The 57671-nt window shown below is 32.0% G+C and carries 71 protein-coding genes and 1 tRNA gene (2 of these 72 running past the window's edge); 25 read left to right on the plus strand and 47 right to left on the minus strand.

The features are described 5' to 3' along the window. The 9 genes from Q9968_RS08775 to Q9968_RS08815 all read right to left on the minus strand — a co-directional run. Window positions 1–195: the start of a hypothetical protein gene (locus tag Q9968_RS08775; protein ID WP_305515501.1), read on the minus strand. Its footprint begins 594 nt before the window's first position; only the first 195 of its 789 coding nucleotides appear in the window; its start codon is at window positions 193–195; its stop codon lies off the left edge, out of view. A 94-nt stretch (window positions 196–289) separates the two neighbouring features. Then, window positions 290–610 (minus strand): hypothetical protein, encoded by a 321-nt coding sequence (locus tag Q9968_RS08780; RefSeq protein ID WP_305515503.1) that lies wholly within the window; start codon window positions 608–610, stop codon window positions 290–292. 357 nt (window positions 611–967) lie between these two features. Continuing rightward, a complete protein-coding gene (locus Q9968_RS08785; protein ID WP_305515505.1) occupies window positions 968–2293 on the minus strand; it encodes a hypothetical protein in 1326 nt (441 codons plus the stop codon). Between the two features lie 385 nt (window positions 2294–2678). Continuing rightward, a complete protein-coding gene (locus Q9968_RS08790) occupies window positions 2679–3182 on the minus strand; it encodes a hypothetical protein (protein ID WP_305515507.1) in 504 nt (167 codons plus the stop codon). Window positions 3183–3214: 32 nt separating this feature from the next. Next, window positions 3215–3640, minus strand: a complete 426-nt coding sequence (locus Q9968_RS08795) for a hypothetical protein (RefSeq protein ID WP_305515509.1) — start codon at window positions 3638–3640, stop codon at window positions 3215–3217. Beyond that, entirely contained in the window at window positions 3637–3771 is a 135-nt protein-coding gene (locus Q9968_RS08800; RefSeq protein ID WP_305515511.1) for a hypothetical protein, read from the minus strand. Before Q9968_RS08800 ends, Q9968_RS08795 begins: the two co-directional genes overlap by 4 nt. 161 nt (window positions 3772–3932) lie before the next feature. Then, window positions 3933–4157, minus strand: coding sequence for a hypothetical protein (locus tag Q9968_RS08805; protein WP_296890921.1), 225 nt, complete (start codon window positions 4155–4157; stop codon window positions 3933–3935). Further along, the gene (locus Q9968_RS08810) at window positions 4138–4440 is read right to left on the minus strand and encodes a hypothetical protein (RefSeq protein ID WP_305515513.1); all 303 of its coding nucleotides are present in this window, start codon (window positions 4438–4440) and stop codon (window positions 4138–4140) included. The genes Q9968_RS08805 and Q9968_RS08810 overlap by 20 nt, the downstream gene beginning before the upstream one ends. Window positions 4441–4640: 200 nt before the next feature. Continuing rightward, window positions 4641–4799 (minus strand): hypothetical protein, encoded by a 159-nt coding sequence (locus Q9968_RS08815; protein ID WP_305515515.1) that lies wholly within the window; start codon window positions 4797–4799, stop codon window positions 4641–4643. 1274 nt (window positions 4800–6073) lie between these two features. Here Q9968_RS08815 and Q9968_RS08820 point away from each other — a divergent pair. Then, on the plus strand, window positions 6074–6844 hold the full coding sequence (locus Q9968_RS08820) for a V4R domain-containing protein (protein WP_305515517.1): 771 nt from the start codon (window positions 6074–6076) through the stop codon (window positions 6842–6844). Here the strand turns inward: Q9968_RS08820 and cobI are convergent. Beyond that, a complete protein-coding gene (gene cobI, locus Q9968_RS08825; protein WP_305515519.1) occupies window positions 6841–7542 on the minus strand; it encodes a precorrin-2 C(20)-methyltransferase in 702 nt (233 codons plus the stop codon). The genes Q9968_RS08820 and cobI overlap by 4 nt on opposite strands. Window positions 7543–7617: 75 nt before the next feature. Here cobI and Q9968_RS08830 point away from each other — a divergent pair, with 75 nt between their 5' ends. Continuing rightward, a complete protein-coding gene (locus Q9968_RS08830; RefSeq protein ID WP_305515521.1) occupies window positions 7618–9447 on the plus strand; it encodes a helicase C-terminal domain-containing protein in 1830 nt (609 codons plus the stop codon). A 1-nt stretch (window position 9448) separates the two neighbouring features. Here Q9968_RS08830 and Q9968_RS08835 read toward each other — a convergent pair. The 9 genes from Q9968_RS08835 to Q9968_RS08875 form a co-directional block, all read right to left on the minus strand. Further along, window positions 9449–9522: transfer RNA gene (locus tag Q9968_RS08835), tRNA-Arg, on the minus strand. Between the two features lie 16 nt (window positions 9523–9538). Beyond that, the gene (locus tag Q9968_RS08840) at window positions 9539–10537 is read right to left on the minus strand and encodes a topoisomerase IV (RefSeq protein ID WP_305515523.1); all 999 of its coding nucleotides are present in this window, start codon (window positions 10535–10537) and stop codon (window positions 9539–9541) included. 11 nt (window positions 10538–10548) lie between these two features. Beyond that, complete coding sequence (locus Q9968_RS08845; RefSeq protein ID WP_305515526.1) at window positions 10549–10860, minus strand: transcription factor S; 312 nt, start codon at window positions 10858–10860, stop codon at window positions 10549–10551. 57 nt (window positions 10861–10917) lie between these two features. Beyond that, window positions 10918–11343 (minus strand): NUDIX hydrolase, encoded by a 426-nt coding sequence (locus tag Q9968_RS08850; RefSeq protein WP_305515529.1) that lies wholly within the window; start codon window positions 11341–11343, stop codon window positions 10918–10920. Window positions 11344–11372: 29 nt separating this feature from the next. Then, entirely contained in the window at window positions 11373–11651 is a 279-nt protein-coding gene (locus tag Q9968_RS08855) for a DNA-directed RNA polymerase subunit L (RefSeq protein WP_305515532.1), read from the minus strand. Between the two features lie 14 nt (window positions 11652–11665). Then, window positions 11666–12235: an exosome complex RNA-binding protein Csl4 gene (locus tag Q9968_RS08860; protein WP_342765953.1), complete on the minus strand. Its 570-nt coding sequence runs from the start codon at window positions 12233–12235 to the stop codon at window positions 11666–11668. 424 nt (window positions 12236–12659) lie between these two features. Next, on the minus strand, window positions 12660–12887 hold the full coding sequence (locus Q9968_RS08865; protein WP_342765958.1) for a DUF3800 domain-containing protein: 228 nt from the start codon (window positions 12885–12887) through the stop codon (window positions 12660–12662). A 430-nt stretch (window positions 12888–13317) separates the two neighbouring features. Beyond that, window positions 13318–13464: a hypothetical protein gene (locus Q9968_RS08870; RefSeq protein ID WP_305515538.1), complete on the minus strand. Its 147-nt coding sequence runs from the start codon at window positions 13462–13464 to the stop codon at window positions 13318–13320. Window positions 13465–13568: 104 nt separating this feature from the next. Then, on the minus strand, window positions 13569–13697 hold the full coding sequence (locus Q9968_RS08875; RefSeq protein WP_305515540.1) for a hypothetical protein: 129 nt from the start codon (window positions 13695–13697) through the stop codon (window positions 13569–13571). Between the two features lie 351 nt (window positions 13698–14048). Here Q9968_RS08875 and Q9968_RS08880 point away from each other — a divergent pair, with 351 nt between their 5' ends. Then, entirely contained in the window at window positions 14049–15533 is a 1485-nt protein-coding gene (locus Q9968_RS08880) for a sodium-dependent transporter (protein ID WP_305515542.1), read from the plus strand. Between the two features lie 128 nt (window positions 15534–15661). Further along, complete coding sequence (locus Q9968_RS08885) at window positions 15662–16459, plus strand: Dna2/Cas4 domain-containing protein (protein WP_305515544.1); 798 nt, start codon at window positions 15662–15664, stop codon at window positions 16457–16459. A gap of 46 nt (window positions 16460–16505) precedes the next feature. Here the strand turns inward: Q9968_RS08885 and Q9968_RS08890 are convergent, their stop codons facing one another. Genes Q9968_RS08890 through Q9968_RS08970 form a run of 17 tightly spaced genes read right to left on the minus strand, consistent with a single transcriptional unit; the run spans window position 16506 to window position 26360 of the window. Continuing rightward, complete coding sequence (locus Q9968_RS08890) at window positions 16506–17165, minus strand: DUF5612 domain-containing protein (RefSeq protein WP_305515547.1); 660 nt, start codon at window positions 17163–17165, stop codon at window positions 16506–16508. Beyond that, window positions 17158–17421 carry an energy-converting hydrogenase B subunit P gene (locus Q9968_RS08895; protein ID WP_305515549.1) on the minus strand — a complete coding sequence of 88 codons (264 nt, stop codon included), beginning with the start codon at window positions 17419–17421 and terminating at the stop codon, window positions 17158–17160. The genes Q9968_RS08890 and Q9968_RS08895 overlap by 8 nt, the downstream gene beginning before the upstream one ends. 12 nt (window positions 17422–17433) lie before the next feature. Beyond that, on the minus strand, window positions 17434–18432 hold the full coding sequence (locus Q9968_RS08900; protein WP_305515551.1) for a respiratory chain complex I subunit 1 family protein: 999 nt from the start codon (window positions 18430–18432) through the stop codon (window positions 17434–17436). A gap of 3 nt (window positions 18433–18435) precedes the next feature. Then, window positions 18436–19563, minus strand: coding sequence for a nickel-dependent hydrogenase large subunit (locus Q9968_RS08905; protein WP_305515553.1), 1128 nt, complete (start codon window positions 19561–19563; stop codon window positions 18436–18438). Window positions 19564–19574: 11 nt separating this feature from the next. Beyond that, window positions 19575–20021, minus strand: coding sequence for an NADH-quinone oxidoreductase subunit B family protein (locus Q9968_RS08910; protein ID WP_305515554.1), 447 nt, complete (start codon window positions 20019–20021; stop codon window positions 19575–19577). Then, complete coding sequence (locus Q9968_RS08915; protein WP_305515556.1) at window positions 20022–20513, minus strand: 4Fe-4S dicluster domain-containing protein; 492 nt, start codon at window positions 20511–20513, stop codon at window positions 20022–20024. It abuts the gene before it with no gap. Further along, on the minus strand, window positions 20514–21923 hold the full coding sequence (locus Q9968_RS08920; RefSeq protein ID WP_305515558.1) for a 4Fe-4S binding protein: 1410 nt from the start codon (window positions 21921–21923) through the stop codon (window positions 20514–20516). Between the two features lie 12 nt (window positions 21924–21935). Continuing rightward, a complete protein-coding gene (locus Q9968_RS08925; RefSeq protein WP_305515560.1) occupies window positions 21936–22184 on the minus strand; it encodes an energy-converting hydrogenase B subunit J in 249 nt (82 codons plus the stop codon). Further along, complete coding sequence (locus Q9968_RS08930) at window positions 22184–22660, minus strand: MnhB domain-containing protein (RefSeq protein WP_305515562.1); 477 nt, start codon at window positions 22658–22660, stop codon at window positions 22184–22186. Before Q9968_RS08930 ends, Q9968_RS08925 begins: the two co-directional genes overlap by 1 nt. Continuing rightward, on the minus strand, window positions 22657–22935 hold the full coding sequence (locus Q9968_RS08935; RefSeq protein ID WP_305515564.1) for an EhbH: 279 nt from the start codon (window positions 22933–22935) through the stop codon (window positions 22657–22659). The genes Q9968_RS08930 and Q9968_RS08935 overlap by 4 nt, the downstream gene beginning before the upstream one ends. After that, on the minus strand, window positions 22928–23263 hold the full coding sequence (locus Q9968_RS08940; protein WP_305515566.1) for a hydrogenase: 336 nt from the start codon (window positions 23261–23263) through the stop codon (window positions 22928–22930). The genes Q9968_RS08935 and Q9968_RS08940 overlap by 8 nt, the downstream gene beginning before the upstream one ends. Beyond that, a complete protein-coding gene (gene ehbF / locus Q9968_RS08945) occupies window positions 23260–24717 on the minus strand; it encodes an energy conserving hydrogenase EhbF (RefSeq protein ID WP_305515568.1) in 1458 nt (485 codons plus the stop codon). Before ehbF ends, Q9968_RS08940 begins: the two co-directional genes overlap by 4 nt. Beyond that, entirely contained in the window at window positions 24707–25093 is a 387-nt protein-coding gene (locus Q9968_RS08950) for a cation:proton antiporter subunit C (protein WP_305515570.1), read from the minus strand. Before Q9968_RS08950 ends, ehbF begins: the two co-directional genes overlap by 11 nt. Next, entirely contained in the window at window positions 25093–25335 is a 243-nt protein-coding gene (locus Q9968_RS08955; RefSeq protein WP_305515713.1) for a DUF4040 domain-containing protein, read from the minus strand. Before Q9968_RS08955 ends, Q9968_RS08950 begins: the two co-directional genes overlap by 1 nt. After that, window positions 25328–25750 (minus strand): cation:proton antiporter, encoded by a 423-nt coding sequence (locus Q9968_RS08960; RefSeq protein WP_305515572.1) that lies wholly within the window; start codon window positions 25748–25750, stop codon window positions 25328–25330. The genes Q9968_RS08955 and Q9968_RS08960 overlap by 8 nt, the downstream gene beginning before the upstream one ends. Beyond that, on the minus strand, window positions 25747–26013 hold the full coding sequence (locus tag Q9968_RS08965; protein ID WP_305515574.1) for a hypothetical protein: 267 nt from the start codon (window positions 26011–26013) through the stop codon (window positions 25747–25749). Before Q9968_RS08965 ends, Q9968_RS08960 begins: the two co-directional genes overlap by 4 nt. 32 nt (window positions 26014–26045) lie before the next feature. Further along, window positions 26046–26360: a monovalent cation/H+ antiporter subunit E gene (locus Q9968_RS08970; protein ID WP_305515576.1), complete on the minus strand. Its 315-nt coding sequence runs from the start codon at window positions 26358–26360 to the stop codon at window positions 26046–26048. A 156-nt stretch (window positions 26361–26516) separates the two neighbouring features. Between Q9968_RS08970 and Q9968_RS08975 the strand changes: the two genes are divergently transcribed. Next, on the plus strand, window positions 26517–28037 hold the full coding sequence (locus tag Q9968_RS08975) for a DEAD/DEAH box helicase (protein ID WP_305515578.1): 1521 nt from the start codon (window positions 26517–26519) through the stop codon (window positions 28035–28037). Here the strand turns inward: Q9968_RS08975 and nadC are convergent, their stop codons facing one another. After that, window positions 28038–28862, minus strand: coding sequence for a carboxylating nicotinate-nucleotide diphosphorylase (gene nadC, locus Q9968_RS08980; protein ID WP_305515580.1), 825 nt, complete (start codon window positions 28860–28862; stop codon window positions 28038–28040). It abuts the gene before it with no gap. Between the two features lie 69 nt (window positions 28863–28931). Between nadC and rnz the strand changes: the two genes are divergently transcribed. From rnz to nadA, 3 genes are all read left to right on the plus strand, one after another. Continuing rightward, complete coding sequence (gene rnz / locus Q9968_RS08985) at window positions 28932–29834, plus strand: ribonuclease Z (RefSeq protein ID WP_305515582.1); 903 nt, start codon at window positions 28932–28934, stop codon at window positions 29832–29834. A 65-nt stretch (window positions 29835–29899) separates the two neighbouring features. Next, window positions 29900–30574, plus strand: coding sequence for a mechanosensitive ion channel family protein (locus Q9968_RS08990; protein WP_305515585.1), 675 nt, complete (start codon window positions 29900–29902; stop codon window positions 30572–30574). Between the two features lie 8 nt (window positions 30575–30582). After that, window positions 30583–31494 (plus strand): quinolinate synthase NadA, encoded by a 912-nt coding sequence (nadA, locus tag Q9968_RS08995; RefSeq protein ID WP_305515587.1) that lies wholly within the window; start codon window positions 30583–30585, stop codon window positions 31492–31494. 30 nt (window positions 31495–31524) lie between these two features. Here nadA and Q9968_RS09000 read toward each other — a convergent pair whose 3' ends face one another. The 3 genes from Q9968_RS09000 to Q9968_RS09010 form a co-directional block, all read right to left on the minus strand. After that, a complete protein-coding gene (locus Q9968_RS09000) occupies window positions 31525–32511 on the minus strand; it encodes an alpha/beta fold hydrolase (RefSeq protein ID WP_305515589.1) in 987 nt (328 codons plus the stop codon). Between the two features lie 106 nt (window positions 32512–32617). Continuing rightward, window positions 32618–32890, minus strand: a complete 273-nt coding sequence (locus tag Q9968_RS09005) for a DUF5750 family protein (RefSeq protein WP_305515591.1) — start codon at window positions 32888–32890, stop codon at window positions 32618–32620. An 8-nt stretch (window positions 32891–32898) separates the two neighbouring features. Further along, on the minus strand, window positions 32899–33840 hold the full coding sequence (locus Q9968_RS09010) for an alpha/beta fold hydrolase (RefSeq protein ID WP_342765959.1): 942 nt from the start codon (window positions 33838–33840) through the stop codon (window positions 32899–32901). Window positions 33841–33961: 121 nt separating this feature from the next. On the opposite strand from Q9968_RS09010, the gene nucS reads away from it, so the two are divergent. Then, window positions 33962–34744: an endonuclease NucS gene (gene nucS / locus Q9968_RS09015; RefSeq protein ID WP_305515596.1), complete on the plus strand. Its 783-nt coding sequence runs from the start codon at window positions 33962–33964 to the stop codon at window positions 34742–34744. Here nucS and Q9968_RS09020 read toward each other — a convergent pair. Then, window positions 34741–35220 carry a hypothetical protein gene (locus Q9968_RS09020; RefSeq protein ID WP_305515598.1) on the minus strand — a complete coding sequence of 160 codons (480 nt, stop codon included), beginning with the start codon at window positions 35218–35220 and terminating at the stop codon, window positions 34741–34743. The two genes, nucS and Q9968_RS09020, sit on opposite strands and share 4 nt — an antisense overlap. A gap of 69 nt (window positions 35221–35289) precedes the next feature. Between Q9968_RS09020 and Q9968_RS09025 the strand changes: the two genes are divergently transcribed. The 3 genes from Q9968_RS09025 to Q9968_RS09035 all read left to right on the plus strand — a co-directional run bounded on the left by Q9968_RS09025 (window position 35290) and on the right by Q9968_RS09035 (window position 36862). Continuing rightward, entirely contained in the window at window positions 35290–35454 is a 165-nt protein-coding gene (locus Q9968_RS09025) for a zinc ribbon domain-containing protein (RefSeq protein WP_305515600.1), read from the plus strand. Between the two features lie 128 nt (window positions 35455–35582). Beyond that, a complete protein-coding gene (locus tag Q9968_RS09030; protein WP_305515602.1) occupies window positions 35583–35993 on the plus strand; it encodes a hypothetical protein in 411 nt (136 codons plus the stop codon). 41 nt (window positions 35994–36034) lie between these two features. Continuing rightward, the gene (locus tag Q9968_RS09035) at window positions 36035–36862 is read left to right on the plus strand and encodes a carbon-nitrogen hydrolase family protein (RefSeq protein WP_305515604.1); all 828 of its coding nucleotides are present in this window, start codon (window positions 36035–36037) and stop codon (window positions 36860–36862) included. Here Q9968_RS09035 and Q9968_RS09040 read toward each other — a convergent pair whose 3' ends face one another. Both Q9968_RS09040 and Q9968_RS09045 read right to left on the minus strand, forming a co-directional pair. Next, complete coding sequence (locus tag Q9968_RS09040; RefSeq protein ID WP_305515606.1) at window positions 36863–37711, minus strand: HEAT repeat domain-containing protein; 849 nt, start codon at window positions 37709–37711, stop codon at window positions 36863–36865. It lies immediately after the preceding gene. 120 nt (window positions 37712–37831) lie between these two features. After that, entirely contained in the window at window positions 37832–38599 is a 768-nt protein-coding gene (locus tag Q9968_RS09045; protein WP_305515608.1) for an SDR family NAD(P)-dependent oxidoreductase, read from the minus strand. 308 nt (window positions 38600–38907) lie between these two features. Between Q9968_RS09045 and Q9968_RS09050 the strand changes: the two genes are divergently transcribed. The 3 genes from Q9968_RS09050 to Q9968_RS09060 are packed head-to-tail and all read left to right on the plus strand — an operon-like array spanning window position 38908 to window position 42348. Next, window positions 38908–41505: an ATP-dependent helicase gene (locus tag Q9968_RS09050; protein WP_305515610.1), complete on the plus strand. Its 2598-nt coding sequence runs from the start codon at window positions 38908–38910 to the stop codon at window positions 41503–41505. A gap of 59 nt (window positions 41506–41564) precedes the next feature. Next, window positions 41565–41933 (plus strand): DUF5518 domain-containing protein, encoded by a 369-nt coding sequence (locus Q9968_RS09055; protein ID WP_305515612.1) that lies wholly within the window; start codon window positions 41565–41567, stop codon window positions 41931–41933. A 16-nt stretch (window positions 41934–41949) separates the two neighbouring features. Then, complete coding sequence (locus tag Q9968_RS09060; RefSeq protein WP_305515614.1) at window positions 41950–42348, plus strand: hypothetical protein; 399 nt, start codon at window positions 41950–41952, stop codon at window positions 42346–42348. Window positions 42349–42356: 8 nt separating this feature from the next. Here Q9968_RS09060 and Q9968_RS09065 read toward each other — a convergent pair whose 3' ends face one another. Next, on the minus strand, window positions 42357–43448 hold the full coding sequence (locus Q9968_RS09065) for a formate--phosphoribosylaminoimidazolecarboxamide ligase (RefSeq protein ID WP_305515616.1): 1092 nt from the start codon (window positions 43446–43448) through the stop codon (window positions 42357–42359). 116 nt (window positions 43449–43564) lie between these two features. Here Q9968_RS09065 and Q9968_RS09070 point away from each other — a divergent pair, with 116 nt between their 5' ends. Next, window positions 43565–44104: a metallophosphoesterase gene (locus tag Q9968_RS09070; RefSeq protein WP_305515620.1), complete on the plus strand. Its 540-nt coding sequence runs from the start codon at window positions 43565–43567 to the stop codon at window positions 44102–44104. Window position 44105: 1 nt separating this feature from the next. Then, entirely contained in the window at window positions 44106–44735 is a 630-nt protein-coding gene (locus Q9968_RS09075; RefSeq protein WP_305515630.1) for an RlmE family RNA methyltransferase, read from the plus strand. A 1-nt stretch (window position 44736) separates the two neighbouring features. On the opposite strand, the gene Q9968_RS09080 is transcribed toward Q9968_RS09075, so the two are convergent. Beyond that, window positions 44737–45156 (minus strand): hypothetical protein, encoded by a 420-nt coding sequence (locus tag Q9968_RS09080; RefSeq protein WP_305515632.1) that lies wholly within the window; start codon window positions 45154–45156, stop codon window positions 44737–44739. Window positions 45157–45276: 120 nt separating this feature from the next. On the opposite strand from Q9968_RS09080, the gene Q9968_RS09085 reads away from it, so the two are divergent. The 5 genes from Q9968_RS09085 (at window position 45277) to Q9968_RS09105 (ending at window position 50063) form a co-directional block, all read left to right on the plus strand. Continuing rightward, entirely contained in the window at window positions 45277–47280 is a 2004-nt protein-coding gene (locus Q9968_RS09085; RefSeq protein WP_305515714.1) for a minichromosome maintenance protein MCM, read from the plus strand. Window positions 47281–47394: 114 nt separating this feature from the next. Next, window positions 47395–47802: a translation initiation factor IF-2 subunit beta gene (locus Q9968_RS09090; protein ID WP_305515634.1), complete on the plus strand. Its 408-nt coding sequence runs from the start codon at window positions 47395–47397 to the stop codon at window positions 47800–47802. A 33-nt stretch (window positions 47803–47835) separates the two neighbouring features. Then, window positions 47836–48879 (plus strand): 60S ribosomal export protein NMD3, encoded by a 1044-nt coding sequence (locus Q9968_RS09095; protein ID WP_305515637.1) that lies wholly within the window; start codon window positions 47836–47838, stop codon window positions 48877–48879. 8 nt (window positions 48880–48887) lie between these two features. Then, window positions 48888–49850 carry a tyrosine--tRNA ligase gene (locus Q9968_RS09100; protein WP_305515639.1) on the plus strand — a complete coding sequence of 321 codons (963 nt, stop codon included), beginning with the start codon at window positions 48888–48890 and terminating at the stop codon, window positions 49848–49850. Then, window positions 49851–50063 carry a hypothetical protein gene (locus Q9968_RS09105; RefSeq protein WP_305515641.1) on the plus strand — a complete coding sequence of 71 codons (213 nt, stop codon included), beginning with the start codon at window positions 49851–49853 and terminating at the stop codon, window positions 50061–50063. 16 nt (window positions 50064–50079) lie between these two features. On the opposite strand, the gene tmk is transcribed toward Q9968_RS09105, so the two are convergent. Continuing rightward, window positions 50080–50658: a dTMP kinase gene (gene tmk, locus Q9968_RS09110; protein ID WP_305515643.1), complete on the minus strand. Its 579-nt coding sequence runs from the start codon at window positions 50656–50658 to the stop codon at window positions 50080–50082. Window positions 50659–50738: 80 nt separating this feature from the next. On the opposite strand from tmk, the gene Q9968_RS09115 reads away from it, so the two are divergent. The 3 genes from Q9968_RS09115 to Q9968_RS09125 are packed head-to-tail and all read left to right on the plus strand — an operon-like array spanning window position 50739 to window position 55643. Then, window positions 50739–53240 (plus strand): U32 family peptidase, encoded by a 2502-nt coding sequence (locus Q9968_RS09115; RefSeq protein WP_305515645.1) that lies wholly within the window; start codon window positions 50739–50741, stop codon window positions 53238–53240. Then, window positions 53227–55437: a U32 family peptidase gene (locus Q9968_RS09120; protein WP_305515647.1), complete on the plus strand. Its 2211-nt coding sequence runs from the start codon at window positions 53227–53229 to the stop codon at window positions 55435–55437. The genes Q9968_RS09115 and Q9968_RS09120 overlap by 14 nt, the downstream gene beginning before the upstream one ends. After that, entirely contained in the window at window positions 55434–55643 is a 210-nt protein-coding gene (locus Q9968_RS09125; RefSeq protein ID WP_305515649.1) for a U32 family peptidase, read from the plus strand. The genes Q9968_RS09120 and Q9968_RS09125 overlap by 4 nt, the downstream gene beginning before the upstream one ends. Before the next feature lie 1026 nt (window positions 55644–56669). Here the strand turns inward: Q9968_RS09125 and Q9968_RS09130 are convergent. Next, window positions 56670–57671, minus strand: partial view of a site-specific integrase gene (locus Q9968_RS09130; protein ID WP_305515651.1) — the 3' portion only. Its footprint extends 123 nt past the window's final position; the window shows 1002 of its 1125 coding nt (coding positions 124–1125); its start codon lies beyond the right edge, outside the window — the gene reads right to left on this strand; its stop codon occupies window positions 56670–56672.

Genomic DNA, 57671 nt, shown 5'->3' on the forward strand with positions numbered 1-57671 from the left:
AAAATCATCTGGTTTTAATATTTTTTCTAAAAAAACAATGGTTTTTGATTGCCATTTTGTAAATTTTAAGTCATTGACAGTTTCTTTAAATCCAATAGCAATAACTCCATCTTCTGCAAAATTTGGATCATATTTGGTTTTAAGAATTTCTTTGCCTTCTTTTAATAGTTCGTTTAAACGATTTATGGTAGTCATATATTATAGTTATTTTAATCGAATTAAAATATTTTTTTCACCAGCATTAAAATAACTCTTTAGTATAGTGGATAAATGATATTCACATGAATAGCTATTTAAATCCATTCAGCAATCGTCTTCTGCCTCGCCATATTAACTGACGCTGTCTTTTTCTAAGCTCTTTATATTCCCAATACATCTGTGACGTGACATGTCCATGCAGTCTTCGATACTCATCAATCCTTACAATCTCGGCCTGTACAATAGCTGATTCACCTTCATGCCAGCAGTACCATGGATGATGGCAAGGGACATCATGCTTAGAAGCCAGTCCTGTTTTGCAGTTGTTGCAGTAATCTACAAACCATAATTCTTCTTCCCTTTCCAGTTTTTCCTTTTTGGCTTCCATTATCTGTTCTTTTATAGATTTCATAACAAATCAAAAATTTATAAAAACCATAAAAACTATTGAGAAATTTTGGGATGGTTTTTTTAAATAGCTTCCAGAATCCTTTAAATCAGAAAAGAATAGCTATCATCACTTTCCAATATTATGATTTTTTAAAAAACCTTATTTTTCCAGAGTATGGGGGAAGTATTGTTAAAGTTACCTCCTCCTTATCCTGAAATACATTGGTTTTCATCAGAAAAGCCATTACCGATTCCAACTAAAAATTCTCCAATTAATCTGAAAAGGATTGTAAACAGTTTTTTATAAAAACTTTCACCAAAGTTTTTTAAAGTTTACAAGGTTTTTTCAGTTTTTCAGTTTTCATGGTTTTCCTAGTTTTTATGGTTTTTTACTTATCCATGTCGGTTTTTTTACTTCACCGTCAAAGTTCATGATACTTAACCCCTCAACAAATTTATCTTCTTTCATAATGTCTATAACCCATTCGCCAATCTCATAGCAGATATTCTCGTATATTGAATTGTCAATGTGCTTTAAGTCATAGTTGATTGATGCGACTTCACTTTTGGCCAAGTCATATACATTAGCTCTGCCGGAACGAGTCGTTACTTGAATAAAACCCTTGTCTGCCAATTCATACATGTATTTCCTGACTGATGCCTTACTTAATCCAAGATTTTGAAGTGAGAAGTATTCGTTGGTTGTAATTCCCATGTCCAATACTTCCCTGTCCTTTTTCATTCGCCAGTCTTCGATATTGTTTCTGATGTCGTTTAAAACCTCAACTGCCTTAGGGGACAGGTTTGCAGATATGCTTTCCTTGTATGGTTTTAATAAGCTCATGAATTCCTGCACATCTGCAATGTTGGTCAGAATTACTTTCTTGCCGTCAACCTCATAGACTTCATGGTTATAGTAATTCAGGGCCGTTATTGTTTTCAGTATGCCGTTGAACTTGTCAAAATCCCTTTTATAGAAAGCGGAGTCCTTCAGGAAGTTGATGACAAAGTAAACATATGGATTTATTATTGCAATGTTTTCAAATACTTCCTTAAGGTGCAAAAGCATATATGGTACCAGCTCAGCTTCCTTTTCATAATGTTTTAGGATTTTATAGCTTTTACCGTGCTTGAATTCCAATGCGCTGTTTCTTTTATTGAAGATATTCTGATTGTCCATTCTTGGAGTGATGAAAATGCTTCTGCTCATTTCCTGATCATCAAAATAATGGTTAGGCACTGTAGTGTATGTAAGACATGGCCTGCCGACAAGTTCAAGATCCTTTACTTCCCATCCACCTTCACCGTCAGGAATATTTAACGGTTTGTTTAGAAAACCGTCAGACTGCAGTTCCTTCATGAGGTTTTTGGATTCTTCCATAAAGTCATGGTCATTGTTTCCTCCCATATCCCCATAGTTAACGATTTTGCCGTCATAGAAATACTTGTCTGTTTTTGCACGATTGAATAGTGCTGCTTCAGTAATCTTTTTCTCATTGACAACAAACCTTTTAGGAATCAGTCTTAAAGCAATTTCCTGAATATGTGACTTGCCGCTGCTTGCCTCACCCAGACATATTACGGATACCGGATTTCCCAGTACAACCTGTCCTGCATATACGGTAAATGCATACAATATGTTGTTGCGTTCGCCTGCTGTAAACCATTCAACAATACTTCCGATATAAATCAAAGGTCGGGTCAATGATTGAAGTTTAGTGATAGCTTCCTTTAATTTAACACTATCCTTTTCCTGCTCGGCTTGTTTCCTGTCAGCTATTTCCAGTTCAATAACGGATAGCTCATTTTCATAGTGAAGCTGCAGGAGTTGTTTTACCTCTGCGAACTGGTTGTTGACAATCTTCGGATTTATGTCACCTTTGGGATTTACAATCTGTTTGAACTGTCTTGCGACATTACTCTGAGAAGATAATGTAGCTGGAGTTTTGTTTAAGTATTCTCCAATTTTATTACCGTCTTTATTTTTAAATACATATGTAACACTCTCTACTTTCTTTCTGTTGATAATGAGAGTTATTGTATCTTCAGTAGGTAATTCAGCTACATTACTCATTTTGTTCTTGCTCCATCTATTTTACTTGGACGTCACGTACAATGAAACTGTAATAGACATAGCTTCCGGATTTCTCTTTGACCTGAATTGTCATTTCATCTAAGCCGTTAACGAATTCACGGTATTCTGCAAGATTGACGTTTATGAGGATATTGGATTCGCCAACACTTCCAGCATTTTCAAGTTCAAGGATTGAAGTGATGAAGTCAAAGAGCACACTTCCTTTTCTGATGTTTTTGTGAAAGTCCCCATCGTTTTTGAGATTGACATTGATTTCAATGTATAATTGGTCATCATCCTGGAAGATGTAGAGTTTGAATCTGTTTACGGTTTTTTCTTCACCGTCATCATCGAAAGTGTATGATGTTACTGAAGACATTTCAGGTCTTCCTCTTAAGAGGGTTCCGTCTTCAAAGTCTCTTAATTCTGCTTTTTCATATCCTTCCGGAATTTCTACAATTTCTTCGTAATCTAATTCTGTACCTGTAAATATTGTTTGTTTAGTATTTTCAAAACTCATTTTATTTGTCTCCTAAAAAATATTAAAGAGGATTAGATATTGTCCTCTTTTAGAAATTTTGATTGGTTAACTGTTCTTTCAGCTGACATTTCTTCTGCTGACACTTCACCTGCTCCAATCAGTTCAGCTATTGCACGATTTGTTGCACGTGTTTTTGCAGTAGACATGATAGTGTGATCACTTACTTTGTCTTTACCTTTTTCAGAACGGGAGCATAGCGCATCTGATTCAACACTTCTGCCATTTGGCAATGTTGCTCTCACACAGTAGTATGCTTCTTTAATTCTACCGGTTTTTGTTCTTTCCAAATCACGGTCAACAATTGCGGTATCAACATTGAATGCTCTTGACAGCTTTTGCCATGCTGACTTTTTCTTAAAGTGTCTTTTCACTTTAACGTAGTTACCTTCTTCATCTTTTTCTTTAACGATTATTTCCTGATAGTCTGTGTCATTCAATAACCCTTTACAGAGTTTTTGATAAGCGTCCCATTGTTCATGGCCACATCCACGTCAGGGACATTATCAACTTTAACTAATTCAGTTTCCTGAGAAACCTGTGGTTCTTCTATAAGTTCTGCTTTTACCATTTTTTATCACCTTGAAAATTTTGGGAGGATTGGTTTATAATCCTCCTGTGCTTGTTGCTATTCCAATCCAGCCGATGGCTACAGCAAATATCATGCTTCCGATGAAAATCATTTATGGATTGGGATCCATCGGTTCTTCTTTTGGATATAATCTTGCTGGTTTAGGCATATTGACCAAACCTCCTTATGCAGACCTCAATAATGAAATTCAAATTGATTATTGTAGTCATTCCACCATTTCTGTGAATAACAACTGTTTTATTGTCTGGGAAATTCAATTCGTCTGATTTCATTACCGCACAATACGGATTTTCATCTGCAGATACGAATGCAATGAAATGTTCTTCATCCAGATTCCTTTGCATTTCAAGAATTGCATTTTCCATATTTCTCATCCCTTTTGTGTTTCCTGAATCCGACAATAAAAGCTTCTCCTCTTATGAATTTGATTAAACCTATATCTCCTTCAGTTGCATATTGAATTAATGACAGTAGTTTGTCATGTATTATTGTCTGGTATGCTTTTTTTCCACCATCGACCAATACGATACCGTCATCATCAATGTAGAGGATTTCCTGTTCAACGTCTCCTTTGGCAATTTTGATTTCGCCATTGTGAGTTAAAATGCCATGGAAATTATCTTCAAATTGATTAATTGAGGTTGTCATAATTTATCAACCTCATTTAATGCAATAGGTGAATAGCTATTCATTTGAATTCGCCCAAGTGTTCTATTCTATCAAATACCAGCCATATTCTAGCCCAGATGTTTTTTGGGACTAAAACATGGACTTCTCCGTTTATTTCTTGTTCCTTCATTATTCTTAGACTCCCGATTTTATCTTAAATTTTTAGTTCGTCTGCGTGTTTAATCAAGCCTTATTATCTTGATTCTGTATGATTCGAAGAATTCTCTTTCATTTCGGATGTTTTCCGATTCCTGAATTTCAGAGATAGTTTCTTCAAGTGCCCTGAAATTATTGAAAATTATTATTTCGTTGGGCCGGGGTTTTATTGCTTCACACATTTTTTGGTGTCTCCTGTTTTCCCTCATGGGGAGTTAGTGATCAACAGTCTAAAACTCAAGTGGCCAGAAGTCTTTGAAAATAAAAATAGTTTGTAGGTAAAATCAATATTCCATTCTTAATCGCAATATTTGGAACAAATATAAGTTTTGCTTTATTTAAATTGAAAATCTTTATATATTCCTTAAAATAAACTAGATATTAGGTTAAGTCTGGAAAATATTAATTTTTAACAAAGTTTGTCGGCTCTGTTTAACTATTTCTATTTTTCTCGACTGGCCTTAGGATTATATTAAAAAATAATATTTATAAGCTCGTTATTCATAATAAAATTATTTTTTTATAATCCTTTTTTATAATCTATTTTTCTCATTACTTTCTTGATATTTTACCTCTCTATATTGATTTTCAGGCCTCACCAAAAAAAGTTGTCTCTCCGTGAAATGTTGATTTCACTTCGTAAAATTGACTTCAATGGTGGAGGGTAGTTGATAGTTTGTTAATTTGGATATATAAACATTTTTATTAGTATTTATTGTTAAAATGTTCATTTTTTTGAGAAAAAATTGTGTCCATAATCCTTGTATTTTTCGAAATTTTGCTAAACATTAAAACATAAATTGTCTATAAAAAAAGTCAAATGTATAAATCAGAAATGCTTCAATAAGCATTAAATTAATGTTTCACGCCTAATAGGGTTTTATTATCCTTTTTATTATCCTGTTTATATAAATTAAATAATAGTGTCAACAAATGCCTTCCAAAAATTTTATCACTTGTAAAAAATAAAGTTTGTATCAGAGTTTTAGTGGTCCGAATCGATAAGTATCGGAACTTTTTTATTAGTTTTATACGAATTGTTTCAATAAGTGTGAATTATTGTTGGAGTATTGTATCAATTGTTATGGCTGTGAAAAACATTCCATTTAGAAAACGAACAGGAATCTTGCCATCTTAATTTCCATTTGAACCTCAGTAATAATCCCAGGATACTATTCACTTAATTTTTGGCTGGACAGGATTATAATCAATATAGGTTATAGTTTCCAGTGTTGACTGCTTATAAATTATATGCTGATGGTAGGTGATGAAAACATTTTAGTATACGAACTATTTTACATGTTTTAAACGAACAGTTCGTATTTTTAACATTATTTATCTTATTGTATGTTTAATTTTTTTTCAATATTATTGAATATTTTAGCAATTTTTGATTTTTAGATAATTTTATTAATCAATAAAATTAAATATTGTTATATCCAGTGGGGGATTAGTTATGAGCGAACAAAAACCAATTCAGATTTTTTCAAACTTGAATGAGAACATCGGTGTTAATGTTGTAAAAAGTCCAGTAAAATTGACAATTCTAGAAATGCTTAGAGATAGCGAAATGGAGTTTGAGGAAATTGTAACAAATACAGGCAAGTCAAAATCCACCGTATCAGTTCATTTAAAAAGCTTAAGAGAAAATGGGATTATTTCATACAGAGTTCATCCTATAGATAATAGAAAAAAGATATTTTTTATAAATTCCAAATATTTAGGTTCTGTAAACATATCCGAACCAAAAGAAATTGAAGAAACTAGTTCTGATTATTTAATAGAAAATATAATCGAAGGGGATGAGGAATTTTCAACATTATTGTTCCATACATTAAAAGCAATGCTTATTCAAGAAGGGGTAAACATAGATCCTATTTTACAATCAACCGGAAATAGCATTGGCAAATCTATTTTTGGAAGGTTATATGATGATGATTTATATATTTTCATGGAAAATATTGCTAATTTTTGGCAAAGAAAAGGACTCGGCAGATTAACCTTTGATGTTGGTCAGATAATTAAAATCACAACATATGATTGTTTTGAATGTAAGTTATTGCCAAGAACCGGAAAACCGGTATGCTTTTTAGACACTGGAATCTTTGAAGGTTTATTCACTAAATTCTTTAAATTGCCTGTTAGCGTAATCGAAACTCAATGTTACACTATGGGTGATGAAAAATGCGTATTTGAGATCGAACCTCAACAGGTTAAATCTCATTAATCATCAAATTTAATTATTGTGGTTGTCAAATAGGGTTTTTCATTAAAAAATCCTTCAATTATCTTTTCGTTTTCACGTGTACAATTTTGAACAGAATAGATTTTTTTAGGCCTATTTTTGGCTTCAATTGCAGATTCTAATTTAGAAGTGTTTCTTGATGCCTTCATAAGCACAATAGAATCACTATATTCTAGAACTTCTTCTAATCTATCATCTATTTTAGGAACAACAGTTAAAATATCATTCTGTTCAACAAGAGCCTCATTTTTAGCAGCGGCACAAGCCGTAAATGAAGTAATTCCAGGTACTGTTTCAATTTCATAGCTATCAATTAATCTTTTTTGCACATAAGAATAGGTGCTGAATATTGAAGTATCGCCAAGGGTTATAAATGCAACGTCTCTCCCGCTGTTTAAGTATTGTGCAATCATTTCAGATGCGCTGTCCCAAATTTTTTCAAGTTCTTTTTTATCTTCAATCATTGGAAAAATAGGCTCTACAATCATTAACCTTTTATAATCTTTTCTTTCTTTAAGTATAGGCCTTACAATAGATAATGCAATGCTCTCTTTTTCTTTTGCAGATTTTGGTGAAAATACTACTGGGACTGTTTTTAAAATATTAGCAGCTTTCAATGTTAATAATTCAGTATCTCCAGGGCCTACGCCAATTCCAATTAACTTTCCTTTCTTTGCCATATAATCACTTAAATATAATTTTGTAAAATAATTGTCTACTAATTATTTATAGTATACCTAACTAATATATTTTTAATGTCAAATTCAATGTTTTGTCCAAATTGTGGAATGCTAAAAAGCAATTGTACTTGTGGAAAGTACAATAATGATAAACCTAAGAAACCTACTAACTTATTCAGCTTTTCAAAATCTAGAAGTTCATCTATTTCAGACGATGATATTCCTGAGGTTTATTCAGCTGAGGATCACAGGCAAGATGAAGGGACGGCTGCTTATTTAAAGGAAATTTATCCTAATATCGATGAGGATATAATAGTTAATTTCCCATTCAAAGAACCGAGAATGGGGCAATTAGACATTATTCAAGACATCAATGATGCAATTAAAAGAGGATATAAATATATTATTCTAGAGGCAGGAACTGGTACAGGCAAGTCTGCAATAGCTACAACTCTTGCTAAAATGTATGGGTCAGCATATATATTGACAATGACTAAGCAATTGCAAACCCAATATTCCAATGAGTTTTCTTTTCCATTAGTTAAGGGCAGAGGAAATTTTGCATGTCTTCATGATAATTTGGAGTCAACTTGCGATATGGGGGCATGTAAAACAACACCTACATCAAGTAAATTTTTCTGTCCCTATGGGGTTGCTAAAAATCCAACATTGGATGCAGAATTGGCTTTTGAAGATTCACATGGTGGAACTATATTTTATCAATCGGATAATCACTGTCACTATTGGAATCAGAAAGCTAATGCAATAAACTCCCCAATAACATTAATGAACTATGATTATGCTATTGTTGAGTTGAATTATGTAAAACACTTCGGTACTCGCTCATTATTGATTTTAGACGAAGCTCATAATATTGAAAATAAATTAATGGCTACAATGGAAGTCAATTTGTATAATAGGACTCTTGAAAAAGACATTAATAAAATAATGTCCAGATCCATTTTGGAAGATGGTGAGCTTGAAGACTGGACAATGGAAGTTGATGCAATTAGAGACGCTTATGAAGATATTGATTTAAAAGATGTAAGTAAGAACAAGGCCGATAGGATCAAGTCAACAATTGGAAGACTTAAAACTCTCAAAAACAATCTTGAAAAAGAACCTAAGAACTGGGTCATTGATATTGATGAAACTGGTGTGTCATTTAAACCATTAAGGGTTCATCACTATGCCAAAAACAACCTGCTTAAATATGGGGATGTTGTCATATTTATGAGTGCAACAATTTTGTCCCATAAAATGTTTTCTAAATGGTTAGGTTTAAATCCAAATGAAGTTTATCACATAAAAGTCGATAGTCCATTTACAAAGGAAAAAAGGCCAATCATTCTTAATTTGGCAGGTAAAATGTCTGCAAATAGGATTAAAAAGACAGCTCCAAAAACAATTCCAATCTTGGAGGAAATCCTAAAAAAACATGAGGGGGATAAAGGTTTAATACACACCCACAGTTATAAATGCCAACAATATATTCTTAATAATTTATATAACTCAAGATTGATATCACATGCCTCAAAAAATAGGGAACAGGTACTTAATTTCTTTGAGAAAGATGAAAATCCTTTAGTGCTGGTCTCACCATCAATGAGTGAGGGTGTTGACTTGCCTTATGATAAATGCAGATTCCAGATTATTTATAAAATGCCTTTCCCATACTTAGGTGATAAACAAGTCAATATGAGGATGAAACGTGATAAAAAATGGTATGCTTATAAAACTGTAATGACATTAATGCAGGCATACGGTCGTGGAATGAGGGCTGAGGACGATTCATGTTACACCTACATTATAGATAGCGATATTAACATGTTATTTAAAAGTCCGATGTATAGATCATTAATGCCTGACTTTTTCAAAGAAGCTGTAGTTCGTATTAAAGAATAAGCGGACCTGGAGGGATTTGAACCCCCGATTTCAGGATCCGAAGTCCTGTGTCATTCCTGACTAGACCACAGGCCCATAAAAATTAAATAGATTATTTCTCTTTTGTTTTCTTATCTTTTGAATCAACAGAAATAATTTCTAAGTCATCCATATCTTCTACTTCAGCGAAAATATCATCAATGGATTCACTATCAAGTTTAGCTTGTTCATATTCCTTTTCTTCAATTTCTTCAGCAGTCAAATCTTTTTTTTCATGTGATTTTTCTTTTGCCGGCGGAATATTTTCGATATCCTCTGATTTTTCTTCAACTTCTTTAACTTTTTTAGTAGAATCAGTAGGTTTTTTAAGAGAAGATTTCAAATCATCCATATTAAATTCTCCCACCTTGTAGGAGTCCTTATCTAATGGAATTTTGCTTTTTGGGATAACTTTTGGGGATGGTTCTTCATTTTTTGGTTTAGGAGGGTCTTTTTTTTCATTTTCAATTGAATCAATGCTCTTTGTAATATTTGACAATGGATTTCCAAAATCTAATAGTTTGTATAGGCTATAAATCAATAATAATGCTCCAATTGCAAGGAATATAATAAAAGCAAAGCTGGTTTCTCCTGCAACAACATTGTCGATAATTCTTTCGCTGCGGGATTGGAAAATAAATATTGATATGATGATTAAGATCACACCTATGGCACCGCTTACAATAGCTAAAATAGGTTTTCCACCAATTTTTGCATTCATGACATTATCAAAGTTTTCACTTATTTCCCCAACGAAATCTTCATTATATTCATCGGCAATGTTTTCTTCATCGCTATCTTCAATTTTTGGGGGTTGTATAATAAAATCCTCATTAATTAGGTTTTCTTCTAAATTAATAGCACTTTCGTTTTCATCGCCTGGATGGTAAATGAATTCATCATCAATTTCTAATTTCTCAAAATCACTGTCTGAGTCTTCATTGAGATATTCGATTAGCTCGTTATCTTCTTCTATATCTCCATAATTATCGATTTCATCTTCTTCTTTGACATTATTAATCATGTCTTTGAGATTAGAAATTCTATGCTCTTTTTCTTTAGAATCTTTCATAAGCAAACCTCTTAGTCGTATGCTCTCCACGTATGCTTACATTTGGTACATGTAAAGATACGGGTAGGAGCTTCATCTGCACTGCGAGTTTGTAATAATTTATAAGTAGCTTTGTCATTTCCGCATTCCGGACAAGTTTCATTTGTAATTGGGCCAACATCAATATCCTTTCCAAGTATTTTAACATTGTCTTCAGCATTAATTTCTTTAGAAACTTCATACATGTCATTATTTTCTAATTCATTAGAATATCCACATGTTTTACATTTTAAAATGCCATCGTTAGGAAGCATCATCGCTCCACATTTTGGACAAAATTCCATATTAACTCCCCCTTTTAATACATTATATTTAAGTTAATCACTTATTTAAATATAACTTTATAAATCTATTTTTTTAGATTTAACTAAACATTCTTTTATTATTTTGCCGTGGTCAAAAGCAAGGTTGATTTCATCTAGTTTTGCTGCATTAAAAATGCCAATATCTTTAGCATCACTGGCTGCTTTACGAGCTCTAAAATCACCTTTAGCAGTATATGCAACAGTTACTGTGTGTCTTCTCGGATCCCTATCTGGTGCGGAATAAACATTGACTAAATCTTTGATTTCAACATCAATGCTGGTTTCTTCTTTCGCTTCTCTTATTGCCGCACTTTCCACACTTTCACCGTATTCGACAAATCCTCCAGGCAACGCCCAATAATCTTTAAAAGGATCATTTTTTCTTTTAATCAATATAAAATTGAAATCATCATCATAAATAAAAATATCGGTAGCTAATGAAGGAGTTTTATAATCTGCCATTAAATCACATAAAAATAAACTTATTGAAGCTATAAAGCTTCATCAAAAAGTTTTTTAAGTTCAGAGCTTTCATTTTGGAGTTCTTCAGCTGCTTTTTTCAACACGTTTCTTGGTCGTTTTCCTCTTTTGGTTTTAATAGTCATTTCAGGCTTTCCGGTAAGGGGATGATCAATGTTGTAAACAGCATATTCTACATCAGGGTTTCGCATTAAAATATGTCTTAAAGCATTGTAAACTCCATGACTTTCATCAGAAACAACAAAAGTGAGTTCCAAAGTTTTATCTTCAATAATTTCAAAATTTTCCATTTTATCAACCTTAATTAATCATTAACATAATTATTAGAAACTTTACGTCTTTCTTTTTTGTTACAAGTATTACATTGAAGTTCGCTTTCTTTTTGTGTAGTGTGCATGTAATCTCTACAACGGGTACACATTGCTTTTAAGACTCCACAGTCCTCATCAACAGTTCCCAAATCAACATTATCTCCAGTTATTTTAATCACTTTTGCTTGAATAATGTCTCCAATTCTAAAAGCGTCTGATAATTTTTCTAAGTAGTCTTTTTTTGCTTGTGAAATATGGATTGCACCCATATATGGCAGAGCTAATGGTCGTCCATTATCTTTCATACATTCAATTGTTACATTTGCTCTTTGAGGCTTGATATCGGTAATTTGACCGTAAACGATATCTCCTACTTTTAAAAGAGCAGGTTTTGCATCTGACACAACAGAAATAACCTTTCTTTTTTGATTAATTTTAACATTTCCAAGTACTGTGGATTTAATGTCACCATCATCATCATAAGTACCTTCTCCTGGGAGATACTGTTCTATAATTCCTAATTTATCTCCAGGCATTACAATTTTTTCATTTTTCATATTCAATTAAAATCACCAAAATAAAGATTTATAAAAATTTCTTTAATATAACAATTTTATTTCTGTTCATATTTAAAACTATTTGTACCTTTCAAAATGGCACTTTCAAAAACTTATGTGATTTAAATATCTGCAAGTTTTTTATTAAAAACTTTTTCTTTGGAGTTATTTTCATAATTTAAAGCTAATTAACCAATTATTTTGAAAATTTTAAATGAATAGATTAATCGAAAAAACTATTTATCCCACAAGTTTTTGAAAGAGACAAAATAGAAATTGTGGAAACATTTAAATAGTGATGCATACATAAAACATTAAGTGAAAGATTCAGAAGGTAAAAGCCTCCAAGAGGTTTAGCCTCCTTTAGCTTCGTCGCCACAGGCGACGACATTATACTGCAAGGAGGTTCTTCAATCTTCAAATACTCTTTTTATAATACATCATCAAGTAAATCAATAAATAAAAAATCATCAAATTCTATGCTTTGAAATACAGGCCATACAATAATATCTACAATTTGAAGCCCCTTATGATTTACAGAATCTTCATGTTTAATATCAACATTATAGCCATCAACATTGTCTAAGATAGGTAAAAACATGTTGTTGAAGTTATCCACATATTTTTCTTTTGATTTACACTTATCTACGATTATTATTTATTTTTAATTCTTTTGATAATTCTGAAGCTATTGTATCATAAACTTATAATCATATTATTAGCTATTATATGGTTTGGGCGTTCTATTTCCATTGAGTTCCTTGGATTTATCAATTCTTTTCTTATGTATGGTTCTAGCTTTTTTTACTAATCTATCTACATGAACTTTAATTTCATCAACATTATCATCATTATCCCACCATAGTTTTTCAGCATAATTTCACAACTCCAAATTAAGTTTCTTTTTCTGAGAATCAGAGAATCTAAATGAAATATTCAACAAAAATCCATATATCCGCCTATTTTTTGATTAATTTCATCCCACAACTCACCATTATAAATTTCAGCACAAAATTAGTTTCAGCATATGAACTGTACGATTATATGCAACATTAATCAAATCTTCAATATAATCATTAGTGACCCCTTCAAATTATCTTTCCTAATATTTTTTTGTATAAGCTAATGATGTCCAAGGATAAACCATATTCATTCAATAATTCATTACCAACAATATAATCTTGGATTTTAGCAATATCATTTATTCTAGAAACATTATCAATTTCTGCTCTCATATCATTAACATTAGAAAGAAATCTTGTAATTTCATCCTATTAAGTTAAAAGCATTACCTACACCATGAAGAGATAACTAGAAAAATCTATCATCCTCTTAAGATCTAATCTGCAATTTCTTGCTCAGCTTCTTCAAGCAAGGTTTCAAGAGTTTTTTGATGGTACCCAACATATCGATTTAGACATACCAAATACTTCGTTGAGTCGATTCTTTTATTCCATTCTCCATACAAAATCGTATAAACTTAGGATCCTTCCAGATATCATAACTGATAAGGCGATATAGACATATAAATCATTAGTTAAATATTATACGGTTCATATCTAGACTTAAAGAAATTCCTGCTTAAAACCAAATTCCCCTCCCAAATTGTCGGAGCATTAATTTTATTTCTATTTTTTAAACAGTTTACAATTTAGCTAATTCCATTTTTTTCAAACGAATATTATCCAATTAAAAAAATATCCAATTAATAAAATATTCAATAATTTTTAAATAAATACAAATCAAAATTGCCAAAATCAATACAAATAATATATAAACTTCAAAAGTAAATATAAATGTATTAATTTAATGTGATAAAATGACAGAAACTAAAAAATCAGAATGGAATAGCAATATCACATTTGTCATGGCGATGATTGGCTCTGCTGTTGGACTTGGAAACATTTGGCGTTTCCCAAATGTATTATACTCCAATGGTGGAGGATCCTTTATGATTCCTTATATCATATCATTATTCCTTTTAGGAATCTCATTCGTTCTTGTTGAATACGCTGTTGGATTCAAGTTTAAAAAATCATTAGCACAGATATTATATTTCATTAAAGAAAAATTAGAGCCAGTAGCATGGTTCGTTTTATTAATTGTGTTTTTAATAACCACCTATTACGTTTGTGTAGTGGGATGGGATTTAATTTATGTTGTATTAAGTTTAACAAAAGCATGGGGATCAAATCCTGATGTATACTTCTCAAGTAATGTATTGCAGGCAACCGATACAATTGCTGGAATAACTACTATTGTTCCAACTGTGTTAGCTTCAATATTTGTTATTTGGTTTTTATTATGGTTTATTCTTAAAAGAGATTTGAACGAAGGAATTGGCAATGTAAGTAAGATATTACTTCCAATTTTATGTGCAATTGTAGTTATAATTGTAGCATTCTCTTTAACATTGCCTGGAGCGTCAATAGGTTATACTCAGATATTTACACCTGACTGGTCCGCCCTTACTAACCTGAATGTATGGTTGGCCGCATTTGGACAAATTGTATTTTCCTTAAGTTTAGGTATGGCAATAGCTCTAACTTATGCTAGTTACTTGCCATCAGGCTCAAAATTAGTTGATAATGCAGTAGTTGTTGCCTTTTCAAACTCCGGATTTGAAATATTTAATTCAATTGGAATCTTTTCAATTTTAGGATTCATGGCAATGAGTACTGGAATTCCATTTAATAAACTTGTTACCGAAGGAACCGGACTTGCATTTGTAGTTTTCCCACAAGTATTCAATATTATGGGACCATGGGCATCTTTAATTGGGCCATTATTCTTTTTATGCATTTTATTTGCAGGACTTACCTCTGCAATGGCACTTCTTGAAGGAGTATGTTACTCAGTTTCAGAAAAATTCCTTATTGAACGTAAAAAGACTGCAACCATAGTTTGTATTATTGGATTTCTAATTTCAACAATATTTGCAACAGGAGCAGGAAGTCTTATTTTAGGAGTATTCGATGCATTCTTAAATAATTTCGCATTATTATTCGCAATACTCATTGAATGTATTATATTCGGTTGGATTTACAAGTTTGATGAGTTAATTAAAACCTTAAATGATAATTCAAGAATTAAAGTTGGTAAAACTTGGAAAGCTGTAATTAAATACATATTACCTATTTGTATATTAGGCCTTTGGATTCAAGGAGTTTATTCAACAATAACTACCGCAGATAGTAGCAGTTTGACAATCATGGCAATATTGTCTGTTATATTAATTGTTGTGCCAATTGTCTTTGCAAAATTACCTGCCCGTAACAAAAATTTCTTTAATCCAGAAAATTGATTTAAATAGTTAAATTATTAACTATTTACTTTTTTTATTTTATTTTAAACAATTTACTTCGTTTATAACTTCTTATTTTAAATATCATTATAGTAATACTAATTATAAAGATTTTAAGAGGTTATAAAATGATAAAAGTATCTTCAATAAAACAATATATGTACTGTCCTTTGAAGTTATACCACCAAAACCACATAGATACTAAAGAAAACAAAGATTATCGCCTTATAATTGAAATTAAAAAGCTTAAAATTGATATTCAAGATTTAATTGAGAAAAACATGCGCAAAATCAAAAAAGACATGACAATTAGTGAAATTGAAAGCATTTTATCTGAAAATATTGATTTGTACATCAAAAGCACTGCAACTTCAATAAAATCAATGAATTTAAATCTTGAATCATCACAGATTAATGAAATTATTGACAATACATATTTTAAAATTAAAACAATGGCTCTAAGAGTAAAACAATCAATGACCATTCTTGATAAACATGCATATGAAATAATTGATATGTTTTTTCCAAATTGCATGTATTCCTTTTTAATTAAAAACACAAGTCTTGGAATAATTGGAATGTGTGATAAAATAGAAATAATTGATGGCGAATATTACCCAATACTTTTAAAAAGCGGTAAACCTCCACTTAAAGGTGTTTGGAATCAAGATGCGATTGAACTCGTAAGTAATGCAATATTGATTGAAGAAGAATTTAACACAGATGTATATGTTGGTTTTGTGGATTATGAAAAAATAGGAGACCGACGTCCGGTGATAATGAATGTTGAACTGAGAAAAAGCTATTTTGACATTCTTCGTGAAGTTAAAGAGATAATCAATAATAAAAAACTTCCAAAGACTAAAATAAATCTGAAAAAATGTGAAAAATGTAAATACAAAGATATTTGTGACAAAAATGAATAAGATAGGGGATTAGAAATAATCCCCCTATATGTCCATAAATATGAATTTAAAATTTAATATTATTCCCTAAGCGAGTTATATCAAAGACAGCTGTATCAGCAATAGACATTACAGCTAAAACACCAGCCTGAACAGGATCAGTAATGATTAAATCAGCATATTCAGTAACGCTTCCAGGCATATTTAAACAAATAACAATTAAATTACCTTGTTCTTTTACTTTACGAACGGCTTCTGTGATTTCTCCACCCATAATTGAACCGGCAAGGACTAAAGCACTAACACGAGGAAGTCTTGAGATAGCTTCAACAGCTTCAGCCAAATCACTTTCACCAACCAGAGGGATTGTATCAATACTAATGCGTTCTCCACGTATATTATGCCTATCAGCTTCAGTAATTGCACCCATTGCTACTTGTGATACTTGTGCTCCACCACCGACAATGATAATACGTTTTCCATAAATATCCAATTGAGAACCATGCAGCTCAATTGATTTTACTTCATTAATTTTATCCAAATCTTCAATTAGGGCATCAATATCTTCAACTTGCTCAAGTTCTATATTAACAGAACCAATGTTATTTTTTTCAACAAAAAGGTGAACATAACTAATATTAGCACCATGATCAGCGATAACATCAGTAATGTCATCTAAAACACCCGTTTTTTCATCTGATTTAATCGTTAAAGTATAATCACTCATTTTTTGGCCTTATTTTATCAAGTTCTGCATGTGCTCTTTTCCACATGCTTAAAAAATTATCATTAAAACTAACCGGAAGCACATCAAGACCTAAATCCCTATGCTCCTGAATCCATTCCTCACGAAATACAGGTATCTCCACTTTAATTGGTTCAGAGGTTTTATTTATAATTATAAGATTTCTGTAGGGAAAATCCCATTCTACAATATATCCTCCAAGACTTACCATGTGATACGGTCTCATAACAAACTTCATAAATAATCCTCCTTATAATAATCCAATTACAATAGCTAAAATTCCAAGTAATGTAGCGCCTAAAATAGATGGCAATAACTGTCTATTTGTAAATACTGGAGCAAATGCAGAAAATATTCCCATCATAAATACCAATATTAATGCTACTGCAATATTTATTAAGATTCCCCATGACAAAATTGTCGGTGGAATTCCAATGAACAATACTGAAAATACCGCACCAAGTACAAACATGAAGAATCCTCTTGTTACAACAACAACTGCACGATATTTAGCTGCATATTCCATATATGGCCCTTCAATTACATCAGATTTAGCTTTGATAATTGAAAATGGATACTCGTTTAATATAATCATGTAACCAATGAAAAATACAATTGCTGCGATTCCACCAGCTACTGTGAATAAGAATGGCCCATGTACTTGCTGAAAAGTTACTATATCTTGTAAGAAAATGCTTCTTGAAGAAGTAATAGGTGCAAATAATGCCAAATATAGTGGAAATGAAGCATATGTAATCATTCTAAGTGATCTTCTTGCACTTATATCTTCAATAAAAGAACGATTTGCATTAGTGTGAGCTGCTCCTTTAATTTGATCTGGAAATGGCATATTAACTGACATTACAGATTTAGACAATGCTCCCATCAATACATAACATATTTCCTCTACCTTTAAAAATCCAACAATGGCCACTAAGCTTGAAAGTGCTGGGATTTTATAAGCTTCAGGAGTTAATGCGATTAAAACACATAAAACTACAATAAAACATATTATTGGCAGAGCTTTGTATAATCCTGGAACAGGAGATGAAACTTCAACATTCTCTTTAAACATGAATTTAATTGGAGCCATTATTCCTGGAGACGTTACAGGAGGCCCGATTCTTTGTTGGATTCTTGCATGAATATATTTTCTTTCAATTCCCGGAAGCAATGTTGATATTATAAAACAGACAAATACTGTAAGAGCTACTGCAAGAACCGAATTTATAATTGTATTTTCAAACATTGTCTACCTCCTAATTATTTCAATCGATCTATCGCTGCAAGTGAAACATGGATCACATTGCACGATACATAATTGTGCATCTGTAATTTGATCACCAATACAAGCATATTGCATTGCACCAATATTTGACATTGAAGGTGTTCTTATAATTGAATGCCTTACCCTTCCACTTTCTAGGGCATATGAATGATATAGAGTTCCTCTTGGAACTTCAATGTAACTTTGAATAATGTCGGTATCAAACATTTCCCAATCACGATTTACTACTTTACCTTCTGGAATGTTTGCAATAGCTTGCCTAATAATTTTAATTGACTCTACTGATTCCAATGCCCTCATAACCAAATTTGATTTAACGTCTCCATCAGGTTGAGTGACAACATTAAAGTCAAAATCTTCATATTCAAACATTGTTGTTCTCAAATCCCTTGCAACGCCAGTAGCTCTAAGAGTTGGTCCGGTAACCGCTAGTTCGATAGCTTGTTTTTGAGGAAGCACCCCCACACCAGTTATCCTTGATAAAACTATAGAATCTCCTAAAAATCTTTCGGTAAAAGAGTTAAGTGCCTCTTCTAATTTATCCATATCATTTTTAAGTCTTAATATTTTAGCCTCATCCAAATCACATCTCGGCCTTACTCCGCCAATAACTGAACATCCGTATTGTACACGATTTCCTCCAATCATTGCAAGCAATTCCATTACGATTTCTCTCATGTAGAATACTCTCATTGAAAATGTTTCATGAGACAACACTTCACAACCATGCGCTAAATACAAGAAATGTGAATGTAAACGTTCAAGTTCACCCATAATTACACGAATATGCTTAGCCCTATCTGTAATTTCAATGCCCAATCCCATTTCAGCAGTTCTGCATGAATTCCATATATGTGAATTGGAACAAATTCCACAAACCTTTTCAGTAAGAGCATTTGCCTTTTCAACTGGAAGGCCTTCCATAATCCTTTCTATTCCCCTATGATTAACACCAATAGTTATTTCAGCTTCTTGAATAATTTCATCTTCTACAAAAAACCTTACCCTATATGGTTCCAATGCAGCAGGGTGAACTGTACCCATTGGAATTTCTGTTTCAATAATATTGCTTGTCGGTACTTTTTTATCCATCTAATCCCCTCCTAGTCCGCATCTAATAATTTAGGTAAAAGTGATACAACTCCAGCTAAAACATCCTGAGGCCTTACAGCACACCCCGGAACTTTTGCATCAACAGGTATAATATTTTCGACTGGTCCTTCAATTTCTTCAGAAGGAATGTCGCTATAACAATTCTTATAAACACCACCCATTAAAGCGCAACTTCCAGCAGCCACCACCAATTTTGGATTAGGAATAGCTTCATAAATTGCCTCTAACGGTTTTCTATTTAAATGTGTAACCGGTCCTGTTACCACCAGCACATCAGCTTCACGAGGATTCCAAGTTAAAAACACTTTATATTGCTCAGCATCAAAACGAGGAGATAAAATTGTATTAACAATCTCAATATCGCAACCATTACATCCCCCTGTATAAACCAGCAGGACATGTATTGCTCTTGCTCTTGAAAATGATTTAATTCCCATTTAATCACCCTCCTCCCTATTTTTCAATACTGTTTTATCAGATAAGTATTGTGCAATAAATTTAAGTTTATCATCTGAAATTTTAAATGGATGATTTAATGCTTCTGTTATGTCAACTTCCTGATCTCCAACATTATTTGGATGTATTGTTCCTTTTTCGCCATAAAGTGAATAAACAGGACAGAAATCATGACAATAATAACATACAACACATTTTTCAAGATTAATTTCAGGCACTTCAATTTTAACCCAGTTCTCAGTTAATTTAACAGGTTTTTTTAATTTTTTCATCTCAATTGCACCTGTCGGACAGACATTTGAACAACCTGCACATCCAATACAGGCTTTTTCATCAACTCTATCGTCAACTTTTACTGACAATGTTGCAACTTGATTTCTCATATCCATATCTGTAACTCTATCAGCTGCAAAAAAGATTCTTTTAAAGTTAGTAAAAGCTCCTTCTAAAGCTATTCTAAGTATGCTGCTCATTTAAATACCCTCTATTGAATCTTTAAAATTTCTTTCAAATAAAAATGCCCTTGCAGGACATGCGTTCTTACATGCGCCACAGTAAATACAATTTTCATCATTAACTACGTAATTACCATCAACTTTATCAATTGCATCATATGAACAAATTCCATAACAAACCCCACAATGCATACATAATTCCTGTTCAATGAAGTTAAATCCATCTTTAATTTCATTTTTATACATTGTTGATTTAGGAATTGCATCAACCGGACAGTGAACTGCACAATTTTCACATAATATACATTTATCAAGATTAACAGAAATCTTTCCCCTGTGCAATGTAATGGCTTCTTCCTGACATACTTCCACACAAATCCCACAGGAGATGCATTCCTCAGATACACTCCCATTCCATGTTTGAGTCATAAATAAACGCGCATTTTCCTCATCACAAACCTGCACACATTTCCCGCAGCTTACACAGAAACCTGCTAATGTAGGAAACTCTTCATCTTTATGCTCATCATAAATAAACATTTCGCCATCTTCACGTAATGTATGGACAGGACAATGACTTATTGCCCGGTCATGAGTAACATTTTCCGTATCAACAGTTGGATCATATCTTAATTTTCCTTCAACGTTTCTAAGTGATTCATTTTCACATAAATTTGCACATAATCCGCAATTTAGACAAGATACGATTTTTCCAGTTGCTTTTTGATTTAATTTATTGACAACAATCTTAAAGTCATCTAGAGAAATCGCATCGTGAGGACAAGCCTTCAAACAATTAAGACAAAGAGTACAGGTAGAAGTATCTACCAATTGATGTTTGTTCATTGATTGATTTGGACAAACGTCAGCACATAATCTGCATTCTCTACAAATTCCTTCATCCCTATCTACTTTAACATGAATTGCACCATTCGGACAGTATTCTTCACATCTGCCACATAAAATACATTTATCTATATCAGTTCCAAAGTAAGTTCTTGAAACTTCTTTGATTTTATTTTCAGTTTTATGAGGCACATTATCCAATGGCGGATTTAAAATATTAAATGCTTTAATTAAGGAAAGCTGCTTTTCTTTTTCAAGTTCGAAACCATCTACACGACATTCAGGATATTGCTCTGCACATACTCCACAACGAGAACATATACCATAAACTACTCCATCTTCTATGGTAATGTTGTTTGTAGGGCAATTGTACATACACATTCCACAACCATTACATTTGGCTCTGTCTACAACATATCCTCCATAGCTATTTTTAAATATTGCATGGTTTGGGCAGTTTTTATAACAAATTCCACAAGTAAGACAACTAAATGGAATGCCATTAATTAATCTAATAGATTTTGTAGGGCATGATTTAATACAGTCTTCGTTTTTTTCACATATATTAGTCGATAAAAACATTATAAAAACTCCTTATTTACTCCTTGCAAATATTAGTTTGCCTACAAAAATCCCTATTAATGCAGATAAAAATGCAGTGGAAAGCGGTAAATCTGTGTAGAATGGGAAGTTGCCAGACTGCCATGCTACAATAATCCCTGCAATAATTATTATCATAAAAGCTCCAAGAGTGAAGTGAGTATCATTAACATTAAGTTTAATCTGTGAACCTATGATTAAACCTAATATTATTCCAAATATGATTGGTCCTAGAGATAACATTATTCACCCTCCCCTACAATTTTTTTAAAACCTGCAAATGCAATAACTATTGAAGATAAACCTACAAATACTTTTAAACCTACAAATATGTTAAGGTATGGAATGATACCTGCATTTGTAACATCTGGATAATGTAAGATGCCTTGGATAGTTTGAGGAACAATATTCAATATATCTGTTCCGACATTATATAAGAAGAACCCTCCTACAAACAAACCTATCAATCCAAAGACAATGAATCCCAATGCACCGACAGATTCTAAAACTTCAATATATAAGTGTGAAAATTCTAATGGAGAATTGCCCACTCCATAAACAATTACAGACAATATAACACCACTAGCTATCATTGCACCACCTTGGAATCCTCCACCAGGAGTGATGTGACCTCCAAGAATGGTCATTATACCTAAACAAAACAATATGATTGAAATTGGTAAAGATATGAGTTTTAAAATTACACTACCTTGGCTCATCTTTTACCTCCCAATAATCCTCTACCAAATATTAGTAAAACAACTAACCCGGCAGATAACAATATAATTGATTCACCTAATGTATCATATGCTCTAAAATCAAATATTACGACAGTAACCATGTTTGGAGCAATTTGAGTTCCTAAAGCATTGTAAATATTACTTACACCCGGATTTATCATGCTACTTAAATGGAATATCGCATCAAGTAAACTAACAGAAAATATTGCTGTTAAAACCGCTGCAAGTAAATTACGAACAGTTGTTTCAGACAAGATTACCACCCCAGTACATGAAAGTAACTATAAGTGCAAGTGTTGCAATTGCATAGAACAACATCTTCTCTAATGAATCTTCCTGTTCTATTTTGAATTTTGGAATAAGTGGAATATTACTAATTAACACAATAGCTAGCATTAATGAAACAAGTCCTGCAAGCAACACACTTACATGTCTTAATAAAATTGCAGATAATACTAAAGATACAATTAAAAATATTTCCGCTGTAATGCTTCCTGAAACGTCTGCATTAGTTACAGGCCCCGGTGAGAACAATTGTCTGAATTGCTTTACAACATTGAATATTTGATCATACAATTTCATAATATCCCCCCTACAAAATCAGAAATTCCATTTGTGACAATGTCCGGGAAGACACCTAACAATAATATAATTATCAATAATATTCCCATTGCAAATATCATTGATTTTGGAACCTCTTTATTTTCAAGATCCAATTCATTAGGTTTTGGTTTTAAAAACATTGTATAATATGTTTTTACAAATACTACAAATGTAGCGATACTTACCATAATAGCTAAAATGGATATTTCCGGAAATCCACAACTTAAAGATGCCTGAACAAGCATTAATTTAGATTGGAAACCGCTTAATGGAGGAATTCCAGCCATTGCAAGACCTGCAACTAAAAGCATGACCCCCACTTTTGGATGGTATGCAAGAAGTCCGCCTAATTTTCTTGTATCCAATTCATTTGTTGCATCTACAATTGCACCAAATCCGATAAATAACAGTGCAGTAATTACGATTTCATTTAATGCTTGGAAAAGTCCTGCAGTTATTGAAAAATTTGTTCCAAGCCCTATACCTAATCCGATGAAACCTAATTCCCCTACTGCTAAAAACCCAATCATTCTTCTAAAGTCTGTTTGAGTCAATGCAAGAGAAACACCTAATATCATGGCCAAAATAGAGAAGAATACTATGAGAACTTCAAAGATTGGAAGTGATGAATATATTCTAAACATTATCAATACAATTGAAATCATTGAAATAACTGTAAATGATTGCAGTAAAGCTGCTCCATGAGGTTCTGCTTTTGAATAAATTCCAGATTTTATAGTATGGAATGGCGGTAAACCAGATGCATATAACCATCCAAAGAATATTAATGCGAGTGACAATAAAAATACTGGAGAGTTGGCGTTGACCAAACCACTGTGAACCGCATGTGCAATATCAGTAACATTTACACTACCAGTTAATGCCAGCAAGAATCCAATTCCTAAAAGCATTATTGGAGAACCAATTGATCCTAAAATCATATATTTTAAAGCCATTTCGTAACTGTAATCAATTGAAGATGCGGCAACTATGCCCACCTGTGCAAGCGCCAGTATCTCAAAGAATACAAACATGTGGAATATATCATCTGTTAATATTATTGCAGTTACAGCGGCTGTACCTAAGAATAACAGGAACAAATAAGGTCCAGAAACTTCTCTGTATTTAGTCAAGTAAATAAATATTACTAAAAATGTTAAAAGGCCAATGCCCCCTATAAATATCTGCTGCAAGAATGTAAATGAATATGTAATTGCCGGATGATATGCAACTCCAGTTACATTATCTAGAATTGGTTCATAACCTCCGAAATAGTGAAGACCATAATTAGACAATAATGGAATTAGGGGCAAGCATATTGCTACAACAAATGCAAAAATTTTAGTAGCTTTATTGAACTTTGAAAATGCACTAATTAATAATGCCGCCATAAGAGGAACAATCACCATAAGTGGAATTAATTCATTCATCATATTCCTCCTGTTTTGATGTATCGGCCAACATTACTTTTGTAGATAATGTACCATGTCTTCTGTATAAAACCATCACTAAAGCAAGCATCACTGCAAGAGTGCTTGCACCGATTACAATACTGGTAAGTACCAATCCGAAAGGAAGGGGATATGCTGCATTTGATGCAAACCATGAAGTATCCATTCCCGGCATTAAAATTGGTACAACTCCACCTGCCTTATAACCAATAGCAACAATGAATAAATTAGCTCCCTCTTCAATGAAACTAATACCAATTATCTTTTTAATAATATTATCAATGAATATAGCTGAGTAAAGCCCAATAATGACTAAAGCAGCTGAGGTCAATAATATTACAAGTTGTAGTTGAGCCATTATTCATCACTCCTTTGAGTTTTTTTAACAGCAAGTGCAATAAATACCGGAATAATAGCTACACCCACAATTGCCTGAGTTAAAGCAACATCTGGTGCTAATAATATCTGGAACAATAAAGCCAATGCCCCCCCACTAAATCCGGTTAGAATAGCTGTTTTTAATAAATCTTTTTGAATAAGGGCAAGAATGGTACTTAATATTACTATAATGCATAAAACGATTTCCAACATACTACTCACCCTCATCAATTTCCAAGGTAGTTACTGAAAATCTATCATCTACTTTAAGTTTTTCTGAATTTTCACTTTCTAAAGCCTGTACCTTTTCTTTAGAATGTAAAAATGGATGATTTTCATCTACTTTTTCTTCAACTACCAATAAATCCTCTTCATTTTCCCTATCTTCCTTTTTCCAATAGGCATTAGCTATTGCATGTGCTATAAATGGTGCCAGAATAAAGTAAATTCCGGCTAAAAGATATTGGCCAAGACCAATCATTGCAATAATACAAGCAACATCAAATAAACCCACTATGTGGATTCTAGCATAAACCACATTTTTAGTATTTTTATCCAAACTTATAAGACCTATTGCTGCAATTATAGTAATAACGGCCGCTATTAAAAGAAGAACTGATTGAATATATTCGATCATATGTCTTCTCCCCCCAAAGTAACAGCGAAAGCAATAGTTCCTACAAAACCAAAGAATATTAAAGCTAATGATATATCTCTAAAGAATTCAAGATTATATAAATCTCCACCGATAAGCAATGCAACAGCAAATGCATTGACAATGACGGAACTTCCTAAAAGCCCCATGGATGTGGATTTATATGCACTAATCCTTAGGCTAACTAACATTATTATAATCAATGCAATAACCATAATATATTTTGAAACAAACAATATATCCATACTATCTCACTCGATTTTTTATCAAAGAAACATTATTCTAACATTTTCTTTATATAAGGCTCGAAAGGAATAATATCCTCTTTTTTTCTTGGAGAAATAGCAGCTACTTTGATAATGTTATTTTCACTATCTAAATCAACAGATAAAGTACCAGGTGTTAAAGAAATACTATTTGCTAAAATTGTTTGTGAAACAGGTCTCTCCAAAACTGTTTCAATATCAACAACAATAGGATCAATATTTCTTCTCATAATTCCATTAAATGCAACACTGCATGTTGATTTAATTATTTCCAAAATGAGAACTACGAAATAGACAATTCCGTATCCAATTCTAGTCAAAAACATTAAACAAGCTCCATTTCATTATATAAATTTACAGTCAAAAAGTTGACATTTGATAACACTTATATTTATCATCCATATTTAAATATTTGCAAATATAAAAATATTTAATTCAATAAAATTATATATTTGATTGAAATAAGTATTGAGAACAAAAATATGGACTGTGAATCTGAAAGATTAATTAAAAATCAATTAAAAAACACGAATGATTTTAAAAAATTCAAAAAATTGATTGATAATTCTAAAGCATATGAAGTTCCAAAATCATTAACTGGTGAGTTAAGACCATACCAAAAAATAGGTTATTCATGGTTGGTTCAAAATGTTAAATATAACTTTGGATGTATTTTAGCTGATGATATGGGACTTGGTAAGACGTTACAAATTCTAAGTGCAATTCTTCATTTTAAAGAAGTTAATTCCCTAGAAAACAAATCCTCACTAATAATTGTTCCACCAACATTATTGTCCAATTGGGAAAATGAAATTAAAAAATTCACACCAGAATTAACTTATTACATATATCATGGAACAAACAGAACTTTCCCTCTTGAAGAATATGACCTCATTTTGACTTCTTATGGAGTAATCCGACTTGATTTAGACATATTCCAAGATAAAACATGGTTCATATGTGTTATTGATGAAGCACAAAACATTAAAAATCCCAATACCCAACAAACAAAAGCAATTAAAAGTATTAAAGCTGAAAACAAGGTTGCACTAACAGGCACACCAATTGAAAATAAATTAACAGATTACTGGTCAATATTTGATTTTGTAAACAAAGGATATTTATCAAGTCTAGATAATTTTAAAGCTAATTATGTTATGAGAATTGAAAGACTGGAAGAGACAAAAACATTAGAAAAATTCAAAACAATAACAAAACCATTTGTTCTAAGACGACTGAAAACTGATGACAACATCAAAGAGGAACTTCCAGATAAAATCATCAATGACATTTACTGTAGTCTGACAAAAAAACAAATTAGATTATACAATGCAATAATGGAGGGTATTTTTGAAGATTTAGAAGGTAAAACCGGTATTGAAAGACGTGGAATTATTTTAAATATAATAACTGGTTTAAAACAAGTATGTAATCATCCCTCACAATTCCTCAAATCCGACAATCCTAAAATTAATGAATCAGGAAAAATGGAATTGTTAATCACGATTTTAGAAAATATTTTAGATGTAGATGAAAAAGTAATTATTTTTACCCAATATGCCCAAATGGGCAAAATCATAGAACAATTAGTTTCTAAAAAGCTAAAAACCAATGTATTATTCTTACATGGCTCATTAACACAACAAAAAAAAGCTGAAGTGATCTCTAATTTTCAAGAAAACAAAGAGTTTAAGATTTTAGTTGCAACACTGAAAACCGGAGGTGTTGGATTGAACCTAACAGCCGCACAAAATGTAATCCATTATGATTTATGGTGGAATCCTGCAATAGAAAACCAGGCAACAGACAGAGTACATAGAATTGGTCAGAAAAGTGATGTGATGGTTTATAGGTTCATTACTAAAGGAACCCTTGAAGAGGTAATTGATCAAATGAGTAAAAATAAATTAAATTTGGCCGAAAAGGCAATAAGCAATGATGAAACTTTCATTACAGAAATGACAAATGAAGAGTTGAAAGAAGCTTTAACTTTAAGACTGTAACTAATCAAACCTTAAACTAAAATTAAGGCTCCTAGATGAATGAGTTAATGCTCCAATAGAAATAATATCTACACCCAAATCGACATAATCCATTATATTTTCATCAGTGACTCCTCCTGAAACTTCAATTAATGAATTTTGACGAATATTTAAATTATTCAACTCATCAATCACTCTCTTAACCTCATCTGAAGACATGTTATCAAGCATTACAATATCAGCACCATTTTCAACACATGCAACTGCATCCTCATGTGTTTCAACTTCGATTTCTATTTTTTTAGAAAAGCTGGTGTTCTTCTTTGCCTTTAACAGAGCATCTAAAGCGGAACTGCATGTTGCAATATGATTATCTTTAATTAAAACCATGTCATCTAGGCTAAAACGATGAGTATCTGCACCTCCAACTTTAAGAGCATATTTATCAAATTTAGAAATTGCTGGTGAAGTTTTGCGTGTTCCGGCAACTCTAACATTAGAATTATTTACTAAATTAACATAATAATTAGCTGCAGTTGCTACCCCACTCATCCTCATTGACAAATTTAGTGCAGTTCTCTCTAAAAGCAAAATAGCTCTTGCATCGCCAATCAACGAAATTAATACATCACCAGGAGATATTTTACTTCCATCTTTTAACCAGAACGTGACTTTAACACCATGTTCTTCAAATAAATCTCTAATAATATCAATACCTGCTAAAATACCATCATCTTTTGATACAATAACTGCATTTACAACTTTGCCTTTTTCAACTACCGCATCAGATGTTATATCACCAAATCCTTCATCTTCAACCAGCATATACTCAATAATTTTGTCCAAAAAATCACCTAAAAAGTTAATATAACTATGAATATATATTATTTCAATAAATATAAAAGTGATTACATTATGGAAATAACATTTTTAGGAACTTCATCGGCAGTCCATTCAAAAGAAAGAAATCACCCATCAATTGCCCTTAAAGCTTTTGGAGAAACCTGGCTGTTTGATTGTGGTGAAGCAACTCAAAAACAAATAATTTCAAGCAATATAAGTCCAATGAAAATCTCTAAAATATTTCTCACCCATTATCATGGCGATCATATTCTAGGCCTTCCAGGGCTTCTCCAGTCTATGAGCTTAAATGGTAGAGAATCTAAATTAACAATTTATGGACCAAAAGGATTGCATAAATTAAAAGACGCAATTTATTCTCTAGGATATTGCGCAATTGAATACCCAGTTGAATTTAGGGAAATAAACACTGGAATAATCGAAGATAATGACAAGTATTTTATTCAAGCACAAAGAGTTAAGCATAATGTACCTACACTTGCTTATGCAGTTGAAGAGAAAAAGAAGCCTAAATTTTTACGTGAAAAAGCACTTGAATTAGGCGTTCCTGAAGGTCCCGCTTTTGGACTCCTGCATAACGGTGAAGAAGTTGAAGTCGATGGCGAAATCATAAAACCTGAACAAGTGCTTGGAAAACCACGAAAAGGAATTAAAGTAACTTATTCTGGAGACACAAGACCTTGCGAAGAGATGATCATGCTTGCTCTTGACTCCACATTACTTATACATGAATCAACTTTCATACAGGAAGAAAATGCCAACGCAGTAGAACACTCACACTCCACATCAGTTGATGCTGCATACATTGCCCGTGAATCAAACAGCAAAGAGTTGATTTTAACCCATATTAGTACCAGATATACTAAAGAACATGAAAATATCATGTTAAAAGAAGCCAAAGAAGTCTTTAAGAATACTAAATTAGCTTATGACTTATTAGAAATTGAAGTTAAATGATTATTATGAACATTCCAACTATTAATGACCCAATTATGACTTTAGTTTGCACAATAATTGTTATTATGGCAACCCTAATAATAACTAAAATTATTGCCAGAATAATGAATAAAATGGAAAGATTTAAAGAAGATAAAACTGCAATGTACCTTATAACAGATATTATTGATTATGTAATCTATTTCATAGCATTAATAGTTATTTTACAATTTTTTGGAATTAATCTTGCAGGAACATTATTAAGTTTAGGTATTGTAGGTATTGCAGTGAGCTTTGCTGCAAAAGACATTATTTCCAATTTATTTTCCGGAATAATCTTGATTATAGGCAAAAGTGTAAAGGTCGGAGATACCATTGAAATTGATGGTGAAAAAGGCATTGTCAAAAGAATTTCACTTAGATCAACCCTTATTGTTAATGACATAGGTGTTAAAAATATTGTTCCAAATTCTACTTTGACAAATAATCCTTACTTACAATATAAAACTCCTGAAAAGTATAGAGTGGATATATTTGCAGGATTGCCCCTAAATATTGATATTGAAGAATTTAAAGCCTATATCATTGAAAAAATGGAAAGTCACAAGGACATTTCTAGTTATCCCAAACCCAATGTTTATGCAAAAGAAATTAATTTTAAACAAAGTAAAGTGAAAGTATCTTTTTGGGTAAATAATTTTAATGATAAAGACAAATATAAAATAATAATTACAAATGACATACGAAATTATATTGAATAGGTGGAAAGATGAGTAGTTCCCTTCAAGAAGAAATTTTAGAATTAAAAGATGAGAAAAATGCAATTATACTTGCGCACAACTACCAACCAAAAGAAGTTCAAGAAATTGCAGACTTTTTAGGAGATTCATTAGAATTATGCATAAAAGCTTCTGAAATTGATGATAAAGATTTAGTTGTATTTTGTGGTGTTGATTTCATGGCAGAAACCGCATTTATATTGAATCCCAATAAAAAAATCATCATACCAACACTAGAAGCTGAATGTCCAATGGCCCATATGCTTCCAGAAGAAGAATTATTAAAAGCTAAGAAAAAACATCCTGATGCAGGAGTTATCCTTTATGTAAACAGTATTGCTGAAGCAAAACAACATGCGGATACCTTATGCACTTCAGCCAATGCAGTTAAAGTTGCAACAAGCTTACCTCATGATAAAATCCTATTTGGACCTGATAAAAACTTAGGAACCCATGTTTCGGAAAAAGTTGATAAAGAAATAATTTATGTTCCAAAAGACGGTTACTGTTATGTTCACAGATTATTTGCAGTTGAAGATGTGGAACTTAAAAGAAAAGAATATCCAAATGCAGAGATAATCTGCCACCCCGAATGTAAAATTGAAGTTCAGAATGCATGTGATGAAGTAATGTCCACTGGTGGAATGTTAAAACACATTGCTGAAAGTGATAAAGAAGAATTTGTTATTGGAACTGAAATTGACATGATTACAAGAATCAATTCAGAGGTTCCGGGCAAAAAATTATATCCTTTACTTGAAGGAGCTATCTGCGAGACTATGAAACTTCATACTCTTGAAAAAGTTAGAGACTCACTTGTAAATGAAACTCCAGAAGTTACATTGCCTAAAGATGTGGCCGACAAATCTAGAAAAGCAGTGGAAAACATGTTAAACGTTTAAATAGCTAGTTTTAAACTAGTTACTTATTTCTTATTTTATATTACTTAAAAATTCCTTCAATTCATCATCAATAATTGGATGTTCATCATATTCTTGATAATTATCAGATGATTTAAACAATACTACTTTTGAATTTTCAATTAAATCCTCTAATGGCAATAAATCAAATTCTGGAGCATAATACACATCATTATCAGTGCCGACGATTAACACATTTGTTTTTATATTTTTTAACTTATCTTCCAGATTATATTCTAAAATTGCATCATTTCTAAATTTGAAATCATATACATCTACAAATAATCCTTCATCAACAAAATCATCCATCAACACATCAATTTCATCATTAGACATTTTTTGAAACATTCTTTTAGAAAAATAATTCGAATATAATAATCTATTAATAGAAACCATCATTCTGGATAATGAATCAGTATATACATCAGAATAAAAATCATCAGATAAATCTAAAATACTGTCCATGCATTTGGAAATCACATACCTATATCCGTTTGTTTTATAGGAACTGCCGGAAATCATTATAAAGTCCATTTCATCCGGATATTCGCATGCCCAGGTATATACTTCATATCCTCCCAATCCCCGTCCCATAATACCATGTACCCTTTCAATGTTGAATCGCTCTTTTAGAAATTGCCTTTTGAAATTGACACGATCTTTAATAGTATATTTTGGAAAATTATGTTTTAAATTAGTAACTGATGGTGAACAAGAATTTGGAAACCCCAATGAGGTTGCAAAAATAAAATAATAACTATCATAATCGAAAATTTTACCTTCACCAATAATACGATAAAGATTATCTAATGAAGAATAATTTTCATTGAAACTATGGCAGTAAACGATTGCATTAGTCATATTTCCATCATCGTCATATTTTGGAGTGCCCTTAGCTAAATATTCCACATCAACATCGTTTAATATATCTCCAGATTCAAATTCAAATTCATCTATAATAAACTTGTCATAATCAATAAATACCTCATTATAAACCATATTAATCCTCCAAATACATTTAATTAATTATAATATTAAACGAATTATATATAATTATCCATAATAAAAATAAAAAGTAAAAATAAACAATAATGCACAAAAGTATTCATAAATCCTCTAAAAAACTATTTAAAAATACAAACATTTCAATTTCTTCACGTGCTTTAAAATCATCAAATCTGAATTTTGCAACATCACTTTGAAAAGGATATAATTCATCTTCAAAATACATTTTAATTACAAGAACATCACCAGCAATTTTACTTTCTTCTTCAAGATTTTCATTTAAACCCTGCAATTGCCCTTGAGATAAATTATAAACCGAATATTCAACAAAATTAACCTCACCCTGACCATAATCAGTAATTTTTACATCCAAAATATCACCTAAAATTTATCCATGAATTCTTTTAATTCATCAGAAATACTCACAAGATCATTGAAACATAAATGCCCTAAATCAGAATCCATTATAATCAACTGTGAATCCTTAATCATCTCAGACATTGGAATTGCATCAAGTTCAGGTGGAAAATGAGGATCTTGTTTACAAGAAATTATTAAAACCTTAGATTTGATTTTATCTAGCTCATTTTCAACATCATAATCCATGCAGGATCCATTACAATATTTTAAATCATAAATGTCAACATCCATCATCTCATTGCCGAAATTTTCAAATTCACTAGCCAATTCCATATTAGACATTTCCCTCAATGATTCTTTAGAAAGTCCAAAGTTAAATTCAGCTAAATTAGCTATTCTCAGGGTTCTAAGTAGAGAATAAGTCATTTTACCTTTAGCATAATCCGGGTCAGAGGTTATGATTTCATCAACAAATTTTGAAAGGATAAAATCATGACCCGCTACTTTATAACTACTAACACCAACAATTATAAAATCTGCAAAGTCAGGATAATTAATAGCCCAGGTTAAGCTAACAAAACCTCCCATGGAATTGCCAATCATTCCTAAAACATGGGAAATATTAAATTTTTCAACTAAAAATTGTTTTTGGAAATTAACAACATCAAGAATGGAATATTTTGGAAATTTACTGTTTAATCCAGTAGTTGAAGGAGAACATGATGCTGGAGATCCTAAAGCAGTTAAAGATATGAAAAAATATTTGTTTTCATCAAAAACATCACCATCACCAACTAATGGAGCTACTTTCTTCATTGAGGAATAATTGCCAAGAGACCCATGGCAATAAATAATTGCATTTTTAATTAAACCCTCATCATCATATAGTGGAGTTCCAAAAGTCATATACTCAACTTTAACATCATTTAAGACTTTTCCACTTTTAAATTCAAATGAATCCATAGTATAATATTCATTTTTACTTTCAAAATATTCCTCGTCGTAAATTTGAATTCCTCCTGAAATAATGTATAAATCTATGAAAAACAAATTATTTAAATTAAACTAAACAATGTTAATTGTGATGAAATATAAAATTTTAGAAAAGCCAACTTGTCAAGAAGCATATGATTTAATCGAGGAGGCTCTTAGAAAAAAGGCAACAATCATGATTTTTGCATGTTGTAAAGTCAATTATGAAGGAAGAGCTTTAAGCGAGCTTAACTGGGGCGAACGCATAATACTGATTAAGCCAGATGGAGCATTCCTAATTCATCAAGAAAAAAAGGTAGAACCCGTTAATTGGCAACCTCCAAAATCTCGAACAAGAGCATATATTAAAAACGATAATTTATTCCTTGAAAGTCATAGAAGAACCCCTAAAGAATTATTAACCGTGGAAATAAGACAAACCCAATTTATCAACTATGCAAATATTGAAGACTTTGAAGAACTTGAACAGGCAGGATATGAAAAAGACATGGGAGACATGATTATGGATAAACCACATGTAATTGAAGAAGGTTTCACACCCACTGCTCGTGAATATAGTGTTGAACATGGATTTATAGACATTCTAGGAAAAGATAGTGACAATAATTTAATGATTTTAGAACTAAAAGCTCGCAAAGCCGGAGTTACTGCTGTAAAGCAACTTAGACGATACATTCAGGACATGGAAAATACTGAAAATGACTATCTAAGAGAAGTTGAAGCTGAAAAGAAAAAAATTAGAGGACTGCTTGTTGCACCATCCCTTATGGATGACGCACTGGAAATGATTGAAGAGGAAGGCATTGAATTTGTATCAGTTGAACCCCCTCGTGAGCTTAAAAGAGACAAAAAAGTAACATTGGATTTCTTTTAATCTAATGCCTTTTCAATTTTTTTTATTTCATTATCAAAATAGTGTTTAGTAAACTCATTTGCCGGAATTGAAATAGTTACATGGCAGTCTTTTTCTAATTTGTAAATAAGGTAATCTTCACTTTCAAGAGAAACAGACCCGTCCTCATTTAAAACATCGAGATTGTCCAGTTCAGACAAGATAGTTTCATATTCATTTTTTTCTAATTCAATAACATCATCTAATTCCATTTCCTGAACTGTTGGATTTAAGTGTAAGGCAATAGCTACAAATCCATTAACTTTTCTATCATCTACAGAAAATTCAGAACTTCTAATTTCATCCATAGAAAATTTAATATGGGTTATTGTGTTTTTAGTAACTGGAATTTCTTTTGATAAACCAATTTGATTAACTTCATAATGGTTTTTCCAATCACCAATTTTGTAAATTGCATAATTTATATCATCAAGATTGATAATTTTATCATCATCCATAATATCACATATATTAAATATGTTTTTATACAATAAATAATAAATGTAACTTTTAATGGAGGTTAATCTGTGAAAAAATGTCCTGAATGCGGAAATCCTAGTTATGATGGTGCTCCTATTTGTGGAAATTGTGGTTATAACTTTCCAAAACCGAAAGTTGTAGCCCCGAAAAGCGAAGATATTTTCCAAAAAGAGCCTAAAGTTGAAAAAATTCCAATGATGAAGATACAATAAGTATCATTAAACAACGTAAACTTATTATTGGAATTATAATAACAATAAAATTAATAGTTATATATTTAATCTTATTAATCGGATGAAATAATCAAAATAATTCTAAGTCATTTATTAAATAAAATGATATGCTTAAATATACTTCCGGCGATTTTTCATTTAAATATCCTAGCAGTTGGAAATCAATCAATCTGACCGATATAGAGCATCCTGGAGCTATCTTTTTCCAAAATAAAAATAATGTAACCATTGAGTATTATAATGTAAGTAATGATTCTAACTCTTTAAAGGAAATAACTCAAAATAGAATTAGTACTGCTCAAACTAATGGAGATTATGTCGAACTTGTTGAAACAATAACTTTAGATGGTAGAAACGCATCAAATATTCTTTTAGAAAATGCTGATGGTGATTATACTAGGTATATTTCTATGTTTAGTGATGGAAAGTTACATGTCTTTAAAATAACTGGAGACTCTGAAAACTCACTTTCCTCTGAAGATATTGAAAGCACTATTAGTTCTGCTGATATTGCTTAAGTATGATTTAAATCATACTTTTTTTATTTTTAAATTTCAATATGACAAAAATTAAACTTGCACTTTGTCAAATGAATGTCATAGACAATAAAGCGACGAATATTAAAAAAGCTAGCTTGATGATAGAAGAAAGTGTTAAAAATAATGCTGATTTTATAGTTTTACCTGAAATGTTTAACTGTCCTTACTCTAATGATAAATTTATTGAATATAGTGAAGAAGAGCAAGACAGCCCCACCTTAAACAAAATTTCAGCATTAGCAAAGAAGAATGAGGTTTATATTTTAGCTGGATCAATTCCTGAAAGAGAATCAGACAGATTATACAACACTAGCTATTTATTTAACCGGAAAGGCGAAATAATAGCTAAACATAGAAAAATGCATCTTTTTGACATTGACATTGAAGACCAAATTACTTTTAAAGAGTCAGATGTATTGACTGCAGGAGACGAATTTACAATCGCCAATACAGAATTCGGCAAAATAGGCATTGGAATTTGCTATGATATTCGTTTTGTTGAGCTTGCAAGAATTATGGTTGAAAATAAGGCATTGCTTCTTTTCTATCCAGGGGCATTTAATATGGCAACTGGCCCTGCCCATTGGGAGTTATTATTCCGTTCAAGAGCTCTTGACAACCAAGTTTTCTGCATAGGCGTTGCACCTGCACTAAATAAAGATGCAAGTTACCACAGTTATGGCCATTCAATTGTCACAAATCCATGGGGCGAAGTTATTGTCCAGTCAAATGAAAAAGAAGATTTGATATTTTGCGAAATCGATTTAGATGAAATAAAAAAAGTAAGAGAGGAAATTCCCCTTTTAAAAAATAAAAGAAAAGATTTATATGAAGTTATTTGCAAATAACTATTTTAATTTGGCTAATCTTTTCGTGAAGTACTCTAATTTTTTATCATTATCAGAAAATACTTCAATTGCTGTTTCAATGACCCTTACCTCATTATCATAGTCATTGGCTTTTCTGTATAAAATACATAATCTTTTATATGGAGCATCTTTATCCTGTTTTGATTCAACGTAACGTTCATATTCCTTGATAGCTTTTTGAAGATTAGTTTTTTCCATTTCTTTAATTGTGCTAATTGGAATAACTTTTGCAACACTTTCACCAGCTGCTTTTGCTTTTTGTCTTTTTTGAGCTTTTTTAATGGCTTTATTGCATGATTTTTTGAAGTCTTTATCTTTTTCAGCTTTTCTTGCATCTTTGATTAGATTAATAGATTCCTCAGTTGCAAGATCTCCTAATGCTTGAATAGCTGCAAGTCTAACTCCCCAATCCTCATCATCAAGACATTTAGCAATGAAATCTAGTTCATCTTCAGCTTGAAGTTCTCCGAGTGCACGTACTGCAACCTTTCTAACTCCAAAGTCCTCGTCTTCTGTTGATTTGACAAAAGAATCAATGACTTTTTTATTTTCAGTTTCTTTAAGTGCAAATGCAAGGAAACGTTTATCTTTACCTTCTGCATTTTCAAATTCATCAATTAATTTATCAACAGCCACCTCACCCATACTTCCTAATATTTCAGCAGCTTTAAATCTGATTTGGGCATTGTCATCAGTAGTAGCTTTAATTAATGGTTCAATTGCTTCCTCATCAGTGATGCCAACTAATGATTCGACAGCTTCTTTTCTGATACTGACATCCTCATTTGATAAATCGTTAATAGTATCATTAAAATTTAAATTTGACATAGTAAATAATTAGATTTTAAGAATATATAATAATACCCATTACTTAAATTTCATTAAAAATAGTTAAATCAATTATAAATATGTTATTGAAATAAAAAAATAAGGGAAAAAATCCCTTATCTAAATAGCTGTCCATCCACCATCAATACAGATTAATTGACCAGTACAGAAACTTGATGCATCAGAGGCCAAGTAAATTGCAATACCATCCAATTCACCAGGTTTACCTAAGCGGCCTGCCGGACAATATGCTGCAATGAGGTCCATGAATCCATCCATTTCAATAGAATCTACAGTTAATTCAGTTTCAAATACCGCAGGACCAATAGCGTTTACAGTAATATTGTATTTGGCCCATACTGCTAAGTTTTTGGTTAAGTTCATTACTCCACCTTTAGCAGATGAGTATGCGCTAATTCCTCCACCGGGGAAGATTACTCTTGAGTGGATTGAACCAATGTTAATGATTTTACCATATTCCTGTTCAATCATTATTTCCCCAACAGCTTTACACATGTAGTATACACCACTTAAATCAATGTGAATGTGTCTTTCCCATTCTTCATTTGATTGATCAGTAACCATTTTGTTATTGCCCATACCTGCAGCGTTAACCAAAATATCAATCCTACCATATTCATCCATAACTTTTGCAACCGCCGCAGTTATACTGTCATAATCTCCTACATCACATACAGCATAGATAGCATCAACTCCATATTCTTTTTCTATTTCAGCTACGTTTTCTAACAATCTTTCTTCTCTTCTTGCAAATAATGCTAATCTAGCACCTTGACTTGCATATGCCTGTGCAATTTGCCAGCCAAGTCCAGATGAAGCACCGGTTATTACTGCCACTTTATCTTTTATATCAAAATAGTTTTTCATTTAACATTCCACTTAGGCATAAGCCTATGTTAATTATTTTAAAATTTAAAGTATTTAACTATTTTTATTTAATTTATTTCGTAAATATAGAAATTAAATCCAATAAATTATAAAAAATATTAAAAAATATTCATAAAAATAAACAGTCCCATAACGAATACAATTAATAATTTTTATGAACACCCAAGTATTTGAATTTGACAAAAAACTGTTTAAAAATAATACCCCAATTATAAAAAGATACAATAATATTAAATAAATTGACACAAATAAAATAAAAAATGTTAGTAAAAGACGGGGAACATTAAATGATTGAAGAGCAAAACAAAACATATTCAAAAAAACAAATTTACAAAACACTTCACCCATGGGTTAGACAATGGTTTGAATCCCAATTCAAAGATTTCACACCCGCTCAGAAAAAATCGATCATAGATATCCACAAAAACAATAACATACTTATATCTTCACCAACAGGTTCAGGTAAAACATTAACAGCATTTTTATCAGTAATCAGTAAGTTAACAAGTCTTGCTGAGAAAGAAAAGCTTGAAGATAAAGTTTACTGCATTTACATCTCACCCCTAAAAGCATTAGATAATGATATCGAAAAAAATTTAGACGAACCCCTAAAAGAAATTGAAAAAATAGCTGGTCAGAACTTAGGAATAAGAAAAGCAGTGCGAACCGGCGATACAAGCCAATATCAAAGACAAAAAATGCTTAAAAAACCGCCGCACATTTTAATTACAACCCCTGAAACATTATCAATCTTACTAGTGGCCCCTAAATTTAGAGAAAAATTAAGTCATGTGAAATATGTCATTGTTGATGAAATTCACTCATTAGCTGAAAATAAACGAGGAGTAGATTTAAGTTTATCTCTTGAAAGGCTGCAGCACCTAATTGGACAATATACAAGAATCGGCCTATCAGCAACAGTAAGTCCAATTGAAGAAGTTGCAAGATTTTTAGTAGGTTATGAATATGAAGTAGAGCGAAACTGCAAAATAGTTAATATAAACTATTTAAAAGAACTTGACATGGAGGTAATGTGTCCAGTAAGCGATATTGTACTTGCTGATGAAGAAGACATACGACTTGGAATGTATGACTTGCTTGATGATTTAATTCAGGAAAACAAGACCACATTAATATTTACAAATACAAGAAGTGGAACAGAACGTTTTGTTTATAATTTAAAGAAAATGTATCCGATGAATTATGATAATGACAATATCATGGCTCACCATTCTTCACTTTCAAAAGAAGCACGTCTTGAAACAGAAAATAAACTAAAGGAAGGAAAATTAAAAGCTGTCGTTTCATCAACATCCCTAGAACTTGGCATTGACATTGGATATATTGATCTTGTAGTTTTAATAAACTCGCCGAAATCAGTTGCAAGAGCTCTTCAAAGAATCGGTAGAAGCGGACACAGGCTACATGAGAAATCACATGGAAAAATCATAGTAACCGACCGTGATGATTTAGTAGAATGTTCAGTTCTTCTAAAAAATGCAAAAGAAGGTAAAATTGATAAAATCACGATACCAACAAACTGTCTTGATGTATTGGCCCAACATATTTACGGAATGAGTATTGAAAATCCATGGGATATTGATTATGCATATGACGTGATAAGGAAGAGTTATTGTTATAAAGACCTAACAAGAGATGATTATGAAAATGTATTGAGTTATCTTGCTGGAGAATATCCTGAACTTGAAGAACATTATGTTTATGCTAAAATTTGGATTGATTATAAAGAAAATACCTTTGGAAAAAGAGGAAAGCTAGCCAGAATGCTTTATTCTACAAATATTGGAACAATACCAGATTCATCTGGAGTGCTTGTTAAATATGATGGTGAAACAGTTGGTAAAATTGAAGAGTCATTTATGGAGAGACTGAAAAAAGGAGACACATTCGTTTTGGGAGGTAGAACATATCGATTCAATTATGGAAAAGGAATGACTATAAATGTAACTCCTGCAAGCGGACCTCCGACAATACCTTCATGGTTTTCACAACAACTGCCACTATCATTTGACCTTGCAATGGATATACAAAAATTTAGATCGTTTATGGACTCTAAATTTGAATATAGGAAAAGTAAAGAAGAAATCATGGAATTTATCTATGATTATTTATATGTAGATGAATTTGCAGCCAATTCAATATATGAATACTTTGTCGAACAATACAAATATGCTAGAATTCCATCCAATAGAAGGTTATTAATTGAATACTATAAAGGATTCGGAGGGAGGAAATTTGTAATATTTCATTCATTATTCGGACGAAAAGTCAATGATGCACTATCCCGTGCAGTTGCTTATGTTGTTGCTCAAAAATACAATACCAATGTTACCATTTCAATATCAGACAATGGTTTTTATTTAAGCTCAGATGGCACTATTGGAGGACTGGAGTCATTTAAAAAATTAACTCCTGAAAATTTCGAGCAAATATTATCAAATTCATTAAATAAAACAGAAACATTAGCTTCCCGCTTTAGACATTGTGCTGGAAGATCATTGATGACACTTAGAAAATATAAGGGAGAATCTAAATCAGTTGGTCGCCAACAAGTTAGAGGAAAAATATTACTTAAGTTCGTTCAAGGCATGGATGAGGATTTCTCAATTCTAAAAGAAGCTAGAAGAGAAGCAATGGAAGATTATATGGATGTTAAAAATGCCTTAAAAGTTATCAAAATTGTCGATAGTGGTGAGCTAGAAATTAAAACAATAGACACTGTTATTCCAAGTCCATTTTCATTTAATTTAGTTTCACAAGGATACTTAGATATCCTAAATCAAAATGACAAAAACGAATTTACAAAAAGAATGCATCAAGCAATCGTTGAGCAAATTAAAGATAAACTAAAAGATATTTATTAAAAGTCAAAAGATAAACATATTATAAATGATGTTAAATAATTAATTAAAAAGGTGATAATATGACTAAATGGAGTGCAGTATTTATCGGATTCATACTTGCTGTTGCTGTAAAATCATTTTTCGCACATTATGAATTTGTAGGATTGTTAATTGTAGGATTCATTACAGGATACATTGCTCATTCTGGAGCATTAAGTGGACTTTGGAATGCTGCTGTTGCAGGAGCCTTAGGTACAATTATTGCAGCAATATTATTTGTTTTAATTGTAACATTTGGAGGCAGTTTTGCAGGAATGTTTGGAGGATTAACCGGATTCACACTCTCTGGAGTCGCTAGCATAATCACAATTATTGAATCATTAATTTATTATGCAATTGTAATGGGAATTACCGGAGCCGTTGGAGGAGCATTAGCTTCTAAAAATTAATTTTTGGAGATATGAAATGAATAAATTCATAGATTTTAATATGAAATCATTGGTATTTGGAGCCGCAATAGCTGCTGCATTTATTATATTTGGATGGCAATTTTGGGATTGGTTTTATCCTTTCTCAGCAATAGGTCTTTTATATGCTGGATACGGTCAAAATGACCTGAAAATGGGAGCCATTATAGGAGCAATCGCATCAACACCCATTATCGCTTTAACATTCAAAGGATATATGGGTCAATTTAGTGGAATTTTCTTAACTGAAAACGGAATGATGGGTTTAACCATCTTAATCCTTGTTGTAGGTGCTTTCGTTGGTTTTGTTGGTGCATGGACAAAAAGAAGTCGTGTAAAAGCATTAGAGGAATACGAAAAAAAACAGAAAATCGGAAAAAATAAAAACAAAAAATAATAACAAATTTATGTTATTATTTTTTCTAATTCATCTCTTTTTATGCCTTTTTTAATTTCAACCGCAATTCTTCTACCCATGCTCATTGGTTCACCATAAGTTAAGTAGGAGTAAGGAGAACCGTTCATAAATGTGTTAGTTCCACCATCAGTTCTTGCACTAATTTCAAAACAAATTACTTCTAAATTATCATTCACTAATGTTTGCATGCAGAATGGTCCGTTTAATCCAGGAGCAACCAATTTTTTAGCACTTTCAGTTAATTTATCCGCCATCTCAAATACTTGAGGAAGTAATGACTCACGAATGACCGCAGGGTGGTTACCAGTTACAACATAAGACGGGCTTAAATCAATGTCTAACTGATCCTTTGCAGGCATTCTTACAAAACCGTCAATACTGGATTCATATCTTGTATCCATACCCATCAATTCAACAGCATCATCAAGTGCTGAGTAAAAATAATGTATACAGTAATTACAACCGGAAACATACTCTTCAATGTGCGCCGCCTCTACATCACTGTCATCTAACCAACCACGTGCTTTCATAGATTCAATTTTTGCATTAAATTCTTCAGTAGAGGATGCTACAAAGTAACCTCTTCCACCTCTTGCACCTGGGAATTTAACCATAACTGGGCGGTCGATTTCAGATGGACCGTCATATTTAAATGGAATTCTAACTCCACCCTCAACCAACAGTGCTCTTTCTTTATCCCTTTCTGCTTCCCATCTTAACACGTCTCTGTTTCCAAACATAGGGACATTAAATTTGTCTTCTACATTATCAAGGCCAGCATATGCAACAAAAGATCCATGAGGAACAACAATTGCATTCATTGCTCGGAGTTTTTCTTGAATATCTTCATTGACAATGTCTTTAAATTCATCAACGATTATATATTCATCTGCAACTCCGAATCTTTGATATGGAATTTCTCTTCCTTTTTCACAAACGATAGCGGTTCTAAATCCTTCTTCTTTTGCACCTTGCAAAATATGTAAAGAAGTGTGACTTCCGAGAGTAGCTATTGTGATTTCACTTTTGTCATAATTAGCCAAAATATTTAAAATATCTTCCTTTTTAACTTCTCCCATTTTATCTTCTCCTAAAAGAATGGTGTTTATAAATATGTTTTTAACAATTTATAATATTTGTTATTTAAAAATTTAAAAAGGATAATAAACATATAATTAAATTAAATAATTAAGGATTGGAAAAAATGTTAATTGGTTTAATTTCAGATACACACATCCCAGATAGAGCAAAAGTATTGCCTCAAAAAGTAATGGAAGCATTTAGTGAAGTTGAATTAATATTACATGCAGGAGATTTAACTTCTCCAAAAGTAATTGAAGAATTAGAAACAATAGCTCCAGTCATGGCAATTCAAGGAAATATGGATAGAGTTAATGGAATTGACCTACCAAAAGCAAAAGTTATTGAAGCAGAAGGTCTGAAAATTGGCCTCATACATGGAGAAGTGTACCCAAGAGCAGATAGCAGCCAATTATTATACTTGGCAAAAGAATTAAATGTTGACATTCTGGTTTCAGGACACTCACATCAACCAAAAATAGAACAAAAAGATGGAATATTGCTATTGAATCCTGGAAGTCCTATAGTTCCAAGGTTTGCAGACAGAACTGTTATGTTACTTGAAATTAATAATGAAGAAGTTGATGTTGAAATTGTTAAAATTGGCTCACCAGTATGTAGCGCACTTGATTTTGACCAATATCCGAGGGATTGAAATGGGAAGCAAATGGCAAATGGAAAAACATAATGATCCATATTATAAAAAAGCTAAAAAAGAAGATTATCGTTCAAGAGCCTCTTATAAACTTAAACAATTAGATAAAAAGTACAAGCTTATTAAAGAGGGCAATACAGTGGTTGATTTAGGTGCAGCACCTGGCGGATGGTCACAAGTTGCACTGGAAAAAGTAGGTGAAGAGGGAATTGTTGTTGGAGTTGACTTAAATAGATTTAAAAAATTCCCCGAAGAAAATTATTATGGAATCAGAGGAGATTTCACAACTCCCGAAGTTCAGGAAAAAATAATGGAAATCATTGGTGGAAAAGCTAAAGTGGTAATGTCTGATGCTGCTCCATCACTTTGCGGCATTAAAAACATCGACCAGCTCAGATCAATTGATTTAGTTAATGTGGTTATTGAAATAGCTGAAAACATCCTAGAAGAAAAAGGCAATTTAGTTATGAAAGTATTCCAAGGTTCCGAATATAAAAATATGTTAGATTCACTTAAATCCAAATTCAGACATGTTAGAACCACCAAACCTCCATCATCACGTAAAAAAAGTTCTGAAATGTACGTTGTAGGACTAGAATATATGCCTAATAAAAAAAAGAGAAAAAAATAATTTAAAGATCATTATATGCTTTATTAGCAGTTTTAAGTTTTTCCTTTGCAAAATCAATCCTACTGTCAACTTCATTTGATGGTTTATCTGCATCAAGAGCGCTTTGAACATTTTCAATAGCTGAATTCGCCCTTGTTAACTCCAATTTAGCATCATTATAAATTTTAACATCATCAGCACCACCCGCATAGTAAGTGGCTTTAATACTATCAAACTTTGCAGATAAATTATTATATTCAGATTGCAACTGTGCAAGTTCATCATATTGAGTACCGGAAGATATTTCATTTGTAATTCCGGTGGAAACAACACTATAACCTACATATGCAACTACAATAACTGTAGCAATTATCATAATAATTCCAACAACAGAAATTAACATGGAGGTGGATTTAAATAAGCTTAATCTAGATTTCCTCATATTAATCCCAATAAATAAAAATTTATTTGTTATTACTATATCAATTAATAGTATATTAATGTTGCTTTTTAGGAAGTTCATGCAATATTTTTTAAGGTATGAACAATTAATATTATGACAATGAACTCAACTAATAAAACTCAAACATCAACCGCAAAATTTGAAGAATTTTTCGCAACATCATATAAGGATGATGTATTTAAAATACTCGAAAAATATCCTGATGAGCGATCACTTACTGTAAACTATCAATCATTAGAAATGTTCGATCCTGATTTAGCGGATTTGTTAATTGAAAAACCTGAAGAGGTTATTGCATCTGCTCAAATAGCTATTAAAAATATTGATCCATTAGTTAAAGATGCAGAAATCAATATCCGTTTTGAAAATTTAACAAATGTAATTCCTTTAAAAACTCTTTTAAGCAAGTATATAGGAACATTTGTTTCTGCTGATGGAATTGTAAGGAAAACTGATGAAATCAGACCACGTATTGAAACCGGTGTTTTTGAATGTAGAGGATGTATGAGATTGCACGAGGTTGAGCAAACTTCAGGAAATCGCATTATTGAACCGTCATTATGTAGTGAATGCGGTGGAAGATCATTTAGATTACTTCAAGAAGAATCAAAATATATTGATACTCAAACTGCTAGGATGCAAGAACCTTTAGAGAATTTATCTGGAGGAACTGAACCTAAGCAGATGCTGATGGTTTTAGAAGATGATTTAGTAGATGAATTAAATCCGGGAGATAAAGTAAGAATAACTGGAACATTAAAAACATTCAGAGAGGAGAGAAGCGGTAAATTTAAAAATTATATTTATGTAAACCATATTGAACCTTTAGAACAGGAATTTGAAGAGTTACAGCTCTCTGAAGAGGATGAGGAAAAAATCATCGAATTATCGAAAGACCCTCATATTTATGACAAAATAATTAAATCAACTGCCCCATCCATTAGAGGATATAGAGATGTTAAAGAAGCTATAGCTCTTCAATTATTTGGAGGAGCTGCAAAACAACTCGAAGATGAAACTAAATTAAGAGGAGACATCCACATTTTGATTGTTGGAGATCCAGGTATCGGTAAATCCCAAATATTGAAATATGTTTCAAGACTTGCCCCAAGAAGTATTTACACAAGCGGTAAAGGTACAACTGGTGCAGGATTAACTGCAGCTGCAGTTAGAGACGAACTTGGCGGATGGTCTCTTGAAGCAGGTGCATTGGTACTTGGGGATCAGGGTAACGTATGTGTTGACGAATTGGATAAAATGAGGTCAGAAGATCGTTCAGCACTTCACGAAGCATTAGAACAACAAACTGTAAGTATTGCAAAAGCAGGAATTATGGCAACATTAAACTCAAGATGTTCTGTTCTTGCAGCAGCAAACCCTAAATTTGGAAGATTTGATCGCTATAAAGTTCTTGCAGAACAAATTGACTTACCAGCCCCAATCATTTCCCGTTTTGATTTAATCTTTGTTATTGAAGACAAACCAAGCAGAGAAGGAGATTCAAAATTAGCAGAGCATATTTTGAAAATACATAAAGAAAATACTGTTGAATATGAAATCGAACCAGATTTACTTAGAAAATATATTGCATATGCTCGTAAAAACATCAAACCCCACTTAACTGATGAAGCTAACGAAGTTTTAAGAGAGTTCTATGTAAATACAAGAAATAGCAATTCTGAAGAACAAGGCCCAGTTCCAATCACTGCAAGACAATTAGAAGCTATCATTCGTTTATCAGAAGCCAGCGCTAAAATTAAACTTAAAGAAACTGTTGACAAAGAAGATGCTGAAAAAGCTGTTAGATTGCAAATGGCATGTCTTAAAGAAGTTGGAGTAGACCCCGAAACTGGTGAAATGGATGTGGATATTGTTGGTGGGGGAACACCAAAATCTGACAGAGATAAAATCCAAAGAGTAACTGAAGAAATCAAAAATCTTGAAGAGGAATATGCTGGACAAGCTCCATTAAACGTGTTACTGTCAAATATGAGTGAAAAATATGGAATAAGTGAAGATAAAACTGAACAAATTGTTAAAAACCTTGTTCAAAAAGGAGTTATCTATCAGCCAACCAATGGATACTTTAGGCGTGTTGTCTAAATTATTCAATTTTTATTTTTATTTGGAAATTTTCCAAAATAACAATACATTAATAAATGATTAAATTTAAAATTAGTGTATTATACTTATACTAATTTTATTAGGAGGATAATTATGGATAAATACGAAGATTTATTAGACAGAGCAATAGACCAATTACCTCCTGAAGTATTTGAACACAAAAGATTCAAAATTCCTAAAGCTTATTCAGATATCCAAGGTAATAGAACATTTATTAAAAACTTTAAAGATGTTTCAGAAGGTTTAAGTAGAGACCCTCAACATTTATTAAAATTCTTAATGAGAGAATTAGGTACTGCAGGAAATATTGAAGGTCAAAGAGCAATTTTACAAGGAAAATTTACTCATTACTTGATTAATGAGAGAATTGAAGACTATGTAGACAAATATGTTATTTGTCATGAATGTAACAGACCAGATACCAAAATTATCAGAGAAGGTAGAATATTCTTACTTAAATGTGCTGCATGCGGTGCAACAGCTCCTTTAAAAACTTTATAATTCTACTTTTTTTTACTTATTTTTTCAGATATTATGTTTTGTCCAGAGTGCGGAAGTACTGATAAAGAAATGGTTGGTGACATCTGCATAGGCTGTTTTTTAAAAAAATTTCAGATGATTGAAATAGCGAAACGTATTGAAGTTCAAATCTGCAGCCATTGCAATAGCAAACTTGAAGAAGGGAAATGGGGGGAAGAAAACATTCCCGAAGAAGAAATTATTTATCGTGCACTTGAGAGGAACATTAAAATCGCTGATGAAGTTGAAAACGAAATCATAAACCTTGAAATTGATCAGATTAAAGGCACAATAGCTTCTTGTTATGTTGAGGTTATTGGTGAAGTTCATGGAACTCAAATTGAAGAAACTCATGAAAGTGAAGTTAAAATCCTAAAAACAGTTTGTCCAACATGCAGCAAAATGCAGTCAGGATACTATGAAACTGTTATTCAATTTAGAGCTGATTCAAGAGAAATAAAACCTGAAGAATATGGAAAAGCTGATGAGATTGTTGAGAGAACTTTAATTAAACAATCAAAAAGCGATAAATTAGCATACTGTCCGCAAATAGCTAAGCTAAAAGAAGGTTATGATTACTACATTGGTTCCTTCAAATCAGGAAAAAAAGTTGCTGAAGCATTGACTGAAGAGTTTGGAGGAATCGTTAAAGAGTCTCCGAGACTTATAAGTGAGGACAAATCAACAGGTAAAGGATTGTACAGAATTTGGATTTCAGTTAGAATTCCTGAATTTGAAATAGATGATTTTGTAAAATATGAAGATAAAATAATCAGGATAAATAGCATCAGTAAAAATAGTGTTTTAGGAGTAGATATCTCCACACACAAAAAGCATAATATCCCTATGAAAAATATGGAAGACATTAAACTTGTTAAAAAGTCATCGGAAATAGGAACTACAACAGTCATATCAAAATCTCCTCAATTCATACAAATTCTAGACCCTCTCGATTATTCAGCTGTGGATTTGAATATGTGTGAGGAATATGAAAAATTAGATGTTGGAGAAGAAGTGAAACTTATCAGAATTGATAGCTACGTTTATTTATTAATTTAAGTGATAACATGAATATTGAAGAAAAGATTCAATTGATTGAAGAAGGAACTCTGGAAGTTATAGATGCAGAAGAATTGAAAGAAGTGCTTAAAAAAAAACAGCCTATAGCTTACACCGGTTATGAACCTTCAGGTAAAATTCATTTAGGACATGCAGTAACGGTACAAAAATTAAAACAATTACAAAAGTTAGGTTTTAAAATTAAAATCCTTTTAGCAGATTACCATGCATTTTTAAACGGAAAAGGAAGTGTTGAAGAAATTGCAGAAACTGCTGAGTACAACAAAAAATGTTTCCAGGCGTTAGGTCTTGATGAAACAACAGAATATGTTTACGGTTCCTCATTCCAATTGAAACCTGACTACACTGATAAAGTTTATAAATTAGCTACTATGACTACTTTAAAAAGAGCAAGAAGAAGTATGGATCAAGTAAGTCGTGCAGACGACAATCCTAAAGTAGCAAGTGTAGTTTATCCTATTATGCAAACTGTTGATATGAGTGCTCTTGAAGTGGACATTGCACTTGGGGGAATGGAACAGAGAAAAATCCAAATGCTAGCACGTGAAAACTTAGAAAAAATAGGTGAAAATGTGCCTGTTTGTATCCACACACCATTATTACATGGCCTTGACGGTGATGCTAAAATGTCTTCAAGTAAAGGAAACTATATCGCTGTAGACGATAGCGTTGAAGAAATATCTAAAAAAATCAACAAAAGTTACTGCCCGCAAGGAGAAATTGAAGGAAATTCGATGATTGAAATCGCAAAAACCTTTGTTTTTCCAAATCAAGATACTTTATTAATTAAAAGACCTGAAAAATTCGGTGGAGACATTGAATTAACACATGATGAGTTGATTAAGGACTTTAGTGAAGGTAATTTACATCCAATGGATTTGAAAAATGGAATTAAGGATTTCTTAATTGAATTCTTTGCTCCGGTAAGAAAGTACATGGAGGAAAATTAAATGGTTGAAGAGAAAGAAGAATTTGAAATGGGTTTGCCTAATGGTGTTGGCGAACAAATGCTTGCTCATGCATTTGAAAAGTTTGACATTAAACTAGAACAAACTGAATTTGGTCCAAAAATTATTGGGGAATATGAAGAGCTTGTAAAAGTTAGAGAGTTTTTAGAAAACGCCATTCGTGAAAGATTAGAAGAATTAGAAGGGAAAAAATAATTCCCTTTATTTTTAATTATAGTATGCAATCGGGACAGATTCCAAGATATGGTGCTACTGCTTTTTTTATATCCGAAGATACTTTGTTTACTCCATTATTTGCATCAATTATTTGATGTTCATAATTTTCAATCAGTTTTAGGTAATTTTCCTTAACATTATTTAAAAATTCTTCATTTTCAAAAGTATCCCTACCAGAAGTTCTTGCAACGGATTTTTTAACATCCAAATCAAGAAGCAACAATAAATCAGGTTTTTTAGCATATTTGTTTAAAACTTCAATCCAATCGGCAGGTTCCTGATAAGCTAAACTTGATATAAATGACCTATCTGAAATAATTATTTTTGATTCATCATTTAATTTATCCCCCATCAGCATTCTGTCTGCTGCAAAAAGTAAACCTAGGGTTTTTTGAACTCTGTCAGTTGTTGCATCAGGGCGTTGCAGAATCTTTCTAATAAGTTTTCCAACTTCTGAATCAGTCGGTTCAATTAATGTTTCTACTCTGAATCCATTTGCTTCAAGCCATTCTTTTAATAATTGGATTTGAGTAGATTTACCAGCTCCATCAATTCCCTCAAATACTATATACATAAAATAGATTATGTTTTAATTTAATATATAATTAAGTACAAAAACTTAAATGAACAAATCAATCAGGGTGTAGAAATAAAATGGTTTTAAAAGAATTATTAGCTCCGGCAGGGTCTTATGATGTATTAGTGGTTGCAGTTAATGCGGGAGCTGATGCAGTTTACATTGCAAGCCAACAATATGGTGCTAGAGCATATGCTAAGAATTTCACAATAGAAGAAATTGAAAAAGCAGTTAACTACGCTCATCTAAATGGCAGCAAAGTCCATGTAACTGTAAACACATTAATAAACAATTTTGAAGTTGTTGATGTGTTAAAATACTTATTTAAATTATATCAAATTGGAGTGGATGCGGTTATTGTACAGGATTTAGGATTAATTTGGCTTTTAAAGACATTTATTCCGGATTTGGAAGTTCATGCATCAACACAAATGGGATTGAATAATTATTCCTCAATAAAATGGGCCAGTAAGAACAATATTAAAAGAGTGGTTCTTCCAAGAGAAGTCACACTTGATGAAATCAGAAACACCAAAAACCAACTTGAAAAAGACCATATTGACATGGATATTGAAGTATTTGGACATGGCGCATTATGCTATTGTGTTAGTGGAAAATGCTACATGTCCTCATACAACAGTGGAAGAAGCGGCAATCGTGGAGCTTGCGCCCAACCATGCAGGCGAGAATATCGTCTAAAATACAGAGGATACAATATTGGAAATGGTTATTTATTATCTACACATGACCTTGCAACATATAATCACCTAACTGATATTTCAGATGCAGGAGTTAAATCCTTAAAGCTTGAAGGCCGTATGAAATCAAAAGACTACATCGGAACAATTGTTAACAGTTACAGAAACATAATTGATGGAAATTCAGGAGATTATAAAAAAGACCTGCACCTTGTTTTCAATCGTCAATTTACCGAAGGATATATGCTGGGGGATAAACCTGGAGAGGTAATGGGAAGAGGCCATTCTGGTCATGAAGGATTATATATCGGAGATATTGTAAACATTGAAGACACTAAAGTTACAATTGAAATTAAAAACAAAGAAATTCCAATTATTTTAGAACCAGGAGATGGAATTGCTTTTAAATACAATGGAAAAATCAAAGGGATATATTTAGAAAACATCATAAAACAAGATGAAAATGAAATAATCATAGACACTACACGTCTTGTTAAAGTTGGAACTGAAGTATTCATTAGCTATTCTAAATCAACCCACGAATATTTAAAGCAGTTTGAAAAAGAAACAATTAAAAACAATGTTGCTATTGAATTGTCCCTTACTTGGGATGAGGATTTAAACCTTTATACTAAGGTCGAATTTCACCTTGATGATGAATTAATTAATTTCAGACATAAAACACTTGATAAATTTGAAAAAGCTAAAAACAAGCCATTGACTGAAGAGGTAATGGAAAAACAATTGAAAAGGACAGGCAACACCCCATTTTATATTGGAAATATCCGATTTAACAATATGCCCAATGATATTTTCATACCCTTAGGTGAAATTAATCAGATAAGGCGCGAAATCCTAGATACTGCAACTGAATTATTATTAAATCACTACACACCTAATAAAAAATCCATAAAGGCGGTTCGTAAAGATTTAACTAAATTTTTCAAAGATTATACTGAAAATCCCGGCAAAATTAAAAAGAAAACTCCGAAATTATCAATATTTATCGATGATATCGCACAAATCAGATCCGCTTCTGGTTTTGATTTGAAAAGAATTTATTTTGATGGCAATTGTCACTATAACAACCCTGAAGATTACTTTGAAAATATAAAAGAAACTTTAAAGAAAGGCAGTTTGATGGCGGCTCCAACAGAATTCGTTTGGGTTTTATCCTCCTTCATAACACAAGAAGACGCCGTTAAATGTAGTGAAATCATTAAGGAACTTGAAAATGAAGGAATCATTGTTTCTGTAATGGGGGATTTTCCAGGTATGAATGACCTATTTGACTGTCCAATTTATGGAAATCACAATTTGAATGTTTGGAATAGTTTCTGTGTGCATAATCTGAATGCATCCAATTTTAAATCATTAATCTTATCATCTGAACTTTCAGGTGAGGAAATCAAGCAAATCGTGCTTAAAAATCATGACAAGAATATTGATTTGGAAATGATTGTTAATGGAAACTTGGAAGTGATTGTAAGTAAGGACGATTTCACCAATTTAAATGATGGAAAAGATTTCATTATTTCAAATGATTCTGATTATGCAACTTTAGAAGATAAAAAAAGAAAAAAATTCAAATATAAAGTATTCTTTGACTATAACCGACAAAGCCATATTATCAACAAGGATTGTTTATGTTTAATTGAAGAGATGAATGAAATTAAAGAAATGGGTCTTGACTGTTTAATTTTAGATTGCAGATACTCAAATGAGAAATATACTTCTCAAATCTTATCAATTTATACTGAAAGTCTTAAAAATAAAGACCCAGAGGAATTAAGTAAATATAAATACCAAATTATGGATTTCTCACAATCCTACATTAACAAAGGCAATTATATTGAGGGCAGATTACATGAGAATTCCTGAATTACTTGCGCCTGTTGGGTCAATGGATCATCTAAAAGTTGCGATTAATGCCGGTGCCAGTGCAGTTTATCTATCTGGAAAGAATTATGGTGCCCGCAAATACGCGACTAACTTCACATTAGATGAAATTGAGGAAGCAGTAAACATGGCACATATGCATAATGTTAAAGTTTATGTTACTGTCAATACATTAATTAAGGAAGACGAACTTGAAAATGTTATAAACTATTTAGCCAAGCTATATGCAATGGGGACAGATGCTGTTTTGGTACAGGACTTAGGATTAGTTGAGCTGATCAGAAAACACTTACCAAATTTGAAAATTCATGCTTCAACACAAATGACTTGTGAAAATCAGCTTAAAATAGATTATCTTGAAAGTAAAGGAATTAAAAGAGTTGTTCTTCCAAGAGAAATGAGAAAAGAAGAAATTGAAAATCTTAAAACAAATATGGAACTTGAAATTTTCGTTCATGGAGCATTATGTTATTCCTATTCCGGACAATGTCTAATGAGTAGTTTTAAAGGTGGAAGAAGCGGAAACAGAGGAACCTGCGCCCAACCTTGCCGTCAAAAATACCTAATTGAAGGTATGAAAAAACAAGATTATTACTTATCTCCAAGTGATTTGAACCTGTTTAACCATCTAAAAGAGATTGCTGAGTTAGATATTCGCTGTATTAAAATTGAAGGAAGAATGAGGTCAAAGGAATACTTGGCTATTGTTGTAAGCAATTATAGAAAGGCATTGAATAGATTAAAAAGTGGAAAAGAAAGCACTTCTGAAGAAATTAATTTGGTATTTAATAGAGGATTTAATGAAGGGCAATTTCTAAATAAATCTAAAAGAAGCATACGTGCAGGCCATATCGGTTTAAAAATAGGTCGTGTAATTAAAAGCAGTGAAAATCAACTTGCAATACGTATGAATGATCATATCAAAACTATGCCTGAGAAAGGGGACGGATTACTGATAGTTAAAAATAATGACGATTATGGTTTTGAGATATCACAAGATCCCCTAATAACAACCTTGAATCATTTCCAAAAAGGTAAAAATAAACCTGTAAAAGACCTGACCCGTAAGAATAAAGTGCTGATTGTTAAAAAAGTATGGCAAAATAAAAAGGCAGACTTTAATTTAAATGAATCTGATGTATACCTAACAAAGAAAAACAATTTATCGAAAAAAGTTAAAGAAATTGAAAATAAAGGTTCAAGTTATGTCAAATCAAAATTGATGCTGACGTTTTATATAAGAAATAAATATCCTGTCCTGAAAGCAAGATTGACCCTTGCAAACCACAAAGAAGTGACTTGTGAAGTTATGGGAAATACGCCATTTGAAAAACCTTTAAAAAAGAGCATCAGTCAAGATACAAGTAAAAACCAATTATTAAAAATGGATAAATATCCATTTGAAATTGCACAAATCAATATTAACTATGATGGAACATTATTCATCCCAATTAGTAAAATTAATAAACTTAGAAGAAATTTATTTGAAAAATTAGAAAATGAAGTAATCGACTCATATAAACATGAACCAGAGACCATTAGATTAAATAAAAAGGAAATCAATCAAAAAGAAGCAGAAATTAATTTTTCATTCTATACCAATAATTTAAAGCACCTGGAAAACATCACAGGAGTTAAAAGAGTTTATCTGGAAATTCCACCCCAAGATGATTCATTATCCCTTGAAAATGGAAACTATAACATTAATTACATTGTAAATTTTATTAAAAAAGCTATTGAAATTGCAAATGGTAAAAATTATGAATTGATTTGGAAATGGCCGGATATTGCTCACGATAAACTTATTAAAGCATTGAATAAAGTAAGAGGAATATTAAACAAAATGCACTACACCATTCCAATCATGAGCAATTCCTTTAATGGAGAATATGCTTCCTACTCAATGAACATTGCAAATAATTACTCAATCAACAGTCTTGAGAACTATAAAATATTAACAGTTTCACCAGAACTTCGCAAAAAAGATTATGAAGAGATTATCAAATATTGCATGAACCCTAATAAAGTTGAAATACTGGTTCATGGACGTGTTGAGTTAATGAAAACACGATATCCGATTTTATATGGAAATGAAAGTAAAAGAGATTATAAAAATTATTTAATTGATGAAAAAAGAACAAGCATCCAATTCATAAAAGTATTTCATCAGAAGAATTGATTATCTTCAATGACCGGGACCTATCACTTATAGACGAAATAGATCACTTGAAAAATCTTGGTTATTGCAATTTCTCAATAGATGGAAGATATAGGAAGGATTCTTATTATAAAATAGTAAATATCTATCAGGAAGCATTAACTGGGAATATCCTCAAACAAGAATTAGAAAAATATTCCCCAAAAAATACACCAGCCAATTATTAAGTCAGATAATATTGGATGATTGCTCGTTCGCACGCTCTTAAGAACCGTATGTATCCGTTTCCGAAGACACTGACAATGCAGAACTTTAACTTACATCCTACTTCTCAACATTGTAGCAGTTGATAGCCAAATTGGCAATGACGGGGTAATAATTGTCCCCTACCTACTTCTCAACATTGTAGCAGTTGATAGTGACCCAATCCGTAGCGTATTGTGTTGTGGACACATAAACATTATTGTTTTGAGCATATATCCTCCATCACCAATCATTTGAATTAATGATTTTTATTCATTTTATATTCACTTTTTCCACCAACAGAAGCCATCCATGTTATCCATGCCATGCACAAGGCACGGTATCCATTATAGTCATTATTCCTATTTCCTTATTGTCTTTTGACATTTAATGGTTTTCACTTTCCCTGATATCCTTTATCTTCTAAGGATTTAGACTTCATTTACAATTCGCTTACTCACAAACTGTTGTGAGACCTAAAAAGTTGATCTGCTTCATATCGAATTAATAATGTTACATCACTGCTCCGGCAAATTACTGTAAGGTTACGGCAAAACAACCACATATTTGATGATTTCTATGAATTTGCTGTTCAGCAGCAGTTAAATAAATTTAACGTCGCATTCCCCCTATTATCTTGTTTTGCGAAGACTACAATTCTTCGCTTTCATTAACCTCTTTTCATTCTTTCCCTACTATAAATATGATGAATGCTTTATATTTAATTTGTACGAGTGTGAAAAATTGTTCTCACTTCGTAATGGCTAATCATAGTTTGTCAAAATGAATATATAAACATTACTATTGCTCCTTTGATGTTAAATCGTTTAATTATTACAATGTTATACTTGAAGATAAGGCATGTATTTTTCCAAAATTCTATAAACAAATAAACAAAAAAATATGAAAAAAACTAGAAAAACCTACAATACGAAACTCATGATGGAGCCATCATGTTGACAAATTGTAGTTAAAAAAATGTAAAAAAAATAAAAAATAGAAATAAGGTTTTATCCCGTATTTCTTAAAGCTTTTTTGATATAATCAATTTCGCCCTTAAGACCATCCAGTTCAGCATTCAATTTTTGATTTTCACTCTCCATTGCCTGAAACTCCGGAGATTTGATGGATAACTTCTCAACATCAAGATTGATTGTGACTGCACCCATATGCTCAATATATTTTTCTCTTAAACGCAAAGGGTCTTCCATGAAATAGGAAGTTCTGGTCTGATCCTTTCCTCTGCCCTGAAGTTCATCGATTTCATCCATGCTCAAACCGTCATTGTACAGCTGGCTTGCATGAAACTTCCTCAGCATGTGGGAACGGAAGCGGTTGTATGAACCTGCCTTTCCAAGGTTCAGCTTGTTGTTGATTTTGCCGAAGGGATTGTTCATGTGAGTGGAACTGATATTGAAAAGAGGAGTTGAATTTGTAAGTTCCCTCTCATCTATCACAAGATAGTGAATTATTTCTGCTGTAGATTCCGGACTTGAAAAAGTGGTATAGTACTTGTTGGTTTTTTGTCTTCTTAACCTCCAGGATGGAACCACATCATCACGGCCGTGCAATGCTTCAATAACATCATCTATATTGTCCTTGTGATGGTAATCATAGGTTGCCTCAATGAAATCCTGAATGGTAATGTTTAAAGTTTCCCTTTTTGCACATCCGCTGCTGGTCATGAAGAGAATAATTGCTTTCATCAACGGATTGACCATCTTCAGGATATGCCTAAGCAATTCCTTGTCGGGCAAATCATTATAAGAAATAGGCATAGGCTTTTTGATATTTTTCTGATTTAACTTTGGCATTTTACCAATTTCAATATCAAAACCTTCTTCATATACGGTCATAACCCTACTGACATAATTTTTGACTGTAGTTCCAAGATGACCTTTCTTCATCAAATGGTTTCTGAATGCAAGAAGTCTTGACCTCAATTTTGAATGTTTCCATTTGACTTCTTCACGTTCTTCCTTTTCGGCTTCTTCTAACAACTGGTAGAATGG

This window comes from Methanobrevibacter sp. V14 (assembly GCF_963082475.1).
Lineage (GTDB): Archaea > Methanobacteriota > Methanobacteria > Methanobacteriales > Methanobacteriaceae > Methanocatella.

Excerpts from the sequence above, each read along its gene's own strand:
- Q9968_RS08780 (WP_305515503.1), bottom strand. The coding sequence starts at position 610 with ATGAAATCTATAAAAGAACAGATAATGGAAGCCAAAAAGGAAAAACTG.
- Q9968_RS08790 (WP_305515507.1), bottom strand. The coding sequence starts at position 3,182 with ATGAGTTTTGAAAATACTAAACAAACAATATTTACAGGTACAGAATTA.
- Q9968_RS08800 (WP_305515511.1), bottom strand. The coding sequence starts at position 3,771 with ATGGTAAAAGCAGAACTTATAGAAGAACCACAGGTTTCTCAGGAAACT.
- Q9968_RS08805 (WP_296890921.1), bottom strand. The coding sequence starts at position 4,157 with ATGGAAAATGCAATTCTTGAAATGCAAAGGAATCTGGATGAAGAACAT.
- Q9968_RS08810 (WP_305515513.1), bottom strand. The coding sequence starts at position 4,440 with ATGACAACCTCAATTAATCAATTTGAAGATAATTTCCATGGCATTTTA.
- Q9968_RS08815 (WP_305515515.1), bottom strand. The coding sequence starts at position 4,799 with ATGTGTGAAGCAATAAAACCCCGGCCCAACGAAATAATAATTTTCAAT.
- Q9968_RS08820 (WP_305515517.1), top strand. The coding sequence starts at position 6,074 with ATGAGCGAACAAAAACCAATTCAGATTTTTTCAAACTTGAATGAGAAC.
- cobI (WP_305515519.1), bottom strand. The coding sequence starts at position 7,542 with ATGGCAAAGAAAGGAAAGTTAATTGGAATTGGCGTAGGCCCTGGAGAT.
- Q9968_RS08830 (WP_305515521.1), top strand. The coding sequence starts at position 7,618 with ATGTCAAATTCAATGTTTTGTCCAAATTGTGGAATGCTAAAAAGCAAT.
- Q9968_RS08840 (WP_305515523.1), bottom strand. The coding sequence starts at position 10,537 with ATGAAAGATTCTAAAGAAAAAGAGCATAGAATTTCTAATCTCAAAGAC.
- Q9968_RS08845 (WP_305515526.1), bottom strand. The coding sequence starts at position 10,860 with ATGGAATTTTGTCCAAAATGTGGAGCGATGATGCTTCCTAACGATGGC.
- Q9968_RS08850 (WP_305515529.1), bottom strand. The coding sequence starts at position 11,343 with ATGGCAGATTATAAAACTCCTTCATTAGCTACCGATATTTTTATTTAT.
- Q9968_RS08855 (WP_305515532.1), bottom strand. The coding sequence starts at position 11,651 with ATGGAAAATTTTGAAATTATTGAAGATAAAACTTTGGAACTCACTTTT.
- Q9968_RS08870 (WP_305515538.1), bottom strand. The coding sequence starts at position 13,464 with ATGAGAGCAGAAATTGATAATGTTTCTAGAATAAATGATATTGCTAAA.
- Q9968_RS08880 (WP_305515542.1), top strand. The coding sequence starts at position 14,049 with ATGACAGAAACTAAAAAATCAGAATGGAATAGCAATATCACATTTGTC.
- Q9968_RS08885 (WP_305515544.1), top strand. The coding sequence starts at position 15,662 with ATGATAAAAGTATCTTCAATAAAACAATATATGTACTGTCCTTTGAAG.
- Q9968_RS08890 (WP_305515547.1), bottom strand. The coding sequence starts at position 17,165 with ATGAGTGATTATACTTTAACGATTAAATCAGATGAAAAAACGGGTGTT.
- Q9968_RS08895 (WP_305515549.1), bottom strand. The coding sequence starts at position 17,421 with ATGAAGTTTGTTATGAGACCGTATCACATGGTAAGTCTTGGAGGATAT.
- Q9968_RS08900 (WP_305515551.1), bottom strand. The coding sequence starts at position 18,432 with ATGTTTGAAAATACAATTATAAATTCGGTTCTTGCAGTAGCTCTTACA.
- Q9968_RS08905 (WP_305515553.1), bottom strand. The coding sequence starts at position 19,563 with ATGGATAAAAAAGTACCGACAAGCAATATTATTGAAACAGAAATTCCA.
- Q9968_RS08910 (WP_305515554.1), bottom strand. The coding sequence starts at position 20,021 with ATGGGAATTAAATCATTTTCAAGAGCAAGAGCAATACATGTCCTGCTG.
- Q9968_RS08915 (WP_305515556.1), bottom strand. The coding sequence starts at position 20,513 with ATGAGCAGCATACTTAGAATAGCTTTAGAAGGAGCTTTTACTAACTTT.
- Q9968_RS08920 (WP_305515558.1), bottom strand. The coding sequence starts at position 21,923 with ATGTTTTTATCGACTAATATATGTGAAAAAAACGAAGACTGTATTAAA.
- Q9968_RS08925 (WP_305515560.1), bottom strand. The coding sequence starts at position 22,184 with ATGTTATCTCTAGGACCAATCATATTTGGAATAATATTAGGTTTAATC.
- Q9968_RS08930 (WP_305515562.1), bottom strand. The coding sequence starts at position 22,660 with ATGAGCCAAGGTAGTGTAATTTTAAAACTCATATCTTTACCAATTTCA.
- Q9968_RS08940 (WP_305515566.1), bottom strand. The coding sequence starts at position 23,263 with ATGAAATTGTATGATCAAATATTCAATGTTGTAAAGCAATTCAGACAA.
- ehbF (WP_305515568.1), bottom strand. The coding sequence starts at position 24,717 with ATGATGAATGAATTAATTCCACTTATGGTGATTGTTCCTCTTATGGCG.
- Q9968_RS08950 (WP_305515570.1), bottom strand. The coding sequence starts at position 25,093 with ATGGCTCAACTACAACTTGTAATATTATTGACCTCAGCTGCTTTAGTC.
- Q9968_RS08960 (WP_305515572.1), bottom strand. The coding sequence starts at position 25,750 with ATGATCGAATATATTCAATCAGTTCTTCTTTTAATAGCGGCCGTTATT.
- Q9968_RS08965 (WP_305515574.1), bottom strand. The coding sequence starts at position 26,013 with ATGGATATATTGTTTGTTTCAAAATATATTATGGTTATTGCATTGATT.
- Q9968_RS08970 (WP_305515576.1), bottom strand. The coding sequence starts at position 26,360 with ATGTTTTTGACTAGAATTGGATACGGAATTGTCTATTTCGTAGTTCTC.
- Q9968_RS08975 (WP_305515578.1), top strand. The coding sequence starts at position 26,517 with ATGGACTGTGAATCTGAAAGATTAATTAAAAATCAATTAAAAAACACG.
- rnz (WP_305515582.1), top strand. The coding sequence starts at position 28,932 with ATGGAAATAACATTTTTAGGAACTTCATCGGCAGTCCATTCAAAAGAA.
- Q9968_RS08990 (WP_305515585.1), top strand. The coding sequence starts at position 29,900 with ATGGCAACCCTAATAATAACTAAAATTATTGCCAGAATAATGAATAAA.
- nadA (WP_305515587.1), top strand. The coding sequence starts at position 30,583 with ATGAGTAGTTCCCTTCAAGAAGAAATTTTAGAATTAAAAGATGAGAAA.
- Q9968_RS09000 (WP_305515589.1), bottom strand. The coding sequence starts at position 32,511 with ATGGTTTATAATGAGGTATTTATTGATTATGACAAGTTTATTATAGAT.
- Q9968_RS09010 (WP_342765959.1), bottom strand. The coding sequence starts at position 33,840 with ATGGATTCATTTGAATTTAAAAGTGGAAAAGTCTTAAATGATGTTAAA.
- nucS (WP_305515596.1), top strand. The coding sequence starts at position 33,962 with ATGAAATATAAAATTTTAGAAAAGCCAACTTGTCAAGAAGCATATGAT.
- Q9968_RS09020 (WP_305515598.1), bottom strand. The coding sequence starts at position 35,220 with ATGGATGATGATAAAATTATCAATCTTGATGATATAAATTATGCAATT.
- Q9968_RS09030 (WP_305515602.1), top strand. The coding sequence starts at position 35,583 with ATGCTTAAATATACTTCCGGCGATTTTTCATTTAAATATCCTAGCAGT.
- Q9968_RS09035 (WP_305515604.1), top strand. The coding sequence starts at position 36,035 with ATGACAAAAATTAAACTTGCACTTTGTCAAATGAATGTCATAGACAAT.
- Q9968_RS09040 (WP_305515606.1), bottom strand. The coding sequence starts at position 37,711 with ATGTCAAATTTAAATTTTAATGATACTATTAACGATTTATCAAATGAG.
- Q9968_RS09045 (WP_305515608.1), bottom strand. The coding sequence starts at position 38,599 with ATGAAAAACTATTTTGATATAAAAGATAAAGTGGCAGTAATAACCGGT.
- Q9968_RS09050 (WP_305515610.1), top strand. The coding sequence starts at position 38,908 with ATGATTGAAGAGCAAAACAAAACATATTCAAAAAAACAAATTTACAAA.
- Q9968_RS09055 (WP_305515612.1), top strand. The coding sequence starts at position 41,565 with ATGACTAAATGGAGTGCAGTATTTATCGGATTCATACTTGCTGTTGCT.
- Q9968_RS09060 (WP_305515614.1), top strand. The coding sequence starts at position 41,950 with ATGAATAAATTCATAGATTTTAATATGAAATCATTGGTATTTGGAGCC.
- Q9968_RS09065 (WP_305515616.1), bottom strand. The coding sequence starts at position 43,448 with ATGGGAGAAGTTAAAAAGGAAGATATTTTAAATATTTTGGCTAATTAT.
- Q9968_RS09075 (WP_305515630.1), top strand. The coding sequence starts at position 44,106 with ATGGGAAGCAAATGGCAAATGGAAAAACATAATGATCCATATTATAAA.
- Q9968_RS09080 (WP_305515632.1), bottom strand. The coding sequence starts at position 45,156 with ATGAGGAAATCTAGATTAAGCTTATTTAAATCCACCTCCATGTTAATT.
- Q9968_RS09085 (WP_305515714.1), top strand. The coding sequence starts at position 45,277 with ATGAACTCAACTAATAAAACTCAAACATCAACCGCAAAATTTGAAGAA.
- Q9968_RS09090 (WP_305515634.1), top strand. The coding sequence starts at position 47,395 with ATGGATAAATACGAAGATTTATTAGACAGAGCAATAGACCAATTACCT.
- Q9968_RS09095 (WP_305515637.1), top strand. The coding sequence starts at position 47,836 with ATGTTTTGTCCAGAGTGCGGAAGTACTGATAAAGAAATGGTTGGTGAC.
- Q9968_RS09100 (WP_305515639.1), top strand. The coding sequence starts at position 48,888 with ATGAATATTGAAGAAAAGATTCAATTGATTGAAGAAGGAACTCTGGAA.
- Q9968_RS09105 (WP_305515641.1), top strand. The coding sequence starts at position 49,851 with ATGGTTGAAGAGAAAGAAGAATTTGAAATGGGTTTGCCTAATGGTGTT.
- tmk (WP_305515643.1), bottom strand. The coding sequence starts at position 50,658 with ATGTATATAGTATTTGAGGGAATTGATGGAGCTGGTAAATCTACTCAA.
- Q9968_RS09115 (WP_305515645.1), top strand. The coding sequence starts at position 50,739 with ATGGTTTTAAAAGAATTATTAGCTCCGGCAGGGTCTTATGATGTATTA.
- Q9968_RS09120 (WP_305515647.1), top strand. The coding sequence starts at position 53,227 with ATGAGAATTCCTGAATTACTTGCGCCTGTTGGGTCAATGGATCATCTA.